The organism is Streptomyces sp. Isolate_45 (genome assembly GCF_024721315.2).
GTDB lineage: Bacteria > Actinomycetota > Actinomycetes > Streptomycetales > Streptomycetaceae > Streptomyces.
Map to the genome: position 1 here is coordinate 57,672 of NZ_JANFAK020000013.1, position 41,275 is coordinate 98,946.

A 41,275-nucleotide genomic window follows, 5' to 3' on the forward strand; every position below is an offset into this window, starting at 1 on the left:
CGTGAACTTCGCGACGTACGTCTCCAGCGGGACGCCGTACTGCAGACCCACCGAGACGGCGATGGAGAAGGCGTCCATCATGCCCGCGAGGGTCGAACCCTGCTTGGACATCTTCAGGAAGACCTCGCCCAGACCGTCGTCCGGGTAGGAGTTCGCCGTCATGTAGCCCTCGGCGCCACCGACCGTGAAGGAGGTGGTGATCCCCGGGCGACCCTTCGGCAGGCGCTTGCGGACCGGACGGTACTCGATGACCTTCTCGACCGCCGCGCGGATGGTCTCCTCGGCCTTCTCGGTGACCTCGGTCTTCTCCTCTTCCTTCTTCTTCGCGGAGAGGGGCTGGCCGACCTTGCAGTTGTCGCGGTAGATCGCGAGCGCCTTGACGCCCATCTTCCACGCCTCGAAGTAGATCTCCTCGATCTCCTCGACGGTCGCCGTCTCCGGCATGTTGACCGTCTTCGAGATCGCGCCGGAGATCCAGGGCTGGATCGCGGCCATCATGCGGACGTGACCCATCGCGGAGATGGAACGCTCGCCCATGGCGCAGTCGAACACGGAGTAGTGCTCGGGCTTCAGACCCGGGGCGTCGACGACCACGCCGTGCTCGGCGATGTGCGTGACGATCGCCTCGATCTGCTCCTCCTGGTAACCCAGGCGGCGCAGGGCCTGCGGGACGGTGCCGTTGACGATCTGCATCGAGCCGCCGCCGACGAGCTTCTTGAACTTGACCAGGGCCAGGTCCGGCTCGACACCGGTGGTGTCGCAGGACATCGCGAGACCGATGGTGCCGGTCGGCGCGAGGACGGAGGCCTGGGAGTTGCGGAAGCCGTTCTTCTCGCCGAGGCGCAGGACGTCCTGCCAAGCCTCGGTGGCCGCAGCCCAGATGATGCTGTCGAGGTCATCGGTGCGCGGCGCGACGGCGTTGGCGTCGGCGTGCTGCTTCATGACGCGCTTGTGCGAGTCCGCGTTGCGGGCGTAGCCGTCGTACGGGCCGACGATGGCGGCCAGCTCGGCGGAGCGCTTGTACGCGGTGCCGGTCATCAGCGAGGTGATCGAGGCGGCGAGGGTGCGACCGCCGTCCGAGTCGTACGCGTGGCCGGTCGCCATCAGCAGGGCGCCGAGGTTGGCGTAGCCGATGCCGAGCTGGCGGAAGGCGCGGGTGTTCTCGCCGATCTTCTGCGTCGGGAAGTCCGCGAAGCAGATGGAGATGTCCATCGCGGTGATGACCAGCTCGACGACCTTGGAGAAGCGCTCGGCGTCGAAGGACTGGTTGCCCTTGCCGTCGTCGTCGAGGAACTTCATCAGGTTCAGCGAGGCGAGGTTGCAGGACGTGTTGTCCAGGTGCATGTACTCGCTGCACGGGTTCGACGCGGTGATGCGGCCGGACTCGGGGCAGGTGTGCCAGTTGTTGATCACACCGTCGTACTGGATGCCCGGGTCGGCGCAGGCCCACGCGGCCTCGGCGAGCTTGCGGAAGAGCGCCTTGGCGTCGACCTTCTCGATGACCTCGCCGGTCATGCGGGCCCGCAGGCCGAACTCGGTGCCGTTCTCGACGGCCGTCATGAACTCGTCGTTCACGCGGACCGAGTTGTTGGCGTTCTGGTACTGGACGGACGTGATGTCGTCGCCGCCCAGGTCCATGTCGAAGCCCGCGTCGCGCAGGGCGCGGATCTTCTCCTCCTCCTTCACCTTGGTGGCGATGAAGTCCTCGACGTCCGGGTGGTCCACGTCCAGCACGACCATCTTGGCCGCGCGGCGGGTGGCGCCGCCCGACTTGATCGTTCCTGCGGACGCGTCGGCGCCGCGCATGAAGGAGACGGGGCCGGAGGCGTTGCCGCCGGAGGAGAGGAGCTCCTTGGAGGAGCGGATGCGGGAAAGGTTCAGGCCGGCGCCGGAGCCGCCCTTGAAGATCATTCCCTCTTCCTTGTACCAGTCGAGGATCGACTCCATGGAGTCGTCGACGGCCAGGATGAAGCAGGCGGAGACCTGCTGCGGCTGGGGCGTGCCGACGTTGAACCAGACGGGCGAGTTGAAGCTGAAGATCTGGTGCAGGAGCGCGTACGTCAGCTCGTGCTCGAAGATCTCCGCGTCGGCGGGAGAGGCGAAGTAGTCGTAGTCCTCGCCGGCCTTCGTGTAGGTCTTCACGATCCGGTCGATCAGCTGCTTCAGACCGGTCTCGCGCTGCGGGGTGCCGACCGCGCCGCGGAAGTACTTGCTGGTGACGATGTTGACCGCGTTCACCGACCAGAAGTCGGGGAACTCGACGCCACGCTGCTCGAAGTTCACCGAGCCGTCGCGCCAGTTGGTCATGACGACGTCACGGCGCTCCCAGCTCACCTCGTCGTACGGGTGCACGCCCGGGGTGGTGTGGATGCGCTCGATACGCAGGCCGCTCTTGGCAGCCTTGGTCCCCTTGGTGCGGGTACCTCGCGCCGAGCCGCTCGCCGTCTCAGTCATGCCGCTTCCTCCCATATGCGGGCAAAAACGCCCTAAAGTGCCAGCGCTATTCCGCGGCACGGTGCTGTGTGTCTTGTATCTACGAATTTCGCCCTGCCGTCCGGCCGGCCGGGCCGCGCCGAGGTGCGGCCCGTCAGGTCAGTCGGTGGCGGAGGCGGGCACGGGGACGACCCGGGGGGTCCCTCCGGGCTCGCACTCGTGGGGAGGCCGGGGCTCGCGGAGTTCCGCGATGGCGGCCTCGAAGTCTTCAAGGGTGTCGAACGCTCGATAAACGGATGCGAACCGCAGGTAGGCGACGAGGTCGAGCTCCTGCAAGGGGCCGAGTATGGCCAGACCCACGTCATGGGTGGTCAGCTCGGCGCTGCCGGTGGCGCGCACCGCCTCCTCGACCCGCTGGCCGAGCTTGGCGAGGGCGTCCTCGGTGACCGGCCGCCCCTGGCACGCCTTGCGGACGCCAGAGATGACCTTGGTGCGACTGAAAGGTTCGGTGACCCCGCTGCGCTTGATCACCATCAGCGAGGCAGTCTCCACCGTCGTGAAGCGACGGGAGCAGTCGGGGCACTGACGGCGCCTGCGGATCGACGTTCCGTCATCCGTGGTGCGGCTGTCGACGACCCGACTGTCGGGGTGCCTGCAGAAGGGGCAGTGCATGGTTCCCTCACCCTTCTTGTGGCACGACCGAATCACCCCACGGCGCCCCTGAACGGCAGGGACGGGTCTCTGCCGGGGGCTCGTGAAGCAGCTACCAGCATATGCGATGCCGGAGACCCTGACCGACCGGGGACCACAACTTGTGGGCGGCGGCGCTCATCCAACCACTAGATCTTGGGTTGGGATGGATTTTCACCACTCCGCGTGTCGCGGCGCCCGACGGGCGGTGACGGAGCTTGCGAGTGCCAGACTGGACGTCGGCACCACGGCGGCGGCCCCACCGGAAAAGGTACCGCAAGGACGGAGCGAACCCCCGAACCCGCGTTCGGAACAATGGCCGATCGAGTACCCCGAGGCCGGCCGCACGACAGCCCCCGGGGGTCACGGAACGTGACGGCCGAGCGGGCGGGCACCAGGGGGCCGAGCCCGTCGGTACGGCGGTCGATCACCCGTTCAGTCCGGCTATACACCCGCACAACTAACCCAGGTGGACGATCCCTGATTTTTCACTCGAACGTGTGTTTGGCGCAACCTTTCGAAAGCTACTACCGTTGTCCAGCTAGGGAGAACATTTCGAGAGGGGCCGACGTGACCACGACCGCAGACAGTGCCATCATCACTGCCCAGAACCGCTCCCAGAGCCGACTTGAGCCGGTGCATGCCATGAACGACGCAAGTGTGAACCCGGAAGCGGAGCCCGTACGCCCCGCACGGTCGCTGCCAGGGCGACCTCCAGGCATCCGCGCAGACAGTTCCGGGCTCACGGACCGGCAGCGGAGGGTCATCGAGGTCATCCGGGACTCGGTACAGCGCCGCGGCTACCCGCCGTCGATGCGCGAGATCGGCCAGGCGGTCGGCCTGTCCAGCACCTCGTCGGTGGCGCACCAGCTGATGGCCCTGGAACGCAAGGGCTTCCTGCGGCGCGACCCGCACCGTCCCCGCGCCTACGAGGTGCGTGGCTCGGACCAGCCCAGCTCGCAGCCGACGGACACCACCGGAAAGCCCGCGGCGTCCTACGTGCCCCTGGTCGGTCGGATCGCGGCAGGCGGTCCGATCCTCGCCGAGGAGTCGGTCGAGGACGTGTTCCCGCTGCCCCGCCAGCTGGTGGGTGACGGAGAGCTCTTCGTCCTCAAGGTCGTGGGCGACTCCATGATCGAGGCCGCGATCTGTGACGGCGACTGGGTGACCGTCCGCCGCCAGCCCGTCGCGGAGAACGGCGACATCGTCGCCGCGATGCTGGACGGCGAAGCCACCGTCAAGCGTTTCAAGCGCGAGGACGGCCATGTGTGGCTGCTCCCCCACAACGCCGCCTACCAGCCCATCCCCGGTGACGAGGCCACCATCCTCGGCAAGGTCGTCGCCGTACTGCGCCGGATCTGACCCCGCCGCCCCTCAGCCGGCTCCGGGACCCACTGCGCCGGTCCCGGAGCTGCCGCACGCCCGGATCCGCGCTGTGGTCCGGTGAAACCACGGGTCCTGAGCCCATGGTTTCGAGCTGGTGGTCCGGAGCCGGTGTGCTCACGACCGGCATCGGGGCGTCCGCGCCCTGCTGACCCCTACTTGCCGTCCGCCTGCGCGGTCGCGTCGATCGCGGACAGGGAACGGCGGACCTGGTTGCGGTCCGTGGTGTACCAGAAGTCCGGCAACGTGGCCCGCAGGAAGCTCCCGTAGCGGGCCGTGGCCAGCCGGGGATCCAGCACGGCGACGACACCGCGGTCGCCCGAGGCGCGGACGAGCCGGCCCGCACCCTGGGCCATGAGCAGCGCCGCGTGCGTGGCCGCGACGGCCATGAATCCGTTGCCGCCGTGTTCCTCGACGGACTTCTGCCGCGCGCTCATCAGCGGGTCGTCGGGGCGCGGGAACGGGATGCGGTCCATGACCACGAGCTGGCAACTGGGTCCCGGCACGTCCACGCCCTGCCAGAGGGAGAGCGTCCCGAACAGGCAGGTCTTCGGATCGGCGGCGAACGTCTTGATCAGCTCGCCGAGCGTCTCCTCGCCCTGGAGCAGGATCGGGTTGTCGAGGCGGCCGCGCAGCTCTTCGGCGGCGGCCTTGGCTCCCCGCATCGAGGAGAAGAGGCCCAGAGTGCGGCCGCCCGCCGCCTCGATCAGTTCGGCGAGCTCGTCCATCATGTCGCCGCGGGTGCCCTCCCGGCCCGGGGTGGCCAGGTGCTTGGCGACGTAGAGGATGCCCTGCTTCGGATAGTCGAAGGGGGACCCGACATCCAGGCCCCGCCAGACCGGGACGTCCTCCCCCTCGACCCCTTCCGCGGAGAGGCCGAGCGAGGCCGCGATCCCGTTGAAGTCGCCGCCCAGCTTGAGGGTCGCCGAGGTGAGGACCACCGAGCGGTCCTCGAAGAGCTTTTCGCGCAGCAGCCCGGACACGGAGAGCGGGGCGACGCGGAGGGTGGCGCCGAAACGGTCGTGGCGCTCGTACCAGACGACGTCGTACTCGGATCCTGTCGTGATCCGCTCCGCCACGGAATGAACGGTCTCCACCGCTGCCAGCGCCTGCTTGCGAACGGCGTCCTCGTCGTGGACGGATTTGTCGCGGGTGGCTCCGATCGCGGAGATCACGTTGCGTGCCGCGTCCCGCAGCGACATCAGGGCGTAGCCGAGGTCCTCGGGGACCTCCTCCAGACGGCCGGGCAGCGCCAGCTCCATGACCCGCTCGAACGACTCGGACGCGGTCTGGAGGGAGTCTGCCGTCTTCTCGTCGACGAGCTTGGCCGCCCGCTTCACTGCCCGGTTCACCTGGCCCGGTGTGAGCTCGCCGGTGGCGACGCCCGTCACGCGCGAGACGAGCTCGTGGGCCTCGTCGACGATCAGCACCTCGTGCTGTGGCAGCACCGGCGCCCCTTCGATGGCGTCGATGGCGAGCAGCGCGTGGTTGGTGACGACCACGTCCGCGAGCTTGGCCCGCTCCCGAGCCGCCTCCGCGAAGCATTCGGCCCCGTAGGCGCACTTCGTCGCGCCCAGGCACTCCCGGGAGGAGACCGAGATCTGGCTCCAGGCCTTGTCGGAGACACCGGGGGTGAGGTCGTCGCGGTCGCCGGTCTCGGTCTCGTCCGCCCAGTCGCGCAGCCGGATCAGGTCCTGGCCGAGCTTGCTGGTGGGCGCGGCCGCCTCGAACTGGTCGAAGAGCCCCTCCTCCTCGTCCTGCGGAGCCCCTTCGTGGAGGCGGTGCAGGCAGAGGTAGTTGGACCGGCCCTTGAGCATGGCGAACTGCGGGCGGCGGCGCAGCTGCGGATGCAGCGCCTCCACCGTGCGCGGGAGGTCGCGCTCGACGAGCTGACGCTGGAGGGCCAGGGTCGCCGTCGCCACGACCACGCGTTCGCCGTGCGCGAGGGCCGGCACCAGGTAGCCGAGGGACTTGCCGGTGCCGGTGCCGGCTTGGATCAACCGGTGGGAGTTGTCGTCGATCGCTTCGGCGACGGCTTCGGCCATGGCCACCTGGCCGGGGCGCTCCGTACCGCCGACGGCGGAGACGGCGGCGTGCAGCAGGTCGGGGAGGGAGGGCTTCGTCATAGCACTGCCAACCCTACGGGGCGCCACCGACAGTGGTGGCATCGATCGACCGTCACGGGCGGTGCAGGGGGTTGGGCACCGTGCCGTGCGTGACCGCGTGCGGGCGGTCCGGGCGGTCGCGGTAGCCGTCCTCGTACAGGCGGTTCCGGTTCAGGCAGAGCCGGTCGATCCGCTCGGTGAGCAGGTCGAACTGCTCGTGGCGGTTCTTCTGCTCCGGGAAGCGTGCCTGGTGGCGGAGGATTTCCGCCCGTACGAGGGACCAGAAGTCGCGCTCGGGGACGGCGAGCCGGTCCTCGCAGATCGCCGACAGGTAGCGGAAGACGCCGATGAACAGCGCGGAGTGGATGAACTGGGTGAGGTAGGACGGCGGCTCGGTGAGCAACACGGCACGGACCTCGTCCGGCATGGAGGCGTGTTCGGGGAGCGGTGTGCCGCTGATGTTGATGTCGTCCACGAAGTCCTTGACCGCGAGGCGCACCGGCACGTCGCGCTCGTCGAAGATCACGATCGTGTTCTCGCCGTGCGGGGAGAAGACGGTGCCGTAGCGGTAGAGGAAGTGGAGCAGCGGGGGCAGCAGGGTGGCGAAGAGCCGTTGCAGCCAGACCGCGGGAGCGAGGCCGGAGCGGGCGACGAGTTCGGCGGTGAAGGAGCAGCCGCGCGGGTCCGTGTGGAGGAGGGAGGCCAGGGTGCGGGCGCGCTCCCCTGGGGCGAGGCGGCCGGTCAGGGGCTCGCGCCAGATCGCTCCGAGGAGTTCCTTGTACTGGTAGGGGACCTCGGGCAGCCGGTCGTAGACGGGGTGGCGGACCGTGACGGAGGCGACCTCGCCGAGCAGGATCACACGGCACTCGTCGCGCAGGAAGGGGTCGCTGTCGCGCAGCGAGTGGATCCAGGCGGTGACGGCGGGGGCGGCGAGGGAGAGGTCGCTGGGCAGGCCGCGCCAGACCATGGTGTTGAACACGGACAGCGGGAGTTTCACGCTGTGCCGGTCGGGGCGGGTGAGGTTCAGAAAGGTACGGATCGACTGCTGCGGGAGCCTGAGGTCGGGGTCCGCGGGCAGCGGTACGAGGGTTCCGGAGGCGAGGGCGGGGGCGAAGAGGGGGAGCACGACCTCGTCCCACTGCCATGGGTGGACGGGGAAGTAGAGGTAGCGGAGCGGGTCCAGTCCCCGGTCGCGCAGGATCCGGTCGAAGGTCGCTCTGGTGACGGGGTCGAGTTCGGCCGAGTGGAGTCGGGCGGGATCTTCCAGGGCGGCGGTCCCGCGGTACTCGGCGAGGGAGGTGTGGGCGGCGAGCCACGGGAGGCGCTGGGGGGTACGGGCCTCGGGGGCCCAGGCGGCGGCGTCCGAGGCGGACCACCCGACGCGGCCCTTGTTGAGGACGAGCCAGGGATGACCGGTCTGGTGACCTTCGAGGGCGGCGTGGTCGAGGTCGGCGAGGACGTCGGCCGTGAGGGCGTGGTGGTCGAGGCGGGCGTCGGCGGCGAGGGTGGCGCTGAGCTCGCGGACGAGGTGTCCGAGGGTGGGGCCGTCGAGGCGCAGGAGGGCGCGGGCGCGGACCAGGAACTCGTACGGGTCCCCGAAGGCGACCGGGGGCTGCGGGGAGGGCGCGGGCGGGGTGAGGGTGAGGGTGTCGGGGGCGACCTGCCAGCTGCCGTAGGCGCGGCGGCGGGCGCGGAAACCGAGGCTGCTGCCGTCGTCCAGCGTCAGGGTCCAGGCGTCGCCGGCGGCTGCGGGGGCCGGAACCGGGCTGACGATCTCCTCGTACGCGAACTCGCCGAGCATCTTCGCCAACAGCCGCCGGGCGGCGAAGTCCCAGGTGGGGCGGTTGAGTTCGGGTGGTGTGCCGGGGTGCTCGGGCGACGGCGGCAGGGCGGGCTCCGCGGAGTCGGGGGCGGCGGGGAAGTTCGACACGGGACTCCTCGGGGATCGGGAACTTTGCTGCGTCGCGCAGAGTTTTCGAAGGGAGAGGTGTTGCTGGGCGGATCTCCGGTCGATCCGGTCGATGTCGGTCGGTGCAGTCGATCTGTTCAGGGCTACGGGGCGGCCGGGCGGTGCGGCGATCAGAGGAGGTTGCGCAGCGCTCGTTCCCGGAACATCAGGGCGGCGCGCTTCTCGGGGAGGTCGGTTTCCGCGGCGTAGCGGAAGCCGGCGGTCAGGAAGGCGGATACGGAGGGGGTGTTGGTGATGTCCGGTTCGGCGATGACGCGCGTGCACCGGGGTTGGTTGTCGAGGACGAGGTCGGCGACCGCGCGCAGCAGGGTGGCGCCGAGACCGCGGCCGCGGTTCGTGCCGTCTCCGATGAGCAGGTGGAGACCGGTGTCGTGGGGTTGCGCCGCGTAGTACTGGGACAGGGGGTCGAGATCGGCCCGGTAGATCTCCCAGTAGCTCATCGGCGTGCCGTCGAGCAGGCCGATGCAGGGGGTGCTGTGGCCGTCTCCGTCGAGTTGGGCGCGCAGGTGCGCGGCAGTCACGCCGGGGGGTCCGGCGAGGTCCCAGTAGGCCGCGACCTCGGGATCGTTCATCCACCCGGTGAGGAGTTCCAGGTCTCGTTCCGGGCGCACGGTTTCGAGGCGGAAGGCGCCGACGGGGGTGGCTGCCGCCCCCCAGCCGGCCGGGGAGTCGAGGAGGTCGGCCTCGGCGAGCAGGGGCAGCCGTTCGACGACGAGCCGGCGTTCGGGGGCCGGGGAGGGCGCCGGTACGGCGAGGGACAGGGAACCGGTGGGGGTGTCGGTGGAGGGCATCGGCTCTTCTCCGGGTCGGTGTGGCGCGCGTCAGTCGTGGAGGGGGTTGGTGATGGTGACGTAGACGGACTGGGTCTCCACGGGGCCCACCAGCTCGTCGAGGCCACCGAGGCGGGTGAGCAGGTTCGCCTTGCATCGGAGGGTGGGTGAGTCGAGCAGTTGCGCGGGCAGCGGGCCGAGGTGTGCGGCCTTGCCGAGGAAGCGGCGGAATGCGGCGAGGAGCACGCGTTCGTCGGCGAGCCTCTGGGCGCCGAAGGCACCGATGAGGCCGAGCACGTTGTTGATGCCGAGGTAGTAGGCGAAGCGTTCGTCGGTGACGGCGTCGGGAACGAAGGTGTCGCTGGTTTCGCCGATGCCGGGGAGCCGCTGTTCCAGCTCCGTGCGACGGGAGTCGCGGAAGTAGTAGCCCTGGTTGTCGCGGAAGCGGCCGCCCACGGGCCAGCCGGCCGGGTCGAGGAGCACCAGGGTGTTCTGCTGGTGCGCTTCGAGGGCGATGCCGGCGAGTGCGTCGAAGGCGAGGATCGGCAGGACGACGTGGTCGAGGTAGCGCAGGAACCACTCCGTGGACACGGCCGAGGTGGAGCGTCCGGTGGCGGCGGCGAGACGGAGGACGGTGTCGGCAAGCCGGGACCGCATGGTGGTCCGGCCCGGCCAGGGACGGGAGGCGGTGAGTGCGGCGATGCAGACGGCGTCGTCGTCGGGACGAAAGGGGTTGTGGCGCAGGAGGGCGTCGAGTCCTTGGACGGCGGAGCCGTCCAAGGCGTTGACGGCGACCCAGGCAGGGTCTCGGACGATGTCGAAGCCGGGGTGGGCCGCCTGCCACTGCTCGGCGAGGCCGGTGCGCAGCAGCCGGTGGACCTCGACGCCGCGGTGGAGTTCCTTGCGGAGGTTCTCGCGGCGGGAGTTGGTGATGCGCAGGCCCAGGGAGAGCTTGAGCATCGCGGGGCTGCCTGGGCGGTGCACGGTACGGACGGAGGAGGTGGGGTACCAGGGTGCGCCGTGCGGGCCGAGGTCTGTGAGGAGCCCGGCGTCGCGTAGGGCGGCGACGGCGGGGCGCCGAAGGAGGTCGTGGGCCTGCCATGGGTGCAGGGGGAGGGCGGTGGTACCGACAGGCAGTGGGAGGCCCGGGGCGAGACGGGCGAGCAGTTGGGGGGCGGAGACCGGACGGCCTCGTTCGGTCCAGGCGGAGTCGGTGGCGAGGGCCGCCGGCGCGACCGCGAACCAGTGCAGGGGGAAGGAACCGTGGAGTTCGGGTGAGTAGCGGCGTACGTCGGCCTCGGAGAGCCCCTCGCGGCTCTTGGGGTCCGGCTGGAGGGGGTGACCGAGGAGGAGCGACTGCTCGGAAGTGAGGAAGCGGTCCGCGTCGATGGGGGCGGGGGCGGTGGGCCGTTGGCGCCGGTCGCAGATGAACTCGGTCGTGCGGCGGACCGAGTCGGCGACCCGGCCCACGAGGTCCACGCCTGCACGGCCGTTGCCCTCACGGGCGATCAGGGCGGCGAGGGTGACGGCGTCCAGGGCAGGGGCCGTGGCGGGAGCGCCTTGGAGGCGGGCGGGGGCGAAGCGGTGCCAGCCTGCCCGGGACCAGTACCGGACGGGGACGAGCAGGGCTGCGCCGGATGCGGGAAGGGGGATGCGGAGCAGGGTTCCGGGGGGCCCGTCGGGACGGCTGATGCCGCTCTCACGGACCCAGCACCGCAGCAGGTTCTCCACCGTGGCGGCGTCGGCCGCGATGGCCGGGTCTGTGTGGTCCAGCAGGTCGGGCAACGCTGCCGGTGCGGGCCGGACCGGTCCGACCCCGCCCACCCGATCCCGAGGCACCCCGTCCTTCTGCCGCGGAACCGCCACCGCCCGAACCTGCTCCACACCGAAATCCGCCCCGTCCTCGGGGGTGCGAGCCTCTCCGGGGGCGGTCGCGGGGCTGGGCGGGGTGGCGGGGGCGGCGGCTGCCGGGCCGACGGACGCTTCGTCGAAGGCGGGCGGCGCCGCGGGGGCGGGCGCCGCCACGGGGGCGGGCTGCGTCGCGGGCGCGGCGGAGGCTTCGCTGGAGAAGGGCTGCATCGCAGGAGCCGCTGAGGCCTCGCCGGAGAAGGGCTGCATCGCGGGATCGCCGGAGTCGGGCTGCGTGGCGGGAGCGGGCAGCGAGACCGAGGTGGGCCCGGTCTCAGGGGTGACCACCTCCGCAGGAGCCGGCGGCACTTCGGAGGTGGCGGCTGCCGGACGGGCGGGCACCGCGCCGGAGCCGGGGTGCGTCACGGGCTCGGGCTTGGCCGGTGGGAGGAGGGTGGGCTCCGCCACGGAGGTGGCGGTCGCCGTACGGGCCGGCGCCTCGCCGGAGGCGGGCTGCCCGGCGCGGGTGGGCTCTGCCACGGGAGTTGTCACCTCCTCGGGAGCCGACGGCACCACGGGGGTGGCGGCCAATGGGACGGCAGGTGTTTCGCCGGGGGCGGGGGCCGGGGTGGGGGCCGGCTCCGGCGCGGCGTGCGGCTGCGGGGCGGGAAGGGCCGCTGCCGAGGGAGCGGGCTCTACGTCGAAGGTGGTCGCGACCACGAGTGCGGGCTCCTCGGCGAGGGAGAGTGGGGTGGACCGGCCGAGCGACATGGCGGGCTCGGAGGCGGAGACCGGCTTTGCCGAGGAGACGGGCGGCGCGGAAGGTGTTCCAGCGGCATCGATGTCCTGGACGGCCTGCACGTCTTGGGCGCCCTGCACGCCCTCGGCATCATGCACGACCTGCACGCCCTCGGCGTCATGGGCACCCTGGGCCTCTGGACGCTCGGGCTGCTCGGGTTGCGGGGCCGACTCGGGGTCCGCCGCGCGGGGGACGGTCTCGGGCGGTGGAACGACTTCCGCTCGGACCAGGTACGTCGGAGGTTGCGGGGTCGGGCGCGACCAAGGAGTTCCGGCCGAGGGGGCAGTGGCAGTCCCCGTGGCGGGAACCGAGGGTCCGGATGCCGGGTGAGGTGGGACCGGGCGGGACCAGGAGTTCCCGCCCGACGGGGTCCCCCCTGAAGGGACCACACCTGGCTGCAGTCCCTGGTCCGGCGTCACGTCGCGCTGCGGTGCCCCGGCCTGTGAAGTCCCGGAGTACGGCGTTCTGGGTGACCCGTTGCCTGCTCGCACGGGTTCGACCGACAGGGCTCCGGCAGGCGAGGTGCCGTGCGACCGCGCCGCGCCCGAAGGCGTTCCTTCCAGCGGGAACCCAACCGTGGCCGTCCCCGCCCAGGGCGTTCCGGTTTGCTCAGCGGCGTCCGTCGGCACGGCAACAAACGGCTCATGCGCCTCCCGGCTCCGGAGCGCCGCCGGCTCCGCCGCCGACCCCGCCGCCGGTGTCTCGGCCCGCGCGGTGAGGGCGGACAACGTCCCCGTCTGCGCCGTCCCGGCCGAAGGAAGCACCGAGAACGTGTCTCCGACCTGCGGCCACGAGGCCGATGCCCCACCCGCCTCAAGCGTTGCGGCTCCCCCCGCACGGGGGGTCTGCTCGCCGGACGATGACGTGGCCACGGTCGGAGGGACCCTGTCCCCGGCGACCTCGGGCGTCCGATCGGCGGCGGACAGCTCGGGCGAGGGGTACGGCTCCATCGGCGGGGACAGCGCCGCACCACTGGACGAGGCGACGGGGGACGGCCTGACGCTGTCCCCGGCCGACGCGGGTGGCGCCTGGGCGGCTACCGACAACGTCGAGGAAGGGGTGGACTCCCCCGCCCAGAACGACAGGACCCCGGGTGACGAAGCACTGCTGAACGGCCGGACGCCATCCCCCGAGGACGCGGTGGCCCGAACGACGGCCGACGGCGCTGGGGAGACGGACGGCTCCACCGCCCAGGACGACAGGGCCCCGGCAGACAACACGATGTCGGGCACTCCGACGTGGGATCCGGCGGCCTCCGGGGACGGAGCGGAGGCCGTCGCGGACATGTCGGCCACCACCCCGGCTCGGAACCCGGCAGGCTCCGGCCGCGACGCGGAAGCCGCCGTCTGCATGCCGGGCACCGCCCCGGCAGTGGATCCGGCAGGCTCATGGGGCAGAGCGGAGGCACCCTGCGTGTCGGCAGCCGCTCCACCTCGGGACCACGCGGACTCCGGCGGCAGGGTGGAAGGGACCGCCGTCATGGCAGCTCCCGGCCCGCCGGCGAACCCGGCAGGCTCATGGGGCGGCCTGGAGCCCCCCTGCATGGCGCCCGCCGCTCCGACGCGGGACCCGCCAGGTTCCGGGGGCAGGGCGGAGGCCGCCGCCGACGGGGCGGCCATCGCCCCGCCTCGGGACCCGGCCGGGTCCGGCCGCAGCGCGGGGGCAGGGGGCCGGAGCGGGGGGACCGGGGTGTCGCCGCAGGTGGGTGGGGTGAGGGACGGGTCGGGCATCGGGGTCCTTCGCGTGCGGGTCAGTGGGGGCGGCGGGCCGCGGCGGGGACGGCGTCCGCGAGCCGGTCCAGGACGGCCGCCGCCTGCTCGTCGGTCAGGGTCAGCGGGGGCAGCAGGCGGACGACGCTGGAGTGGCGGCCGCCGAGTTCGACGATCAGGCCGCGGTCCAGGCACGCCTGGCGCACGGCGGCGGCGAGGTCGGGTGCGGCGGCGCCCGTTTCGGGGTCGACGAGTTCGATGCCGATCATCAGGCCGCGCCCCCGGACGTCCCCGACGCAGGGGTGGTCGGCGGCGAGGCCCCGCAGGGCGGTCAGCATGCGCGCGCCCAGGACGGCCGCGCGTTCGGCGAGGCCGTTGCGGCGGACGTGGGCCAGCGTCGCGGTTCCGGCGGCCATGGCGAGTTGGTTGCCCCGGAAGGTCCCGGCGTGCGCGCCCGGTGCCCAGACGTCGAGTTCGGCCCGGTAGACGATGACGGCGAGCGGCAGGCTCCCGCCGATGGCCTTGGACATGACCATCACGTCGGGCACGACCCCGGCGTGATCGACGCCCCAGAAGGCGCCGGTGCGACCGACCCCGGTCTGGACCTCGTCCGCGATCAGCGGGATGCCCCGGGCTGTCGTGATCTCCCGCATGCGGCGCAGCCAGCCGTCGGGGGCGGGGTGGACCCCGCCCTCCCCCTGGACGGGTTCGACGATCATGCCCGCGGGGGCCGGCACCCCGCCCTTGGGGTCGTCCAACAGGCTCTCGGTCCAGTGCGCGGCGATCCGTGCGCCCTCGGGTCCGCCGATGCCGAAGGGGCAGCGGTAGTCCTGCGGGTAGGGCAGTCGGGTCACCCGTACGTCGGTGGCGTGCCCGGAGGCGTCCAGGGCTCCGGCGGTCATGCCGTGGTACGCGCCGGTGAAGGTGAGCAGGCCGGCGCGGCCGGTGGCGGCGCGGACCAGTTTCAGCGCGGCTTCGACGGCGTCCGTCCCGGCGGGGCCGCAGAACTGGATGCGGGCGTCGGCGGCCAGTTCGGGCGGCAGGTTGGCGAAGAGTTCGGTGGTGAACGCGTCCTTGACGGGGGTCGCCAGGTCGAGGACGTGCAGCGGGGCCCCCGAGTCGAGGACTCCTCTGATGGCTTCGAGGACGACGGGGTGGTTGTGCCCGAGGGCGAGGGTGCCCGCGCCGGAGAGGCAGTCGAGGTAGCGCCGCCCGTCGGCACCCTCGATGGTCAGCCCGCGGGCGCGGACGGGGACGATGGGCAGGGAGCGGGCGTAGGTGCGGGCGGCGGATTCCCGCAGCGCCTGCCTGCGGAGGATGCCCTCCGCCACGACGGGGCCCCGGCTCCCCTGGGTCGGCACGGAGGCCGCTGCTGCGGCCGGCTCGGTCAAGGCCACGACTGTCGGTCCTCCCGCACGGAATTCCCTTCCGGATTGCGTCTCGAACATGAACGCTGGTGCACCATCCCCCGTACGTACCAACGACGGGGGAGGCCACGGATCACGGGTGGCCGGAAGATCCTTGGCCGCGATCGGACAAGACCGGGCACCGCGAACGGGAGCAGGGGAGGCCCATGACGGTCCGGGACCGCAGGAACCGCGGACCCGGGGACCGCCGTCCTCAGAGGCGGCGGCATAGTGGGGGGCTGCACGGCACCCCGATCCATTCCGCTTCAACACCTCGAAACACCAGGGGGACTGACAACATGCGACCGAACCGACCGGTCACCGCGATCCTGTGCGTGGCCGCGCTCGCGCTGACCGCCGCGGCCTGCGGACCCGGCGACGGGGAGGCCGGCGGCGACGCCAAGCCGACCGTGGCTGTGAACCTGCCTTCCGGCGCCCCGGACGGGATCAAGATCCCGGACGAGCTCAAGGACAAGCTCAAGCAGCACGGCTTCGACCTGGAGAAGTGGAAGGGGGGCGAGTGGAAGAACTGGCAGAAGGACGACTGGCTCCGCGAGGCGGGCGACTACATCAACCCGATCATCGAGGGTTTGTGGGACCCGGACCGGATGCGTGACGCGGAGCAGCCGCAGCGTCCGGCCGTGGACCCGGACGCCGGCAAGGACCAGGGCGTCACCGACCCGACCCCGGCCGCGGTGACGGCGAAGCCCGCCGCCGCGCCGTACCACTCCAGCGTCCCCGCGTCGGGCAAGGTCTTCTTCGACGGCCCCGAGGGTTCGATGGTCTGCTCGGCGACCGTGGTGAAGGACCCCGCCCACCCGGGCAAGTCCAACATGGTCTGGACGGCGGGCCACTGCGTGCACGCGGGCAAGGCCGGCGGCTGGTACCGCAACATCGCCTTCGTTCCGTCGTACAACAACACCGGCAAGCCGTCGGCCGCGCTGAAGGGCGCGCCGCGCGAGCAGGTGGCTCCGTACGGCGTGTGGTGGAGCGACTGGGCGCAGACGTCCGACCAGTGGATCGCGACGGGCGGTCCGACGGGCGGTGCGGGTGCCCCGTACGACTTCGCGGTGCTGCACGTGACGCCGGAGAAGGGCAACGGCAAGTCGCTGGAGGAGACCGTGGGCACGGCGCTGCCGGTCGACTTCGCGGCTCCCGCGGTGGGGAAGGTCGCGAGCATCACGGCGACGGGTTACCCGGCGGCGGCTCCGTTCGACGGGCAGAAGGCGTACCAGTGCGCGGACAAGCCGGGGCGTCTGACGCTGAAGGCGGCGGAGCCGGTGATGTACCGGATCGGCTGCACGATGACGGGCGGTTCCTCGGGTGGCGGTTGGGTCGCCGCGGGCGCGGACGGCAAGCCGGCGCTGGTGTCGAACACCTCGATCGGCCCGGCCAAGGCCGGCTGGCTGGCGGGACCGCGGCTGGGGCCGGAGGCCAAGGGGATCTTCGACGCGGTGAGCGGCAAGTTCAAGTAGGACGGTCCGTCGGTCGACGCACGCAGGACGTCGGCCGACCGACGCCGGACGTCGGCCGACGTACCCGGGACATCGACCGACGCCGGACATGACGGAGGGCCCCCGCCGAAAGCGGGGGCCCTCCGTCATGCGTGCGGCGCGTGCCGCGTCACCGTTACTGCTTCGCGGGCACGTACGGCGCCAGGTCCGCCGCGAGTTCCGGGTGGACACGGGCCTTGAGCAGGGTGCCCTCCGGGGTGTGCTCCTCGGAGATGACCTCGCCCTCGGCGTGCGCCTTGGCGATGAGCGAGCCGCGGGTGTACGGCACCAGGGCCTCCACCTCGACCTCGGGTCGGGGCAGTTCGGCGTCGATGAGCGCGAGGAGTTCCTCGATGCCCATCCCGGTGCGGGCCGAGACGGCGATGGAGTGCCGCTCGATGCGCAGCAGGCGCTGCAGGACGAGCGGGTCCGCCGCGTCCGCCTTGTTGATCACGACGATCTCGGGCACGTTGACGGCGCCGACCTCGCGGATCACCTCGCGGACGGCCGCCAGCTGCTCCTCCGGCGCCGGGTGCGAGCCGTCCACGATGTGGAGGATGAGGTCGGAGTCGCCGACCTCCTCCATCGTGGAGCGGAACGCCTCGACGAGGTGGTGGGGCAGGTGCCGGACGAAGCCGACCGTGTCGGCGAGGGTGTAGACCCTGCCGGACGGGGTTTCGGCGCGGCGCACGGTCGGGTCGAGGGTGGCGAACAGTGCGTTCTCCACCAGGACGCCCGCGCCGGTGAGGCGGTTGAGCAGCGAGGACTTGCCGGCGTTGGTGTAGCCGGCGATGGCGACCGAGGGCACCTTGTTGCGGCGTCGTTCCTGCCGCTGGATGTCGCGGCCGGTCTTCATCTCGGCGAGCTCCCGGCGCATCTTCGCCATCTTCTCGCGGATGCGTCGCCGGTCGGTCTCGATCTTGGTTTCACCGGGGCCGCGGGTGGCCATGCCGCCACCGCCGCCGCCACCCATCTGCCGGGACAGCGACTGACCCCAGCCGCGCAGTCGCGGCAGCATGTACTGCATCTGCGCGAGCGCGACCTGCGCCTTGCCCTCTCGGGACTTGGCGTGCTGGGCGAAGATGTCGAGGATGAGGGCGGTCCGGTCGACGACCTTGACCTTGACGACGTCTTCGAGGGCGATGAGCTGGCCGGGGCTGAGCTCGCCGTCGCAGACGACGGTGTCGGCCCCGCTCTCCATGACGATGTCGCGCAGCTCGCGGGCCTTGCCGGAGCCGATGAAGGTGGCCGGGTCGGGCTTGTCGCGGCGCTGCATCACGCCGTCGAGGACGAGGGCGCCCGCGGTCTCGGCGAGGGCGGCGAGCTCCGCGAGGGAGTTCTCCGCGTCCTGCACCGTCCCGGAGGTCCACACGCCGACGAGGACCACTCGCTCCAGGCGGAGCTGGCGGTACTCGACCTCGGTGACGTCCTCGAGTTCGGTGGAGAGACCCGCGACGCGGCGCAGGGCCGCGCGCTCGGAGCGGTCGAGCTGGTCGCCGTCCCGCTCTCCGTCGATCTCGTGGCTCCAGGCGACGTCCTCTTCCATCAGGGCATCGGCCCGAAGGCTCTCGGTGAAGCTCTGCGGGTCGCGCGCGTCCTGCGCGTCGTCCCGCGGGTCCTGGGAAGGGGAAGAAGAGGAGGTCATTGGATCCTTACGTCGATTCGAATGCGTCGCGCCGGCTGCGGTGCGAGCCGTTGCCGGGCCTGTCCGGCGAGGCCCGGCCGGTCATGGCCAAAGGTACCGCCGCGCGTGACATCACACTGTCACGTGCAACGCGTCACCCCGCCCGGTGATTCCCCGGGAAGGCGTTCCCCGGTTCACCTGACGGCCTCGTCGATGGTGACATGCCCGTTCCTCGCCCGTCATACCGTTTTCCCACAACCCGGTACCGCGTCCCTACCGGCTGCCGGCACCCGATGCGGCGGCGCCCTTGCCCCCCGACGCCGCCGGACCGCTCCACTCCGGGTGTCCGGGCATGGGCGGCGTCTTCGCCCCGTAGAGCCACGGCTGCAGGAAGGGGCCGAGGTCCCGTCCGGCTTCCTGCGAGGCCAGGCGCACGAAGTCGGCCGTGCCGGCCACCCCGTCCCTGTGCTCGGCGACCCAGCGCCGCTGGATGCGGTCGAAGGCGGCCGTGCCGACCTCCTGGCGCAGGGCGTAGAGGATCAGCGCCGAGCCGTCGTACACCACGGGTCGGAAGAGCCCGATCTTCTCGCCCGGGCCGGAGGCCTTCGGGGCCGCCGGCGGGCCGCCCGCCGCCCGCCACTGGTCGGAGCGCTGGTACGCCTCGCGCATGCGGCGCTCCAGGGAGTACTTGCCGAGCCCGTCCGCGTAGAGGGCCTCGTACCAGGTCGCGTGTCCCTCGTTGAGCCACAGGTCGGACCAGGTGCGCGGGCTGACGCTGTCGCCGAACCACTGGTGCGCCAGCTCGTGGACCATGACGGCCTCCACGTACCACTCGGGGTAGCCGGCTCCCGTGAAGAGCCCGTGCTCGAAGAGCGAGAGGGTCTGCGTCTCCAGCTCGAACCCGGTGGTGGCCTTGGCGATCAGCACCCCGTAGTTCTCGAACGGGTACCGGCCCACCCGCTCCTCCATCCAGGCCACGTGGCCTGGGGTCTTCTTCAGCCAGGGCTCCAGCTTCTCCCGGTCGGCGGCGGGCACCACGTCGCGCAGCGGCAGCCCGTGCGGGCCGGTGCGGTGGACGACGGCGGACCGGCCCACGGAGACCTGGGCCAGTTCGGTGGCCATCGGATGCAGGGTCCGGTACGTCCACTCCTTGGCGCCGCCTGCCCGGGCCGCCGGCAGGGCGCCCGGCACCCCGTTGGCGACGGCGGTGAGCTCGGCGGGGGCGGTGATCCGGAAGGTGAACCAGGCCTTGTCGGCGGGGTGGTCGTTGCACGGGAAGACGCGGTGCGCGGCGTCGGCCTGGTTGGCCATGGCCAGGCCGTCCTCGGTGGGGACCCAGCCGCCGTCGCCGCGTCCGCGCGGGTCGCTGGTGTGCCGGACGGTGATGCGCAGCGGCACGCTCGCCGCCACGGCCCGCGCGGGGGTCAGTACGAGGTCCTCCCCGACGCTCTCGAACCGCGCCGGCTCCCCGTTGACCTCGGCCGACGCCACCGTGCCGTGGGTGAAGTCGAGGTTGATCCGCTCCAGCGGCTCCAGACTGCGGGCTTCGATGACGGTGACCGCGTCCAGGGGGCTGCGATTGTCCTTGTACGTGAAGGACAGGTCGTAGGAGAGGACGTCGTACCCGGGGTTGCCGAGCTCCGGGAACAGCCGGTCGCCGATGCCCAGCGGCTTCGGCGGGGGCAGCACGGCGGCGACGAGGGTGAGGGAGGCCGCGGCCAGCAGGGCGGCGCGCAGGCGCGGGGAGGTGAGCTGCATCCACCACCGCTTACCAGCGGCGGCCCGCGACCCGCGCGCGACGCGCGATGCGACCACCCGAACGAGGCGCTCCCCCCAGGGACCGGCCTACGCGCGCCCCCACGCGCTCCCCCTCCCCCGAACTCCCCCGAACTCCCCCGAACTCCCCCGAACTCCCCCCAGGCTCCGCTACGCGCGGCGGACGTCGTAGACGCCCGGGACGTCGCGCATGGCGCGCATCAGGGCGGCCAGTCCCGTCGCGTCGGGGAGTTGCAGCGTGTACGAGTGGCGGACCCGCTGTTCGACGGGCGGTTCCACGGTCGCGGACACCACCTCGACCCCTTCGCGGGCGATGGCCTCGGTCAGGTCGGCCAGCAGGTGCGGGCGGCCGAACGATTCGGCGAGGAGCGTGACCCGACAGTCCGCGGTGGCCCGCCAGTGCACGGCGACGGCCGTCCGCCCCACGGACCGCATCTGGGCGACGGCCGGACAGTGGACGCGGTGCACGGTGACGGCACCGCCCCGTACGAGGAACCCGGCGACGGCGTCCGGCGGTACGGGTGTGCAGCAGCCCGCGAGGCGGACGGTGGCGTCCGGCAGGTCGGCGACGGCGTTGCCCCCGCCGCCGCGCGCCCCGACGACGGACAGCGGGGCGCGGGGGGCAGCGGCGGCGGGTCCGGCCCCGTCCGGGTGGGACTGGAGCCAGCTGCTGATGGCGATCCGGGCGGCGGGGGTCCTGGCGTGGTCCAGCCAGTCGGCGGCCGGCCCCGAGGAGGCGTCCTGGGCGAGCAGCAGTTGGACGGTGTCCCCGTCGGAGAGCGGGGAGGAGAGGGAGGTGAGGCGCCCGTTGACCCGGGCGCCGATACAGCGGTGGGCCGCGTCGCCGTGCTGGGCGTAGGCGGCGTCGATACAGGAGGCCCCGGCGGGCAGGCTCATCGTGCCGGAGGCGCTGCCGTCCTCGCGGTAGACGGTGATCTCGCGGTCCTGGGCGAGTTCGGCGCGCAGGACCGTCCAGAAGGTGTCGGGGTCGGGCGCGGACTGCTGCCAGTCGAGGAGCCGGGACAGCCAGCCGGGCCGGGTCGGGTCGACCCGCTCCTCGTCGCAGTCGGCGGGCTCGCCGGTGGCGTACGGGTTGCCGAGGGCGACGACCCCGGCCTCGGCGACGCGGTGCATCTGCCGGGTGCGGACGATGACTTCGGCGACGTAGCCCTCGGGGACGGCGACGGCGGTGTGCAGCGACTGGTAGAGGTTGAACTTCGGGACGGCGATGAAGTCCTTGAACTCCGAGACGACGGGGGTGAAGCAGGTGTGGAGCTCCCCCAGCACGGCGTAGCAGTCGGCGTTCTCGCCGACGAGGACGAGGATGCGGCCGAAGTCGGAGCCGCGCAGGTCGCCGCGACTGCGGGAGATCCGGTGGACGGAGACGAAGTGCCGCGGCCGTACGAGCACTTCGGCCGTGACGCCCGCTTCGCGCAGGACGGCGCGCACGGAGTCGGCGATGGCGGGGAGCGGGTCGGCCTCCCCGGCGTGGGCGGCGATGAGCGCGCGCGTGTGCTCGTACTCCTCGGGGTGCAGGATCGCGAAGACCAGGTCCTCCAGTTCGGTCTTCAGGGCCTGCACGCCGAGCCGTTCGGCGAGCGGGATGAGGACGTCGCGCGTCACCTTGGCGATGCGTTCCTGCTTCTCCGGTCGCATCACGCCGAGGGTGCGCATGTTGTGCAGCCGGTCGGCGAGTTTGATGGACATGACGCGGACGTCGTTGCCGGTGGCGACGAGCATCTTGCGGAAGGTCTCGGGTTCGGCGGCGGCGCCGTAGTCGATCTTCTCGACCTTGGTGACGCCGTCGACGATGAAGCAGACCTCGGCGCCGAACTCCTCGCGGACCTGATCGAGGGTCACGTCCGTGTCCTCGACGGTGTCGTGGAGGAGGGAGGCGGTCAGCGTCGTCGTCTCGGCGCCGAGTTCGGCCAGGATGAGGGTGACGGCGAGCGGATGTGTGATGTACGGCTCACCGCTCTTGCGCATCTGGCCGCGGTGGGAGGTCTCCGCGAGCAGGTAGGCGCGCCGCAGAATGGAAAGGTCGGCGTCCGGATGGTGGGCACGGTGGGCTTCTGCTACGTGTCCGATCGCGTCCGGGAGCCGGTCGCGGGACGTGGGCCCGAGCAGGGCCGCCCGGCCGAGCCGCCGCAGATCGAGCCGCGTCCGGCCCCGTCTGCGCAGCTCAGGACGCACTTCGGCATGTGCTTCGGGGTTCGTGGCCTCTGCACTCATGGGCACCTCCGGCGGCTTCGACCGGCGGTGGCGGGCATGGGGTGAGCCCTCAGGGCCGGTGCCTGATGTTACCGACCCCACCACGTGGCGCAGTCCACCTCTCGCTCAGCGTGAAACGGATCACCCATGAGAGGGAATCTTCAGGCGAAAGCCGTTTCGGTGAGCCAGGTGGGTTCGAACTCGCCGGAGGCGACGATGACGGCCGGCCCTGTCATGTCGATCCGCCCGTCGGGGTGCTCGGTGATGACGAGGGTGCCACCGGGCAGGTCGACGGTGTAGGAGGCCGGGTCGCCGGTGACGGCGGGGTCGGCGCCGTCGCGCCGGATGGCGGCGACGGCCACGGCGCAGGCGCCGGTGCCGCACGAGCGGGTCTCGCCGGAACCGCGCTCGTGGACGCGCATCGCGACGTGGCGGGGGCCCCGGTCGACGACGAACTCGACGTTGACCCCGGTGGGGTAGGCGCTCGCCGGGCTGAACGGCGGGGCTTCGAAGAGGTTCCCGGCATCGTCGAGGCTGTCGACGAAGGCCACGGCGTGCGGATTGCCCATGTTCACGTTCCGCGCGGGCCAGGAACGGTCGCCCACGGAGACGGTGACGTCGCCCTCGGGGAGCGCCGCGCGGCCCATGGAGACGGTGACGTCGCCCGTCTTGTCGAGGTGGACCCGCTTGACGCCGCCGCGGGTGGCGACGGCGAAGTCGCCGGGCTCGATGTGGCCGGCGTGATGGAGGTAGCGGGCGAAGACGCGCACGCCGTTGCCGCACATCTCGGCGACGGAGCCGTCGCTGTTGCGGTAGTCCATGAACCACTCGGCCTCTTCGGCCAGGTGGGCGGCGTCGGGGTGGGCGGCGGACCGCACCACGTGGAGCACGCCGTCCGCCCCGATGCCGGCCCGCCGGTCGCACAGCGCGGCGACGGCGGATGCGGGCAGCTCGATGGCGTTGTCCGGGTCCGGAACGATCACGAAGTCGTTCTCGGTGCCGTGACCCTTGAGGAAGGAGAGGGTGGTGTGCGTCACCAGGTCATGGTACCGAGGTGGTGTCGGCGATGCCGGGCGGGATCAGCGCGCCGTCAGCCGTGCGGACCAGGACGACGGGCGCTAGCGGAGCCGGGCCACCCGGTACACCGCGAGCGCTACGACGGCCAGCGCGAGCAGGCCGTACAGCGCGGCCATCCGCCAGTCGCGGCGGCGGCCGCTGCCGCGGGGCGGCAGCCCGGGCCAGGAGTAGCCGACGCGGCGGGCGGCCATCATGCCCCAGCCACCGGCGCAGCAGCAGATGAGGAAGCCGAGCATGGCGACCACGGCTCCGCCGTCGCCGAACTCGAAGGCGAGCGGGAACGCGAACATGAGGGACCCGGAGGCGGCCAGGATCACGATGGGGGCGATCTGCCAGAGGCGCAGGCGGCGCTGCGGGCGCAGCTCGACCTCGAACTCGGGGCCGGAGGCGTCCTCCGCGCCGGCCTCGGGGGTGTCCGGGCCGTCGGGGGTCAGCCGTGCGGGGTCGGCGGGCAGACCGAGCCCGTCGGGGGTGTCCGGTCCGCCCGGCGCGTCGGGGTCGGTGGCCCCGCCGGTCCGTCCGGGCCCGGCGTGCAGCATCGGGTCCGCTTCCCGCCCGGTGTCACGAGGGCCGGCATCCATGGCCACGCGCCCTCCCCACTCGGACTTCGTACGTCGCTGTTCAGAAGTTTGATGATGGCACGGTCCCGGGCTCCGGACGGGCGCGCGGGGCGTCCCGATGCCATCACGTGATCAGGCTGTGACCGCTCGTTCGACCAACGACTGCGCGAGTCCGGGGAGTTCCCCGCGGTCCGCGACGGCGCCGCTGAGCCAGTGCACGCGGGGGTCCCGGCGGAACCACGAGTCCTGGCGGCGGGCGAAGCGCTTGGTGGCCCGTACGGTCTCGGCGCGGGCCTCGTCCTCGGTGCACTCCCCCGCGAGGGCGGCGAGCACCTGTTGGTAGCCCAGCGCGCGGGAGGCGGTGATGCCGTCGCGCAGCCCGCGGGCCTCCAGGGTCCGGACCTCGTCCACCAGGCCCGCCTCCCACATGCGGTCGACCCGCAGCGCGATCCGCTCGTCGAGTTCCGGGCGGGCGACGTCCACGCCGATCTGCACGGTGTCGTAGACGGACTCGTGGCCGGGCAGGTTCGCGGTGAAGGGCTTGCCGGTGATCTCGATGACCTCCAGGGCCCGGACGATCCGGCGGCCGTTGCTGGGCAGGATGGCGTGGGCGGCGGCGGGGTCGAGGGCGGCGAGGCGGGCGTGCAGGGCCCCGGGGCCGCGCAGGGTGGCCTCCTCCTCCAGCCGGGACCGGACCTCCGGGTCGGTGCCCGGGAACTCCATGGCGTCGAGGGCGCCGCGCACGTACAGCCCGGAGCCGCCGACGAGGACCGGGGTGCGGCCCTCGGCGAGCAGCTTGTCGATCTCGGCGCGGGCGAGGCGCTGGTACTCGGCGACGCTCGCGGTCTCGGTGACGTCCCAGATGTCGAGGAGGTGGTGGGGGATGCCGCCGCGTTCCCCGGTCGTCAGTTTGGCGGTGCCGATGTCCATCCCCCGGTACAGCTGCATGGAGTCGGCGTTGACGACTTCGCCGTCGAAATGGCGGGCCAGGGCGACGCCCAGATCGGACTTTCCGGCCGCGGTGGGACCGACGACGGCGATGACCCGCGGGGCGGGGGCTGCTTTCCTCACCGACCCAGTCTCTCAGCCCCCGGTCAAGACGCGTCCATGTACCCGATCGAGTTACGTGACGGGGTCGCGGTGGGGTCGTTGCCCCCCTGTAGGTTCCGGCCCGACGCACGCCTTGTGTGCGCCGGGTGGAGGCCGCTGCGGCCGGGGCGGAACTTCACTCCCACGAGTAACGTTAGAGGAGCAGACATGGGCGTTTTCAGCCGGTTTTTTGGCCGTAAGGACGAGGTAGCGACCGAGACGGTCGCGGCCGAGGCCGACCCGGCGGGAACGCCGGCGGCTGAGACCGGACCGGCCGCACCGGCCGAGGAGGCCGAGACGGCTGCCGGGGCTCCTGCGGCGGAAGCCGTGGAGATCCCGAAGCAGCAGTCGGCGGAGGCCGCCGCGGACAGCGAGGCCGGCGAGGGCGCCCGTACGTAACCATTCACCACGGGAAGGTGGCCCATGGGCCTGCTCGACAACCTCAAGGCCAAGCTCGCTCCGGCGAAGGACAAGGTCGGCGACCTCGCGCAGCAGCACGAGGGCAGGATCGGCGAGGGTCTGGACAAGGTGGCGAAGGCCGTCGACTCCAAGACCAAGGGCAAGTACAGCGGCCAGATCACGAGCGGTACGGGCAAGGCGAAGGACGCCCTGGGCAAGATCGCGCACAAGGACGACACCCCCGGCGGGACGACGCCGCCGGCGGCTTCCTGACGCGGTGCGCGAAGGGGCGCGGAACCGATCCGGTTCTGCGCCCCTTCGGCGTGTCCGGGGCGGGCGGGCGCCGGTGGAACCGGGCCGCCGGGGATATCGGGACGGGCGGGAGCAGCCGTGGCGCCGTCAGGACGGGCCCGGGGCGGCCCTCGGCGGAGTCAGGAACGGCCCGGGGCGAACCCCGGCGCCGCGGCGGGTCGGCCCGGCGGCCCCGCCCGCCTCAGGACCAGGCGGCGACGAAGTAGCCGACCCCGTACGGGGCGTCCTCGTACAGGAGTCGGCCGTCCAGGTCGGCGGCCTCGGCGGCGCCCGCGAGGACCTGCCAGGGGGCGCGCCCGGCGACCTGGAGCTCGTGCGCGAGTTCCGCGTCGAGGGCCGTGAGGGCGGAGGTGTCGGCGGCTCCCAGGGCCTGCCCGGCGGCGGCGTCGAAGGCGGCGGCGCGGTCGTCGAGGTAGCCGGGGGCCTTCAGCGTCCGGCAGGCGCTGCCGTCGCCCATGACGAGCAGCGCGACGCGTTCGTCCCGCGCGGCGAGGGCCCGTCCGGCGTCCAGGCAGAGTTCCGTTTCCAGCCGTCCGGCCACGCCGAGGCCCTCGACCGGGGCGGCGCCCCAGCGGGCCCGCTCCAGCAGCCAGGCGCCGACGGCCAGCGAGGGGGGCAGCAGGCGCGGGCCCTCGTCGCCCCCGCCGAGCTGGACGTCCGCCGGGACGCCGAACCCGCGGAAGGTGCCGCGGGATCCCTGCGGGTAGGGCCCGAGGTGGTCCTGGTCGGCGGCCCCGACAACGATCAGCAGGTCGGGTCGGGAGGCGGCGAGCACGGCCAGCGCGTCCGAGCAGGCGGTACGGGCGGCGTCCAGTTCGGCGGCGGCCCCCGCGGCGACCTCCGGCACGAGGAGCGGCGGGGCGGGGCAGACGGCGGCGGCTACGAGCATGATCCGCAGCCTAGCCGCCCTCGGCGTCCGGCGGTCAGTCGATCGCGCAGCCCGAAGTGGTGACGGGCAGCGGTGCCGGGACTCCCAGGGTGGGGATCCCGAGCATCACACCGGCCGGCTGGGCCGGGGCGGCGTTGCGCTTCTCCCAGGCGTCGCCGGCGCGGGTGCGGCGCACGGTGCCGGTCGGGCCCTCGGCCAGCAGGTGGTGCGGGGCCGCGTAGGTGATGTCGACGGTGACCACGTCGCCGGGGCGGACCTCCTCCTCCGGCTTCGTGAAGTGGACGAGACGGTTGTCGGGGGCGCGCCCGGACAGGCGGTGCGTGGCGCCGTCCTTGCGGCCCTCGCCCTCGGCGACCATGACCTCCAGGGTGCGGCCGACCTGCTTCTTGTTCTCCTCCCAGGAGATCTCCTCCTGGAGGGCGACCAGGCGCATGTAGCGGTCCTGGACGACCTCCTTGGGGATCTGCCCGTCCATGTCGGCCGCGGGGGTGCCGGGGCGCTTGGAGTACTGGAAGGTGAAGGCGTTCGCGAAGCGGGCCTCGCGGACGGTGTGCATCGTCTGCTGGAAGTCCTCCTCCGTCTCACCGGGGAAGCCCACGATGATGTCGGTGGAGATCGCGGCGTGCGGGATCGAGGCGCGGACCTTGTCGATGATGCCGAGGAAACGCTCCTGCCGGTACGACCGGCGCATCGCCTTGAGGATCGGGTCGGAGCCGGACTGCAGGGGCATGTGCAGCTGCGGCATCACGTTCGGGGTCTCGGCCATGGCCGCGATCACGTCGTCGGTGAAGTCGCGCGGGTGCGGGGAGGTGAAGCGGACCCGCTCCAGGCCCTCGATCCGTCCGCAGGCGCGCAGCAGCTTGCTGAAGGCCTCGCGGTCGCCCAGGTCGGAGCCGTAGGCGTTGACGTTCTGGCCGAGGAGGGTGATCTCGGAGACGCCCTCGGCGACCAGGGCCTCGACCTCGGCGAGGATGTCGCCGGGACGGCGGTCCTCCTCCTTGCCGCGGAGCGCCGGGACGATGCAGAAGGTGCAGGTGTTGTTGCAGCCGACGGAGATCGAGACCCAGGCCGCGTACGCGGACTCGCGGCGGGTCGGGAGCGTGGAGGGGAAGGCCTCCAGCGACTCGGCGATCTCGATCTGCGCCTCTTCCTGGATGCGGGCGCGCTCCAGGAGGACGGGCAGTTTGCCGATGTTGTGTGTGCCGAACACGACGTCGACCCAGGGGGCCCTCTTGACGATCGTGTCGCGGTCCTTCTGCGCGAGGCAGCCGCCGACGGCGATCTGCATCCCGGGCCGCTTCGTCTTCATCGGGGCGAGCCGGCCGAGGTTGCCGTACAGCTTGTTGTCGGCGTTCTCACGGACGGCGCAGGTGTTGAAGACGACCACGTCGGCGTCGCCGTCGCAGCCCTCGGGGGCGCGCGTGTATCCCGCGCCCTCCAGCAGACCGGACAGCCGCTCGGAGTCGTGCACGTTCATCTGGCACCCGTAGGTGCGCACCTCGTACGTTTTCAAAACTGCAGCCTCGCCCTCGACACTCACCCCACAAGGGTAAGGGTTGGTCCCGGGCCGCCGACGCGACAGCGGTCGTGGGGGAGCCCGTCACCGCGCCGGAGCCCGTACGCGGGGCCGGTGGGGGCGGGCCCGCCGTGACAGGACGGCGGACGGGTGGCAGGATCGCCGGCATGCCCCTCCTCCCGACCACCGCCGGCCGGCGCCGCGCCCTTCGGGGCCTGGTGGCGGTACTGGCCGTGCTCGGGGCGCTGCTGTGGTGGCTGCGGCCCTTCGGCGAACCGGAGCTGAAGGGGGACCTCACCTTCAGCTCGGGCGTCCGTACCGGCGTCTACCACCGCTACGGGCAGCTGCTGGAGCAGGCCCTCGCGCAGGACATGCCCGCGATGCGGGTGAGGCTGGAGACGAGCGAGGGCTCGCAGCAGAACCTCCAGCGGGTCGCCGCGGGCGAGGCCGACTTCACGGTGGCGACGGCCGACGCGGTCTCCAAGTACCGCCTCGACGGCAAGCCGGGCGCGGAGCGGCTGCGCGGCTGCGCGCGGCTCTACGACGACTACGTACAGCTGGTCGTGCCCGCCGCGTCGCCGGTGCAGTCGGCCCGTGACCTGCGGGGCAAGCGGGTCGCGATCGGCCAGGACGGGTCCGGGGTGCGGCTGATCTCGGAGCGGCTGCTGACGGCGGCCAAGCTGAGTCCGACGCGGGACATCACCCCGGTGGCCATAGGGATCGACACCATGCCGGCCGAGCTGGAGGCGGGCCGGATCGACGCGTTCTTCTGGTCGGGCGGACTTCCGACGACCGCGGTGCGGGAGCTGTCGGAGCGGTTCGAGATCCGGCTCGTGCAGCTGGGCGACCTGGTGGAACAGCTCCAGGCGGGCGGGAGCCCGGCGCGCTACTACCGGGCCGCGGTGATGCCGCAGGACGCGTACGCGCGGGCCCGCAACACCTCCGCGGTGGCCACGGTGGCCGTTCCGAACCTGCTGGTGACCCGGGAGGACACCAGCCCGGAATTGACCGAGCAGTTCACCCGGACGGTGATCCTGAGCCGGGACCGCATCGGGCGCCAGGTGCACGCGGCCCAGCTGGTCGACCTGCGCACGGCGATCTACACGGACCCGCTGGACCTGCACGAAGGGGCCCGCCGCTACTACCGGTCGGTCAAGCCGTAGCCGCTTCGGCCCCTTCGCCGACCCCGTGGGGTGTCAGCCGGTGGGCAGCAGCATCATCGCCGCGGCGGCCGCGCCGATGAGGCCCGCGTCGGTACCGAGGGTGGCCGGGACGACCCGGAGGTCCTGGACGAAGCCGAGGGTCGCGTACGAGGCCAGGTGCCGGCGGACCGGTGCGAAGAGGGTGTCGCCCGCGGCGGCGACCCCGCCCCCGATGACGGCGATGTCGGTCTCGACGAGCGTGGCGGTGGCCGCGATGGCGGCGGCGAGTGCGCGGCCGGCCCGGTCGAAGGCGGCCCGTGCGACGGGATCGCCCGCCGCGGCGGAGGCCGCGACGCCGGCCGCCGTCGGGTCGGGTCCGGTCCAGCCCTGGGCGAGGGCCCAGCGCGCGATGGCGGTGCCCGAGGCCAGGGATTCGACGCAGCCGTGGCCGCCGCAGGCGCACCTCTCCCCGTCGAAGGCGACGCTGATGTGGCCGATGTGGCCCGCGTTGCCGGTGGGGCCCGGGTGGAGCTGGTTGTTGAGGACCAGGCCGCCGCCGACGCCGGTCGAGACGACCATGCACAGGGCGTTCGCGTGGCCCCGCGCGGCGCCCAGCCAGTGTTCCGCGGCGGTCATGGCCACGCCGTCGCCCGCCAGGACCGTCGGGACCCCGGCGCCGCGGGCGGCGAGCTCGGCGCCGACCCGGGCCTGCACCGGGAAGTCGCGCCAGGCCCCGATGTTGACCGGGCTCACGGTGCCGCGGGTGGTGTCCACGGGGCCCGCGCTGCCGATGCCGCAGCGGACGACCTGGGGCCACAGGGGGGCTTCGGACAGGTCGGCGATGACCTCGGCGACCGCCGCCATCACCGCGTCGGCGTCCGCGCCGCGCGGGGTCGGGCGGCGGGTGGCCGCCGTCATGCTGCCGTCGGGGTGGACCAGCGCGCCGGCGATCTTCGTGCCGCCGATGTCGATCGCCACGGTCGGACCGGCGGCCGCGGCGGCCGTGCGGGGCACGGGGAGGGCTGGGGTGGGAGTGGTCACGGTGGCGCTCCTGGAAGGGGTCGGATTTCAGTATGCGGCTGCCGGCGGAGCCGTACTCTCGCGGGGTTCCAGTCGGGGCAGCTCGCTCTCGCGGACGCGGGGCGCCGATCCGCCGAGGACGGCGAGGAGTTCCTCGGCCGCGAGCCGGCCGAAGCCCGCGGTGTCGCGGACGAGCGCGGTCAGCCGCGGGTGGGTGACCCGGCACAGGGCGGAGTCGTCCCAGGCCACGATCGACAGCCGGCCGGGCACGGCGACGCCGAGCTCGGCGGCGACGGCGCTGCCGGCCACCGCCATGACGTCGTTGTCGTACACGAGCGCCGTCGGCGGGCGCGGTCGCGCGAGGAGCCGGCGGGTGGCGGCCGCGCCCTCCGTGTCGGAGTAGTCGGTGGTCACCGACTCCACCTGGTCCCCGGCGAGGCCGAGCCGCAGCGCCTCGGCGCGCAGCGAGGAGACGCGGCGCGCCGTGTGGGCGAGGCCGGGCAGGCCGGCGACGTGCGCGATCCGGCGGTGCCCGAGGGCGTGCAGGTGGCCCAGGACGTCCGCCATGGCGCGGGCGTCGTCGGCCCGGACGGCGGAGAGGGCGGGCCGACGACCGGTGCCGGGCGGGCCGGGGCTCGGCTCTCCGGGCCTGATCCGGCCGGAGCCGACGCCGCCGGTGTCGACCCCGCCGGTGTCGACCTCCCCGGTGTCGACTTCCCCGGCGTCGGCCTCCCCGGTGCCGCCGATCATGACGGCGGGCAGGCCGAGTGCGGTGAGCAGTTCCGGGCGCGGGTCCCGTGTGCGGGGGTCGACGACGAGCACCCCGTCGACGCGGCGCTCCGCCCACCAGCGGCGGTGGACGGCGCACTCGGCGTCGATGTCCTCGACGACCTGGAAGAGGAGGGCGGTGCGGCTCGCCGAGAGCACCTCCTGGATGCCGGAGACGAGTTGGAGGAAGAAGGACTCGACGCCGAGGGTGTGCGCGGGCCTGGCCAGGACCAGCCCGACGGCTCCGGAGCGTTCGCCGGAGAGCGCACGGGCCGCGCTGTTGGGCTGCCAGCCGAGTTCCTCCGCGACCTGCCTGACCCGGGCGCGGGTGTGGTCGGACACCCCGGGCCGGTCGTTGAGCGCGAAGGAGACGGCGCTCTCGGACACCCCGGCCCGGCGGGCGATGTCCTTGATGGTGGGTCTGCGGGCCATGCCTGCCTCATCCCTCGGTGACGTGGATCGCGATGGGCGGACCGTACGCGATCCCGCCCCGGACGGCCCCACCGACCACGGTCGCGGAAGTCGCCCGGACGGGTGGGAAATCGGCCTGTTCTCCCCTCTCCATTTCCCGATCCTTTCGGATCGGGCCCACTCACTAAACCGCATTAGTTGCCACGTCCCCATCAGGCCCGCCCCCGCCGCCAACGGGACCGGAACGCAAGGTTCGTGGTGCGATGAACCCCGGCCATCCCCGCGTCGAGGCCCTGTTGACTTTCTCCGACGGCGCACGGCAGGTTGGGGCGTCCGGTGAATTCCGCTGAACTCCGGGACGTTTCATGCCGCATGCCCCGCGCACCCTCCGCTTCGGCGCGAATTACACCCCGACCCGGGGCTGGTTCCACCACTGGTTGGACTTCGACCTCGACGAGGTCCGCGCCGATCTCGACTCGGTGGCCGAGCTCGGCCTGGACCACGTACGGGTGTTCCCGCTGTGGCCGCTGTTCCAGCCGAACCGCACCCTGATCCGGCCGCGCGCCGTCGAGCAGCTCGTCGCGCTCGCCGACGCGGCGGCCGACCGCGGCCTCGACGTCGCGGTGGACGGCCTCCAGGGGCACCTGTCGAGCTTCGACTTCCTGCCGTCCTGGACGGCGACCTGGCACCGGCGCGGCATCTTCGACGATCCGGACGTGATCGCCGGGCAGGCGGAGTACCTGCGCACGCTGGCCGCCGCCCTCGCCGACCGGCCCCACTTCCTCGGCATGACGGTCGGCAACGAGATCAACCAGTTCGCCGGGGACCCGCACCCCGACCCCGACCGCATCACCCCGGACCAGGCGCGGCGCTGGCTGGAACGCATGTTGGCCGCCTGCGAGGAGGGCGCCCCGGGCCGCTTCCACCTGCACGCCGAGTACGACGCCGTCTGGTACCGGGACGGGCACCCCTTCACCCCCGCCCAGGCCGCGCGGCTGGGCGCGGCGACCGCCGTGCACTCCTGGGTGTTCAACGGCACCGCGCAGCGCCACGGCCCCACCGGGACGGCGACCGAGCACCACGCCGCCTACCTGATCGAGCTGTCCAAGGCCTGGGCGGCGGACCCGCACCGCCCGGTCTGGCTCCAGGAGGTCGGGGCGCCCGCCCCGCTGATCGGGCCCGAGGACGCCGTGCGGTTCGCCGAGGCCACCGTGGAGAACGCCCTGGACTGCCCCGACCTGTGGGGGGTGACCTGGTGGTGCTCGCACGACGTGTCCCGCGGGCTCGCGGACTTCCCCGAGCTGGAGTACGGGCTCGGCCTGCTCACCAACGACCGCCGCGGCAAGCCCGTGGGCGCCGCCCTGGCCCGGGTCGCCCGGCGGTGGCGGGGCCGCGAGCACCACCCCGCGCCCCGCTCCACCGCCCTCGTCCTGGACGCGGGCGGTGTGCCGCGGGCCCCGGACCGTTCGGTGTGCGCCCCGGGCGGCGCGTTCTTCGAAGCCTGGGCCTCACTGACGGCCCAGGGGGTGCGCCCCGCGGTGGTCCTCGCGGAGCACTCCCGGGACGCGGCGCACCTGTCCGCGCGCGGCATCACCGAGGTGCTCCGCGTACCCGAAGTGACCTGAGGCCGAAGGAACCTGACGGCACGGGGACGGGCGGGCCCGATCCCACGGCCGCCCTGCCCCGGCCCCTGCCCGAACACCCCGCCACCCCCGCGTGAGGAGACCCGCATGTCCGCGACCGAACCGGACGCAGCTCCCCGTACGTCCCCGGTACCCGAGCCCGGCCTTCCTGCGGCACCCGCCGCCCGGGGACCGGCCAGGCGTACGGTGCTGGCCGCCGGGGCCCTCCCGTTCCCGGTCGGGGCCGTCACCCCTGCCCGGGACGCGCCTCCCTCACCCGGCTCCGCGCCCGAGCCCGCGGCCCTCGCCCCGTACGCCTCCTACTGGTTCCCCGATTCCCTCCCCCCGGGCGAGCCGGGGCCCGGGATCGTGTGGCGCTCGTTGAAGGCGTGGAGCCCGGAGTCGGACCCGGACCTGGCGCACAACGCGGCGACCGTGCCGCTCGCCCCGCGCTTCACCCCCGTGCCCCCGCACCCGGGCGCCCGTGCGGGGCAGGCCCGCATCGCCTCGCTGGTCTCGTTCGGGCCGACCGCGGGGAACCCGTCCCAGGGTTCGGCGTCGGCGGACTCGTACGCGCTCACGCACTGGGCGTACATCGACGAGCTGGTCTTCTGGGGCGGTTCCGCCGGCGAGGGCATCGTGCTCGCGCCGAACGCCCCGGTGACGGACGCCGCCCACCGCAACGGCGTCAGGGTCCTCGGCAACGTGTTCCTGCCGCCCGTCCCCTACGGCGGTGACCTGCGGTGGACGCAGGAGTTGGTGCGGCGCGACGCCCTCGGACGCTTCCCCCTGGCGGAGAAGCTCGTACAGGTGGCGCGGGCGCACGGCTTCGACGGCTGGTTCGTCAACGCCGAGACGGACGGCGGGGACAGTGCGCTGGCCTCCCGGATGCGGGAGTTCCTGCGCGCCCTGCGGGCCGCGGGCGCGCCGCACGGCCTGCGCATCACCTGGTACGACGCGATGAACGCCACCGGCCGGGTCGGCTGGCAGGGCGCGCTGAACGCCCTCAACCAGGAATTCTTCGAGGATCGGACCGGGAAGGTCGCGGACACCCTCTTCGTGGACTTCCGCTGGACCGAACCGACGCTGGCGTCCTCCGGCGCCCTCGCCGACCGGCTGGGCCGTTCCCGCCACGAACTGTGGGCGGCGGTGGACGTCGAATCCAACGGCCGTCACTCCGACGTGCGTTGGGACGCGATCGTGCCGCGCGATCGCGAACACGTCGTCAGCTACGGCTTCTACCGGCCCGAGTGGACCCGCAACCACCTCACCGACCGCTCCCCCGGCGCGTTCCACGTGTCCGACGACCTGTTCTGGACCGGCGCGTCCCTCGATCCGTCGAGACCCGCACCCGAATCGGGCTGGCGGGCGCCCGCCACGGTCGTCGCCGACCGTTCCACCGTGACCGGGCTGCCCTTCGCCTGTTCGTTCAACACCGGTCACGGGCTGCGCTGGTACGAGGACGGCGAGGTCCTCGGCGACGCGCCCTGGAGTCACCTCGCCCTCCAGGACCGGCTGCCCGGCCGCCGCTGGGTGGTGGACACGGCCGGCGAACGCCCGTCGGTCACCCTGGACTTCGCGGACGCCTGGCGCGGCGGTTCCAGCCTGCTCGTGGCGGGCCGGCCCGGCGCCCCCGTCTCCGTCGGCCTGCACGCCACCCGGCTCCCGCTGACCCGCACCACCGTCGCCGAACTCGTGCACCGTACGGACGCCGGGCCGGTCCGCGTCGAGTTCGGGTTCGCGACCCGCGAGCCGGCCGCCCCCGGCGACCCGGTCCCGTACACGTGGCTGCGGACGACGGCCCCGACCGGCGACCACCGGGGTTGGCGCACGACCCGAGTGCCCCTGGCGACGCCGGCCGGAAGGACCGCGTACGCCCTGGCCGTACGGATCACCGGACGCGGGAACGAGCCCGTGTCCTGGCGGCTCGGGGCCCTGTCGGTACGCGACACCACCCGTTCCCGGCACCCGGCCCCGCCCGCGCACCTGGAGGTGGCCGCCACGGCCCGCCGGGGCGACGAGGCCGAGCTCCGCCTCGCCTGGGACCGGGCAGCCGGTCCGGTCCGGCACTACGAGCTCCACCGCCTGCTCCCCGACGGCACCCGCCGCTTCCTCGGCGGCACCTGCGCCGCCGCCCTGTACGTCCCCTCCGTCACCCGGGCGGGCCGGGAGCGGGCGGCGCTCCTGGAGCTGCGGGCGGTCGGGGAGACGTACGCGACGTCCGCGCCCGCCCGCACGGAGCTGCCCTGGTAGGGGCCCCGGGGCCCGAGAGTCCCGGGCCCGGGTGTCAGGGGTTGTGCGGGTCCGTGCGCGGGACGGCGACCGTCACGCGCAGCCCGTGCGGCGGGTTCGTCTCGTAGGAGAGGGAGCCGCCGCCCCCGGCGAGCAGGGCCCTGGAGATGGACAGGCCGAGGCCGGAGCCCTTGACGTTCTGGTGGCGGCCGCTGCGCCAGAAGCGGTCACCGACGCGCAGCAGCTCCTCCTCGGTCAGGCCCGGCCCCCGGTCGGCGACGACGACGAGCGCGCTGCGCCCGGCAGCGGTGACGGACACCTCGACCTCCTCGCCCGCCGGCGTGAACTTCAGGGCGTTGTCGATGACCGCGTCGAGCGCGCTGGACAGGGCGATCGGGTCGGCCCAGCCGGTGACGGCGGACCGGCCCGTCTCGGTGAGCCGTACGCCCTTCTCCTCGGCGTACGGCCGCCAGGCGGCGACCCGCTCGGAGGTCAGCGCCCCGATGTCGGTGAGGCTGATCTCCGCGGAGGCGTGTTCGGCCAGCGCCAGGTCGAGGAGGTCGTCCAGGACCTGGGTGAGGCGCTTGCCCTCGGTCCGTACGGAGGCGATCTCCTCGTTCCCCTCGGGCAGTTCGAGGGCGAGCAGCTCGATGCGCAGGAGCAGCGCGGCGAGGGGGTTGCGCAGTTGGTGCGAGGCGTCGGCGACGAACGCCCGCTGCTGCTCAAGGACCTCTTCCACGTTGTCGGCCATCTCGTTGAACGAGCGGGCGAGTCGCTGGAGTTCCGGTGGGCCGCCGGCGGCCGCGACGCGGGAGTTCATGCGTCCCGTGGCGATGCCGTGGGCGGCGGCGTCCAGCGTTTGAACGGGCTTGAGGACCCAGCTGGTGAGCCGCAGGGCGGCGCCGAACGCGACGAGCATCGCGGCGGCGAGCCCGGCCGTGATGAACAGCCAGCCCCGCAGGATCCGGGCGCGCATCTGATCGGTGGGCGATTCGGTGACGACGACGGCGACGACGTCCCCGTCGAGGACCACCGGGGAGGCGACGAGCAGTTTGCCGTGGGTCTGCCAGGGCCACACCTGACCCGGGTCGTGGCTGCGCCGCCCGGCGAGGGCCTCGGTGAAGGCCGTACGACCTTCACCGTCGTCCGGCAACTGCCACCAGCCGGGGGCCCGTACCAGGGCGTTGCCGTCGCGGTAGAAGATGCCGACGCGGATGCCGTACAGCTCCTGGTAGCGGGCGAGTTCCTGCTGGAGGGTCTCCTGGCGTTCGTCGGCCCCGGTCGAGCGGGAGCCCTCGGCGTCGATGACGAACTGGGCGAGGGCGGCGAAGCGGGCGCTGTCGTCGATCCGGTCGACGACGACGTCCTGCTGCTGCCGGGCCGCCAGACTCACCGCGAGCGGCAACCCGAGGGCGATCAGGACGCCCGCCATGAGGACGACGAGGAGCGGGAGCAGCCGGGCGCGCACGGCAGGCGCCCGCTAGGGCGCGGCCGGGGTGACGAGCCGGTAGCCCACCCCGCGGACGGTCTCGATGAGGGCGGGCAGGCCCAGCTTGGAGCGCAGCGAGGCGACGTGGACTTCTAGGGTGCGCCCGGTGCCCTCCCAACTGGTGCGCCAGACCTCGCTGATGATCTGCTCGCGCCGGAAGACGACCCCGGGCCGCTGCGCGAGCAGGGCCAGCAGGTCGAACTCCTTGCGGGTGAGCGGTACGTCGGCGCCGTTCACGCTGACCCGGCGGGTGGGCAGCTCGATGGAGACCGGACCGAGCACGACCGCGGCGGGGGATCCCGTGGTGCCGGCGGTGGCCTCCTCGGGGGTTCCGGTGCGCCGGGCGACGGCGTGGATGCGGGCGAGGAGCTCGCCGGTGTCGTACGGCTTGGTGACGTAGTCGTCGGCGCCCATGTTCAGGCCGTGGATGCGGGATCGGACGTCGGCCCGCGCGGTCACCATGATCACGGGCGTGCTGGTGCGCTTGCGGATCTTGCCGCAGACCTCGTAGCCGTCCTGGTCGGGCAGGCCGAGGTCGAGCAGGATCACCCCATAGGGAGCGGCCCCGGGCGAGGACCCGGCGGACAGCAGCGCCTGGAGGGCCTCCTCGCCGCTGCGGGCGTGGGTCACCCGGAAGCCGTGCCGGGCGAGGATCGCGGACAGGGCGGCGGCGACGTGGTCGTCGTCCTCGACGAGCAGCAGCCTCATGGCGTCCCCCTTTCCTGTTCACGGCGTCCGGACGAAGAATGGCCCAACACGGGCCACCATGCATCCATGCCCATGAAGAGTCCCACGTCAAGGGGGTTCCGGTCCGGCGAGTCTTCCGTTATGCACCCGGTACGCGTACGGAACGCACCGGTCCGGGCCACGCACGGAGCGTATCCGGGCGAGGCCGTATCGTTATGCTCAATTCTCCCTCAGATGTGATGACGCTGTGCGCGCCTCGTCACTACTGTCCTCCCAACCGACGGAGGACGGAGCAAGAAGCCGATGAGCGGAGTATCAGTGACCAAGGACGTGCAGGACGCGGCCGGTGCCGCTGACGGCCTGGTCGTACTGAGCAACGTCAACAAGCACTTCGGCGCGCTGCACGTGCTTCAGGACGTTGATCTGAGCATTGCCCGCGGTGAAGTCGTCGTGGTGATCGGTCCTTCGGGATCGGGCAAGTCCACGCTGTGCCGGACCATCAACCGGCTGGAGACGATCGACTCGGGCACCATCACGCTCGACGGGAAGCCGCTGCCGGCCGAGGGCAAGGAACTCGCCCGACTGCGCGCCGACGTGGGCATGGTGTTCCAGTCGTTCAACCTGTTCGCACACAAGACGGTGCTGCAGAACGTCATGCTGGGCCAGATCAAGGTCCGCAAGACGGATCAGGCGGCCGCCCGTGAGAAGGCGCAGTCGCTGCTGGACCGGGTGGGCGTCGGCTCGCAGGCCGACAAGTACCCGGCGCAGCTGTCCGGAGGCCAGCAGCAGCGCGTGGCGATCGCCAGGGCGCTGGCGATGGAGCCGAAGGTCATGCTCTTCGACGAGCCGACCTCGGCCCTCGACCCGGAAATGATCAACGAGGTGCTGGAGGTCATGCAGCAGCTCGCCCGGGAGGGGATGACCATGGTCGTCGTCACGCACGAGATGGGCTTCGCCCGCTCGGCCGCCAACCGGGTCGTCTTCATGGCCGACGGGAAGATCGTCGAACAGGCCACGCCCGATCAGTTCTTCAGCAACCCGCGCAGCGATCGTGCCAAGGACTTCCTGTCGAAGATCCTGCACCACTGACGTTTCTCGTCTGGTAGTGATCCGTCCGACGGAGCACACATCCCGCTCGTCGCTCAACCACGTCTCACCCGAGGGAAGTTCACCATGAAGATCTCCAAGGTCGGTGCGGCCGCGGCCGTCGCCGTCGCCCTTGCCCTGACGGCGACCGCCTGTGGCGGCGGCAGCGACAAGTCGGCCAGTGACGCCGGCGCGTCCGGTGGCGGCGGCAAGGACAAGGTCGTCATCGGCATCAAGTTCGACCAGCCCGGTCTGGGTCTGAAGACGCCCGACGGCAAGTTCACCGGCTTCGACGTCGATGTCGCCACCTACGTGGCCAAGGAGCTCGGCTACCAGCCGAACCAGATCGAGTTCAAGCAGGCGATCAGCGCCGAGCGCGAGAACCTCATCTCGAACGGTGACGTCAAACTGGTGGTCGCCACTTACACAATCAACGACAAGCGCAAAGCGAAGGTCGACTTCGCGGGCCCCTACTTCCTGGCCCACCAGGACCTGCTGGTCCGTGCAGACGACAGCTCCATCACTAAGGCCGAAGACCTGAACAGCAAGAAGCTGTGCTCGGTCGCCGGATCCACCTCGGCGCAGAACGTCAAGACCAAGCTCGCCCCCGACGCCGACCTTCGCGAATACCCGGGCTACAGCGAGTGCCTCACCGGCTTGGAGAATAAGGCCGTGGACGCGCTGACCACGGACGGCTCGATTCTGGCCGGCTACGCGGCACAGGAGAAGAACAAGGGCAAGTTCAAGCTGGCTGGCCTGAAGCTGAGCGACGAGCCCTATGGCATCGGCCTGAAAAAGGGCGACAAGGACCTCCAGACCAAGGTCAACGCCGCACTGAAGAAGATGGTGGAGGACGGCTCCTGGCAGAAGGCGGTCGACGCGAACCTCGGCCCTGCGGGCTACAAAGCTGAGCCGGCCCCGCAGATCACAGAAGGCAGCTAATTCATCGGGGAGGCGCACTGCCAAACGTCTGTCACGGGCGGCAGCGCGCCTCTCCGGCCATCCTGGGGAGAGCGCAGGGTAACGTGTTCGACTTTGTTTCTTCCGAGCAGTACGACCTGCTCGGAGCCTTCTGGGTGACGGTTCAGCTCACCCTCTACTCGGCCGTCGGCTCCCTGATTTGGGGCCTGATACTGGCCGGGATGCGGGTCAGTCCGGTCCCACTGATGCGTAGCTTCGGCACAACCTACGTCAATGTCGTGCGTAACACGCCGCTGACCCTGCTGATCCTCGGCTGCTCTTTGGGCTTGGACCAGACCCTAGGAATCGCGCTCGGCGGCGGCACCTCCAAAGAGATCGGCTTCCGTCTCGCGATCCTTGGCCTGAGCGCCTACACCGGCACGTTCGTTTGCGAATCAATCCGCTCCGGTATCAATACCGTGCCTGTCGGCCAGGCCGAGGCCGCCCGCGCACTGGGGCTGAGTTTCTTTCAGGTGCTCACGCTTGTCGTGCTTCCCCAGAGTTTTCGGGCGGTCATAGCACCGCTCGCCAATGTATTGATCGCCCTGACCAAGAACACCACGGTGGCGGCGACCATCGGTGTGGCCGAGGCGGCCCTACTGATGAAAGAAATGCTTGAGAACGAGGCGGACGCACTCTTCGCGGTCTTCGCGGTCTTCGCTCTCGGCTTCGTCCTGCTGACCCTGCCTACCGGCCTGCTGCTGGGCTGGGTGGCCAAGCGAGTGGCGGTGAAGCGATGACCTCCGTTCTGTACGACGCCCCCGGCCCCAAGGCCAAGGTTCGCAACTGGATCTACACCGGCATTTTCGCGGTAGTCGTGGCGCTGGCCCTGTGGTGGATTTTGGACCGGATGGCTGATAAGAACCAGCTCGAGGCCGACAAGTGGTCTCCATTCGTCACGGACAGTCAGCTTTGGACGACCTTTCTGCTGCCCGGCCTCGGTGAGACCCTCAAGGCTGGCGCAATCGCCATGGTCATCGCGCTACCTCTCGGCGCTCTCCTCGGCATAGCGAGGCTCTCCGACCATGCATGGGTCCGCATACCAGTCGGCACGATCGTGGAGTTTTTCCGCGCCATCCCGGTTTTGATCCTGATGATCTTCAGCTCCGCGCTGTACGTCATGCTGGGCACGGTCAGCTCCGACCTGCGACCGCTGTACGCAGTGGTCACTGGGCTTGTCCTGTACAACGCCTCGGTCATCGCCGAGATCGTCCGGGCCGGCATCCTGTCACTTCCCCGCGGCCAAACCGACGCGGCTCAGGCGATCGGAATGCGCAAGGGTCAGACCATGACGTACGTCTTGGTCCCGCAAGCCGTCACGGCCATGCTGCCCGCTCTGGTCAGCCAACTCGTGGTGATCCTCAAGGACACAGCACTCGGCGGCGCTGTCCTCGGCTTCGCCGATCTGATGTCAATGAACCGTCAGATCTCTGCCAACTACAGCAACACCATCGCGACCATGGTCGTGATCGCCCTGCTGTACATCGCGGTGAACTTCGCCTTGACCACCCTGGCCTCTTGGCTGGAGAAGCGCCTACGACGTTCGAAGAAGAGCACCGGTATCGTGCTCGAGGCCGATGCCGGCGGAGAGCGACAGACCTGAACAGGGTTCCCTAGCACCTTCGGGACGTAACTCAGGTCCCACGAAAAGTGGCACCCCCCCCCACGATCAGGGGGAAGCCTGTAGATCTAACATTCATCGGCAGAATCAAGCAGCCACTGTGGTGGGGGGGGGGGGGGGGGGGGGGGGGGGGGGGGGGGGGGGGGGGGGGGGGGGGGGGGGGGGGGGGGGGGGGGGGG

30 protein-coding genes (1 of these 30 running past the window's edge) are annotated in these 41,275 nt (G+C 72.0%); 11 read left to right on the forward strand and 19 right to left on the reverse strand.

Annotated elements, in window-relative coordinates; genetic code table 11:
- Positions 1 to 2,454, reverse strand: the 5' portion of a protein-coding gene (locus NOD94_RS07085; protein WP_281204863.1) for a vitamin B12-dependent ribonucleotide reductase. Its footprint begins 438 nt before the window's first position; the window shows 2,454 of its 2,892 coding nt (coding positions 1-2,454); the start codon lies at positions 2,452 to 2,454; its stop codon lies off the left edge, out of view.
- Positions 2,455 to 2,592: 138 nt separating this feature from the next.
- Entirely contained in the window at positions 2,593 to 3,105 is a 513-nt protein-coding gene (gene nrdR, locus NOD94_RS07090) for a transcriptional regulator NrdR (protein WP_281204864.1), read from the reverse strand.
- A 588-nt stretch (positions 3,106 to 3,693) separates the two neighbouring features.
- Between nrdR and lexA the strand changes: the two genes are divergently transcribed.
- Positions 3,694 to 4,485: a transcriptional repressor LexA gene (lexA, locus tag NOD94_RS07095; protein WP_281204865.1), complete on the forward strand. Its 792-nt coding sequence runs from the start codon at positions 3,694 to 3,696 to the stop codon at positions 4,483 to 4,485.
- Positions 4,486 to 4,661: 176 nt separating this feature from the next.
- Here the strand turns inward: lexA and NOD94_RS07100 are convergent, their stop codons facing one another.
- From NOD94_RS07100 to NOD94_RS07120, 5 genes are all read right to left on the reverse strand, one after another.
- Positions 4,662 to 6,632 carry an ATP-dependent DNA helicase gene (locus NOD94_RS07100; RefSeq protein ID WP_281204866.1) on the reverse strand — a complete coding sequence of 657 codons (1,971 nt, stop codon included), beginning with the start codon at positions 6,630 to 6,632 and terminating at the stop codon, positions 4,662 to 4,664.
- Positions 6,633 to 6,684: 52 nt separating this feature from the next.
- Positions 6,685 to 8,541 carry an IucA/IucC family siderophore biosynthesis protein gene (locus NOD94_RS07105; RefSeq protein WP_281204867.1) on the reverse strand — a complete coding sequence of 619 codons (1,857 nt, stop codon included), beginning with the start codon at positions 8,539 to 8,541 and terminating at the stop codon, positions 6,685 to 6,687.
- Between the two features lie 149 nt (positions 8,542 to 8,690).
- On the reverse strand, positions 8,691 to 9,371 hold the full coding sequence (locus NOD94_RS07110; RefSeq protein WP_281204868.1) for a GNAT family N-acetyltransferase: 681 nt from the start codon (positions 9,369 to 9,371) through the stop codon (positions 8,691 to 8,693).
- 30 nt (positions 9,372 to 9,401) lie between these two features.
- Positions 9,402 to 11,468: an IucA/IucC family protein gene (locus NOD94_RS07115; RefSeq protein WP_281204894.1), complete on the reverse strand. Its 2,067-nt coding sequence runs from the start codon at positions 11,466 to 11,468 to the stop codon at positions 9,402 to 9,404.
- Between the two features lie 2,279 nt (positions 11,469 to 13,747).
- Positions 13,748 to 15,154 carry a diaminobutyrate--2-oxoglutarate transaminase family protein gene (locus tag NOD94_RS07120; RefSeq protein WP_281204869.1) on the reverse strand — a complete coding sequence of 469 codons (1,407 nt, stop codon included), beginning with the start codon at positions 15,152 to 15,154 and terminating at the stop codon, positions 13,748 to 13,750.
- 257 nt (positions 15,155 to 15,411) lie between these two features.
- Here NOD94_RS07120 and NOD94_RS07125 point away from each other — a divergent pair, with 257 nt between their 5' ends.
- Positions 15,412 to 16,587, forward strand: coding sequence for a hypothetical protein (locus NOD94_RS07125; RefSeq protein ID WP_281204870.1), 1,176 nt, complete (start codon positions 15,412 to 15,414; stop codon positions 16,585 to 16,587).
- Between the two features lie 154 nt (positions 16,588 to 16,741).
- Here the strand turns inward: NOD94_RS07125 and hflX are convergent, their stop codons facing one another.
- The 6 genes from hflX to miaA form a co-directional block, all read right to left on the reverse strand.
- Complete coding sequence (hflX, locus tag NOD94_RS07130) at positions 16,742 to 18,250, reverse strand: GTPase HflX (RefSeq protein WP_281204871.1); 1,509 nt, start codon at positions 18,248 to 18,250, stop codon at positions 16,742 to 16,744.
- A 252-nt stretch (positions 18,251 to 18,502) separates the two neighbouring features.
- Positions 18,503 to 19,987, reverse strand: a complete 1,485-nt coding sequence (locus NOD94_RS07135; protein ID WP_281204872.1) for a M1 family metallopeptidase — start codon at positions 19,985 to 19,987, stop codon at positions 18,503 to 18,505.
- 168 nt (positions 19,988 to 20,155) lie between these two features.
- Positions 20,156 to 22,237, reverse strand: a complete 2,082-nt coding sequence (locus tag NOD94_RS07140; RefSeq protein ID WP_281204873.1) for an HD domain-containing protein — start codon at positions 22,235 to 22,237, stop codon at positions 20,156 to 20,158.
- A 140-nt stretch (positions 22,238 to 22,377) separates the two neighbouring features.
- On the reverse strand, positions 22,378 to 23,253 hold the full coding sequence (gene dapF / locus NOD94_RS07145; protein WP_281204874.1) for a diaminopimelate epimerase: 876 nt from the start codon (positions 23,251 to 23,253) through the stop codon (positions 22,378 to 22,380).
- Between the two features lie 81 nt (positions 23,254 to 23,334).
- The gene (locus NOD94_RS07150; RefSeq protein WP_281204895.1) at positions 23,335 to 23,832 is read right to left on the reverse strand and encodes a hypothetical protein; all 498 of its coding nucleotides are present in this window, start codon (positions 23,830 to 23,832) and stop codon (positions 23,335 to 23,337) included.
- 153 nt (positions 23,833 to 23,985) lie between these two features.
- Entirely contained in the window at positions 23,986 to 24,924 is a 939-nt protein-coding gene (gene miaA, locus NOD94_RS07155; RefSeq protein ID WP_281204875.1) for a tRNA (adenosine(37)-N6)-dimethylallyltransferase MiaA, read from the reverse strand.
- Positions 24,925 to 25,110: 186 nt separating this feature from the next.
- On the opposite strand from miaA, the gene NOD94_RS07160 reads away from it, so the two are divergent.
- Together NOD94_RS07160 and NOD94_RS07165 are read left to right on the forward strand one after the other, a co-directional pair.
- A complete protein-coding gene (locus NOD94_RS07160; RefSeq protein WP_281204876.1) occupies positions 25,111 to 25,341 on the forward strand; it encodes a hypothetical protein in 231 nt (76 codons plus the stop codon).
- Between the two features lie 24 nt (positions 25,342 to 25,365).
- Positions 25,366 to 25,614, forward strand: coding sequence for an antitoxin (locus NOD94_RS07165; RefSeq protein WP_281204877.1), 249 nt, complete (start codon positions 25,366 to 25,368; stop codon positions 25,612 to 25,614).
- Positions 25,615 to 25,834: 220 nt separating this feature from the next.
- On the opposite strand, the gene NOD94_RS07170 is transcribed toward NOD94_RS07165, so the two are convergent.
- The gene (locus NOD94_RS07170; protein WP_281204878.1) at positions 25,835 to 26,542 is read right to left on the reverse strand and encodes a class III extradiol dioxygenase subunit B-like domain-containing protein; all 708 of its coding nucleotides are present in this window, start codon (positions 26,540 to 26,542) and stop codon (positions 25,835 to 25,837) included.
- Between the two features lie 34 nt (positions 26,543 to 26,576).
- Positions 26,577 to 28,055, reverse strand: a complete 1,479-nt coding sequence (gene miaB / locus NOD94_RS07175) for a tRNA (N6-isopentenyl adenosine(37)-C2)-methylthiotransferase MiaB (protein WP_281204879.1) — start codon at positions 28,053 to 28,055, stop codon at positions 26,577 to 26,579.
- 170 nt (positions 28,056 to 28,225) lie between these two features.
- On the opposite strand from miaB, the gene NOD94_RS07180 reads away from it, so the two are divergent.
- Positions 28,226 to 29,221, forward strand: coding sequence for a TAXI family TRAP transporter solute-binding subunit (locus tag NOD94_RS07180; protein WP_281204880.1), 996 nt, complete (start codon positions 28,226 to 28,228; stop codon positions 29,219 to 29,221).
- Between the two features lie 33 nt (positions 29,222 to 29,254).
- On the opposite strand, the gene NOD94_RS07185 is transcribed toward NOD94_RS07180, so the two are convergent.
- Positions 29,255 to 30,178, reverse strand: coding sequence for an ROK family protein (locus NOD94_RS07185; protein ID WP_281204896.1), 924 nt, complete (start codon positions 30,176 to 30,178; stop codon positions 29,255 to 29,257).
- A 90-nt stretch (positions 30,179 to 30,268) separates the two neighbouring features.
- On the reverse strand, positions 30,269 to 31,420 hold the full coding sequence (locus NOD94_RS07190) for a LacI family DNA-binding transcriptional regulator (protein ID WP_281204881.1): 1,152 nt from the start codon (positions 31,418 to 31,420) through the stop codon (positions 30,269 to 30,271).
- Positions 31,421 to 31,764: 344 nt separating this feature from the next.
- Between NOD94_RS07190 and NOD94_RS07195 the strand changes: the two genes are divergently transcribed.
- Together NOD94_RS07195 and NOD94_RS07200 are read left to right on the forward strand one after the other, a co-directional pair.
- Positions 31,765 to 33,024, forward strand: coding sequence for a glycosyl hydrolase (locus NOD94_RS07195; protein ID WP_281204882.1), 1,260 nt, complete (start codon positions 31,765 to 31,767; stop codon positions 33,022 to 33,024).
- A 105-nt stretch (positions 33,025 to 33,129) separates the two neighbouring features.
- A complete protein-coding gene (locus NOD94_RS07200; protein WP_281204883.1) occupies positions 33,130 to 35,274 on the forward strand; it encodes an endo-beta-N-acetylglucosaminidase in 2,145 nt (714 codons plus the stop codon).
- Positions 35,275 to 35,308: 34 nt separating this feature from the next.
- Here NOD94_RS07200 and NOD94_RS07205 read toward each other — a convergent pair whose 3' ends face one another.
- A complete protein-coding gene (locus NOD94_RS07205) occupies positions 35,309 to 36,721 on the reverse strand; it encodes a HAMP domain-containing sensor histidine kinase (RefSeq protein WP_281204884.1) in 1,413 nt (470 codons plus the stop codon).
- A 12-nt stretch (positions 36,722 to 36,733) separates the two neighbouring features.
- Entirely contained in the window at positions 36,734 to 37,450 is a 717-nt protein-coding gene (locus NOD94_RS07210) for a response regulator transcription factor (RefSeq protein WP_281204885.1), read from the reverse strand.
- Positions 37,451 to 37,732: 282 nt separating this feature from the next.
- On the opposite strand from NOD94_RS07210, the gene NOD94_RS07215 reads away from it, so the two are divergent.
- The 4 genes from NOD94_RS07215 to NOD94_RS07230 all read left to right on the forward strand — a co-directional run bounded on the left by NOD94_RS07215 (position 37,733) and on the right by NOD94_RS07230 (position 41,078).
- Positions 37,733 to 38,518: an amino acid ABC transporter ATP-binding protein gene (locus tag NOD94_RS07215; protein WP_281204886.1), complete on the forward strand. Its 786-nt coding sequence runs from the start codon at positions 37,733 to 37,735 to the stop codon at positions 38,516 to 38,518.
- An 84-nt stretch (positions 38,519 to 38,602) separates the two neighbouring features.
- Positions 38,603 to 39,457, forward strand: a complete 855-nt coding sequence (locus NOD94_RS07220; RefSeq protein ID WP_281204887.1) for a glutamate ABC transporter substrate-binding protein — start codon at positions 38,603 to 38,605, stop codon at positions 39,455 to 39,457.
- Between the two features lie 83 nt (positions 39,458 to 39,540).
- Positions 39,541 to 40,215 carry an amino acid ABC transporter permease gene (locus NOD94_RS07225; RefSeq protein ID WP_281204888.1) on the forward strand — a complete coding sequence of 225 codons (675 nt, stop codon included), beginning with the start codon at positions 39,541 to 39,543 and terminating at the stop codon, positions 40,213 to 40,215.
- Positions 40,212 to 41,078: an amino acid ABC transporter permease gene (locus tag NOD94_RS07230; RefSeq protein WP_281204889.1), complete on the forward strand. Its 867-nt coding sequence runs from the start codon at positions 40,212 to 40,214 to the stop codon at positions 41,076 to 41,078. Before NOD94_RS07225 ends, NOD94_RS07230 begins: the two co-directional genes overlap by 4 nt.
- Positions 41,079 to 41,275 lie beyond the last annotated feature (197 nt).

Excerpts from the sequence above, each read along its gene's own strand:
- NOD94_RS07135 (WP_281204872.1), bottom strand. The coding sequence starts at position 19,987 with ATGCAGCTCACCTCCCCGCGCCTGCGCGCCGCCCTGCTGGCCGCGGCC.
- NOD94_RS07110 (WP_281204868.1), bottom strand. The coding sequence starts at position 9,371 with ATGCCCTCCACCGACACCCCCACCGGTTCCCTGTCCCTCGCCGTACCG.
- NOD94_RS07180 (WP_281204880.1), top strand. The coding sequence starts at position 28,226 with ATGCCCCTCCTCCCGACCACCGCCGGCCGGCGCCGCGCCCTTCGGGGC.
- NOD94_RS07150 (WP_281204895.1), bottom strand. The coding sequence starts at position 23,832 with ATGCTGCACGCCGGGCCCGGACGGACCGGCGGGGCCACCGACCCCGAC.
- NOD94_RS07215 (WP_281204886.1), top strand. The coding sequence starts at position 37,733 with ATGAGCGGAGTATCAGTGACCAAGGACGTGCAGGACGCGGCCGGTGCC.
- NOD94_RS07160 (WP_281204876.1), top strand. The coding sequence starts at position 25,111 with ATGGGCGTTTTCAGCCGGTTTTTTGGCCGTAAGGACGAGGTAGCGACC.
- NOD94_RS07170 (WP_281204878.1), bottom strand. The coding sequence starts at position 26,542 with ATGCTCGTAGCCGCCGCCGTCTGCCCCGCCCCGCCGCTCCTCGTGCCG.
- hflX (WP_281204871.1), bottom strand. The coding sequence starts at position 18,250 with ATGACCTCCTCTTCTTCCCCTTCCCAGGACCCGCGGGACGACGCGCAG.
- NOD94_RS07125 (WP_281204870.1), top strand. The coding sequence starts at position 15,412 with ATGCGACCGAACCGACCGGTCACCGCGATCCTGTGCGTGGCCGCGCTC.
- NOD94_RS07200 (WP_281204883.1), top strand. The coding sequence starts at position 33,130 with ATGTCCGCGACCGAACCGGACGCAGCTCCCCGTACGTCCCCGGTACCC.
- NOD94_RS07190 (WP_281204881.1), bottom strand. The coding sequence starts at position 31,420 with ATGGCCCGCAGACCCACCATCAAGGACATCGCCCGCCGGGCCGGGGTG.
- NOD94_RS07140 (WP_281204873.1), bottom strand. The coding sequence starts at position 22,237 with ATGAGTGCAGAGGCCACGAACCCCGAAGCACATGCCGAAGTGCGTCCT.
- NOD94_RS07195 (WP_281204882.1), top strand. The coding sequence starts at position 31,765 with ATGCCGCATGCCCCGCGCACCCTCCGCTTCGGCGCGAATTACACCCCG.
- NOD94_RS07100 (WP_281204866.1), bottom strand. The coding sequence starts at position 6,632 with ATGACGAAGCCCTCCCTCCCCGACCTGCTGCACGCCGCCGTCTCCGCC.
- NOD94_RS07165 (WP_281204877.1), top strand. The coding sequence starts at position 25,366 with ATGGGCCTGCTCGACAACCTCAAGGCCAAGCTCGCTCCGGCGAAGGAC.
- NOD94_RS07230 (WP_281204889.1), top strand. The coding sequence starts at position 40,212 with ATGACCTCCGTTCTGTACGACGCCCCCGGCCCCAAGGCCAAGGTTCGC.
- NOD94_RS07210 (WP_281204885.1), bottom strand. The coding sequence starts at position 37,450 with ATGAGGCTGCTGCTCGTCGAGGACGACGACCACGTCGCCGCCGCCCTG.
- nrdR (WP_281204864.1), bottom strand. The coding sequence starts at position 3,105 with ATGCACTGCCCCTTCTGCAGGCACCCCGACAGTCGGGTCGTCGACAGC.
- NOD94_RS07220 (WP_281204887.1), top strand. The coding sequence starts at position 38,603 with ATGAAGATCTCCAAGGTCGGTGCGGCCGCGGCCGTCGCCGTCGCCCTT.
- NOD94_RS07120 (WP_281204869.1), bottom strand. The coding sequence starts at position 15,154 with ATGTTCGAGACGCAATCCGGAAGGGAATTCCGTGCGGGAGGACCGACA.
- NOD94_RS07115 (WP_281204894.1), bottom strand. The coding sequence starts at position 11,468 with ATGCAGCCCTTCTCCGGCGAGGCCTCAGCGGCTCCTGCGATGCAGCCC.